The following is a 56,252-nucleotide window of genomic DNA, read 5'->3' as shown; positions in this document are numbered from 1 at the left end:
TGGCCGCCGTGTGGCAACTGCTCCTGTTCGTCTGGCCGCTGGGACCCGCGGGAGAGCCGCGCGAACCGAGTGGCAGGCACGGTGACAACGTCGCCGCACCGCACCCCGCGCTGATCATCCGGCTGAACTCGGGTCGTGCGCCCCCGGCTTCGCGACGTGCCCGGGTGCCGTCCTCCACGCTTTCCCTTCCCGGGCCGATCACGATCGGCGGTCCCTGCCTGCCCTGATGGGTGTCTCCGGCGGACCGTTCGAGGTCGGCCGTCCCGTCCCGGTGAGCGACGCGGCCACCGGTGGACAGAGAGATGACCCATGCCTGTGATGAACCGGCGTGCCGCCCGTACGGTGGCGCGCGGTGCGGTCGTGCCTGCCGTGGCAGCCCTGCTCTGGGCGAGCGCCCCGGCCGCATCCGCCCATACCGAACTGGTCAGTGGCAGTCCGGCCGAGGGCGACTCGATCGGCTCGCTTCCCGAGCGTGTCCAGCTGACCTTCAGCGATCCGATGACACCGGATTACGCCAAAGTGGCGGTCACCGGACCCCGAGGCGAGGCCGTTCTCGGCGATCCCGAGGTGAAGGGCGAGGTCGTTTCGGTCCGGCTCGCCCCCGCCTCCCCTCCCGGCCGTTACCAGGTCGGCTATCGAGTGGTCTCCGCCGACGGCCACCCCGTCTCCGGTTCGTTGACCTTCACGGTGAAGGCGCGCGCGGCACAGCCCCCCGCCGACGCGTCGCCCTCCGCCACGGCCCCGACCGAGGATGCCGTCCCGGCCGAGGAAGCCGTTCCGACCGAGGATGCCGTGCCCCGCGAGCCCTCCCCGGAGCCCACCGCGCGCTCCGGGGAGAAGGAGCCGACCCGAGGTTCTTCGGCCCGGGACACGGCGGTCGGTGCCGTGGGCGCGGTGGTCGTGTTCGGAGCCGGCTGGGTCTGGCTGCACCTGGCGCGGCGAAGGCGAGCGCGCCGTGAGCACTGAGCCGATGGCGACCCGACGGGTACGCCTTCCGATGCTCATCGGTGCCGTTGTGGCCGCGTCGGTGACTGCCGCGTTGGCCGCGCTGTGGTTCGGCGGCGGTACCGCCCAGCCGGTGGCGGGGATTGAGGACGCCGGGAAACTGACCGCGCTCGGCCTTCCGGTGGCTCGCACCGTGATGGACGCGGCGGCCGTCGCCACCGTGGGCGCGCTCCTGCTGATCGGGGTGCTGCTGGCCGGTCGTAACGTCCGCCTGTCCGAGACACAACGCCGTTACCTCGTCTGGGCGGCGGTCGCCGCCGCGTTGTGGGCCGCCGCGGCGGCTGTCACGCTGGTCTTCACGGTCTCCGACCTGTTCGCCCAACCCGTGGGCCGGTTTCTCAGCCCCGGCCTGCTGGCGGACTTCATCGCAGGCGACGCGCAAGGGCGTGCTTATGCCGTTGTGGTGGTCGGCGGTGTGACGCTCGCCGCGCTGACTCCCGGTATCAGCACGGCGCGTGGCGCCTGGTGGGCGCTGATGTTCGCGGTCGGGGCACTACTGCCCCCGGCGTTCACCGGTCACTCCTCGGCGGCGGCCAACCACGACACAGCGGTCGTCAGTCTCGCGTTGCACCTGATCGGTGTCGCGCTGTGGGTCGGCGGGCTGGCCTTCGTGCTCGTCCTGGCGGTACGGCGCGAGGAAGCCGCCGCCGACGCGGCTCGGCGATTCAGCGGACTGGCCGGCTGGGCCCTGCTCTCGGTCGCGGCGAGCGGCCTGCTCAACGCGGCGGTACGACTGCCGTCCCTGGGTGACCTCTTCACCGAGCGGTACGGGCTGCTGGTCCTGGCGAAGGCCGCCGCGCTCATGGCGCTCGGCTGGTGCGGACGGCTGCACCGCCGCCGCACCTTGCACCGGCTCGACGCGGGCGGCCCACGGCCGTTCGTACGACTGGCCGTCGGTGAACTCCTGGTCATGGCCGTGGCGATGGGGCTCGCCGTGGGACTGTCCCGTACCCCTGCGCCCAGCGGCGGCGACGCACCGTACTCCGCGGTCCGGGAACTGCTGGGTTACAGCATGCCGGCTCCGCTCGGAGGCTTTCCCTGGACTCCGTTGTTCACCGCTTGGCGGTTCGACGTGGTGTTCGCTCTCGGTTGCGTGGTCCTGGCCCTGCTCTATCTGGCGGGTGTACGGAAACTCCGCCGACGCGGGGATGCCTGGCCGGTGGGGCGGACGGTCTCCTGGCTGCTGGGTCTGGTGGTGACCGTCTTCACCACGATGGGCGGCCTGTCCACGTACGGCAAGGTGCTGTTCAGCGTGCACATGGGCCAGCACATGATCCTTGCGATGACCGTGCCGATCCTGCTTGTGCTCGGCGCCCCGATCACCCTGGCCCTGCGCGCGCTGCCCGCGGCGGGAAAGGGCGAGCGGCGAGGGACGCGGGAGGCGCTGTTGTCCGTGCTGCACAGCCGCTACGTCAGTGTCATGTCCCATCCGGTAGTCGCGGGCGTGCTGTTCATCGGCAGCGCCTTCGCCGTCTACTACACCCCGCTGTTCGCCATCCTGATGCGCAGTCACCTCGGTCATCTGGCGATGCAGGTGCACTTCCTCGCTGTCGGCCTGCTGTTCTTCTGGGTGATCATCGGCATCGACCCCGGTCCGCGCAGGCCGCCGTATCTGGCGAAGCTGTTCGTGCTGATGCTGGCGATGCCGTTCCACTCCTGGTTCAGCATCTCGCTGATGAGCTCGGCCGACATCATCGGTGAGGACTGGTGGACAGCGCTCGGCCGTACGTGGGGCCCGTCATTGGCGGACGAGCAGTACAACGCCGGAGCCATCGCCTGGGCGACCGGCGACATACCCGTCCTCATCACCACCATCATCCTTGCCATCCAGTGGGTACGCTCCGATGCCCGCGAGGCGCGACGGATCGACCGCACCATCGACCGCGGCGATGGCAAGGACCCCCTGACCGCGTACAACGCCTATCTCGCCGCCCTCCATTCACGTACCCCCGAACCCGAACCGGCGCAGCGGCCGAGCGGCCTGTCCGCGCGTCGGAACACTCCGTGAGGGGCCGAGTGGCCGACCGGCATGTTGTTATCAGAGGTCCTGATCTGTGTTCATGCTGCGTTCGGTTTACTCCCCGAGACTTGTCCATTGCCCCCCACTTGATGAACGAGAGGCTTCACGTGACGGACAAGAACAACGAGGATCCCGCGTACTCGGCGATCTCGCGACGCAGACTGGTCAAGTACGCGGGTGCCGGGGCGACGCTGGCCGCCGCGGCCGGCTCCCTGGTGGGCAGCGGTACGGCGTGGGCGCAGGACAACGACCGCGAGCGGGAGAAGTCCGGTGACTCCCGTAAGCGGGTGTGGCGGGCCGGTGATCACCATGTGCACTCCGAGTACAGCGGTGAGTTCGACACGTCCACGAACCCCCCGACGTTCCACAAGGGCGCCGACGCGGTCTATCCGATCGTCACCAACGCGATCATGGCCAAGAACTTCGGTCTGTCCTGGGTGATGTGCACCGACCACGGCGGTCCGACCCACTCCAAGGTGAACCTTGAGCAGGCCTACCCCGATCTGCTGCGTTCGCGGGTGCTTGTGCCCGAGGTGCTCCAGTTCTGGGGGATGGAGTTCGACGCCCCGGCTCTGGACCATCACACACTGATGATTCCTCACCACAGTGACGAGGCCCAGCAGCTCTTCGAGCTGGAGAGCCGGTTCGCGAAGTACGATGCCTTCCCCTCGGATCCCGGTCGGGACACCGAGGCCAAGATGATCGAGTTCCTGAAAGCCGCGAAGGACATGAGGCGCAAGCCTCTGGTCATCGCCCACCACGCCTCCCGGTCGGCGACCGGCCTCGGCGTCTACGGGCAGGACACTCCGCGCGAGTTCCGCAACGGCAACAACGTCGCGCCGGAGATCTACGTCGGCTTCGAGGGGGCACCCGGTCACCAGGCCGGCCCGCTCAACGGCGGCGCGCGCGGCGGCTACGGGAACTACCCCACCCACGGCGGCTTCGACCAGATGACCGCCCGTGTCGGCGGACTCTGGGACTCGCTGCTCGGCGAAGGCCGTCGTTGGTGGATCACGGCGACCTCGGACTCGCATGTGCACTGGACGCGCGGCGGCTCGGACTTCTGGCCGGGCGAGTACAGCAAGACCCATGTGCTGGCCCGGCAGGACTACGCGGACATCATGGACGGGCTCCGCAACGGCCGCGTGTGGGTCGGCACCGGCGACCTGATCACCAGCCTCGACCTCGCGGCGAGCAATCGCGGCGACGAGGCCGCCATGGGTGAGACGCTCACCGTCAGCCGTCGCAACCGTACGGACGTTGAGATCGAGATCCGATTCCGGCCGCTGGAAGGCAAGAACGGCAACGGCGACCGGCCGGAGGTCCGCCGAGTGGACCTGATCACCGGTCAGATCACCGGCCCGAGCGCCAGCCTCGACACCGACACCAACCCGACCACCAAGGTCGTGGCGCGGTTCGGCCCCCGCGACTGGCGCAAGCAGGGCAATGAGTACGTCATCAAGCACACTCTGCGCAACGTCGAGAGCGACATGTACGCCCGTGTCCGCGGCACGAGCACCGACGAGGCCGAGCCGCTCGCGGACGGACTGGAGAGCCCCTGGGACGACCTGTGGTTCTACTCCAACCCCGTCTTCGTCCACGTCCGTTAGCCTTCCGGTTCCCGTGTGACCCAGGGCCCCCGACCGGCACTCTCCTCGCCGGTCGGGGGCCGTTTGTGTGGCCGGCCGAGCGCCCGTTGAAGCGCCCGGCTCCGTCACCACGGCGGCAGGGCGGCGGAACGGGGTTGTGGCCGGGACGCCGCGTGTTGGCTTCAATGACCCAGGCCGCGTGTGGTTATATCCCGGCAACCACGTTGATGGCGAGAGCCGCCGGCCGGCACGCCCACCCGTCATCGGCTGTCCGGCGGCCTGCGCGCAAGGTTGTATCGCCGCCGCGAACGCCCCCACGGTGAAGGTCAATCACGGTCATTCGAGCAGTCGGACCTTCGATTTCGGGTGATGGCGGACGTCCACCACACAGTGAGGGAACACATTCTCATGACAGATGGCAATGAAAATGTGCGTTCGGGACGACCGCGCGGGAACCTGAACAGGCGACGCCTTCTTCAGGGGACAGCGGGCACCTTCGGTGCCGCTCTGGCATCCGCCGGCATCTATAAGATGATCGACGCCCTGGCAACACCACCGGACCGGCCCGCTGTCGCCGACAGCAAGCCCATCCAGGAGCAGTACATCCTGCAGAACGAGCAGGTGGTCATGGTCGACGGCTCGGGCGTGAAGAGCAGCAAGGGCACGATCGCGGTCCGGGTGCCGGCCCTGCACGACCATGTCATTACCGCGAGGCTGAATGTGCCGGCGAATGCCAAGGCGTTGCGGGAGGCGCAGCACCACCTTGAGTCCGCCATCCTGGGTCTGGAACGCCGGTTTCCGCCCACTCCCACAGGCGTGGGCATCACGGTCGCCTGGGGACTCCCGTACTTCCAGCAGTACATCCCGAACCTGGGCAGGACATCGGAATTCTTCAAGGCGGGAACACCTTACCCAGCGTATCTGCCGGTCGATTTGACGACCTCCAAGAAGGAGGGCCGTACGGTATATGCGCTGCAGGAGGCCATGACGTTCCCCAGCGACCAGCCCCCGCCCGGCTTCGGGCCGGTCCGCCTGGAACAGAATGACGTGGCCGTGCTGCTCCGCAGTGATTCACTCGACAATATCGCGGACGCCATGAACGCCCTCTTCGGGCATGGAAACAACCAGGCGGGCAGCCTGTTCAAGGTGACGAGCATCCGCCGGGGATTCTCCGGGGGCGGTTTCTACGGGCAGCAGGGCCTGCCGAGCAAGCTGGCGCTGGCAGCCGATATCCCCGGTGCACAGTCGATTCCTCGACAGGCACAGGGCTTTCTCGGCTTCGCCACCACCCTGGAGTCGAATATGGGACCCGGCGTCATCGCCAATCTGGAGACCCTGCCGGGCCTCACCGATCAGTGGCCCAACGGTTACTTCACACAGGGGACCACCATGCATCTCTCGCACCTGTTCCAAGATCTGGTGACCTGGTACGAACAGAACTTCCCTCAGTACACGGACCGCGTCGAGGCGATGCTCCATCCCGGCCTCTCTCCCGCGCCCGCGCCGGGTACGCTGGCCCTCCAGCCGCCAGGTCAAAGTGAGGCCGAAGTGGCGAAAGGCGTCCAGCGGTACGACTCCTACGGCCACACGGGGAGTATGTCCGAGGTGGACAGCACCACATCCCGGACGACCAGCAACTACGGGAAGGCCTACCCCACGGGGACGACTATCCCCGTGCGCGGCGATTTCGACACGCTGGACAACCCATTCCACTACACATCCGATCCGACGGCAGACCACTACAGCAAGAAGCCGGCGGCCGGGTTGCACTTCATTCAGTTCCAGCCGACGATCGGGATCTTCAATCTCGTTCGGCTCTCGATGGACGGCCACTATCCCGACAGGACACTCCCTGTCGCACCGCGCAGCCCCCACGCGGGCATCAACTCTGTCCTGAACACGACCCACCGGCAGAACTATCTGGTTCCACCACGGCGTCATCGCGCCTTCCCGCTCGCCGAATTCCTCGTCTGACACGAGCCGCGCGCCGCGCCCGCGGATCTCATGATCCGAGTCGGCGGAATCCCGGTGTGCGCCACTCCTGACCGTCGGGCAGGATCGCGAGGGCTTCGTAGCCGTCCAGCGCTCGCACCCAGTCCTGTGCTCCGTCGCCTCTGGCGAAAGCGGCGGTCGCGTAGGCGTCGGTCAGTGTCAGGCGGGGGCCGACAAGGGTCAGGGAGGCGTACCCGGTGGCGGGTGTGGCGCGGTGCGGGTCGAGGATATGGGCGCCGCGTTCGGCAGTACCGGAGGTGGCGATGGCCAGATCATGGTGGGCGGCGATGACGGTGGCCAGTTCGCCGGGGCGCAGGGGGTGGGCGATACCGATGCGCCACGGGATGCCGAGAGCCGCCGGGCCGCGGAGCTGAATGTCGCCACCACCGTTGACGCAGGTGTGTTGTGCTCCGGCTTCGTGGAGGAGTTGGGAAGCGGCTTCGACGGCCCAGCCCTTGACGAGCCCTGAAGGGTCGAGGGTTCCCGCGGGGGTGCTGCTGAACCAGCCGTCGCTGACCTGGGCGGCCTGTGCGCACAGGGACAGGACTTCGTTGACTTCGGGCGGGCAGTCCTCCAAGCGGATCTCGCCGCGGTCGAGGCGGCGGATGTGGCTGTCGGCCCGGTAGGTGGAGAAGACGGCATCGACCCGGTGGAGATGGTGCACGGCCTCGTCGAGGGCGCGGTGGATGGCGGTGGTGGGCCTGTCGCGGATGTCGAAGGAGAAGACGGTGCCCATGACGTGCTCGACGTGGCGCAGCCCGGGTGCGGCGTCAGGCATGGGCCTGGTCCAGGGCGCTTTGGAGGGACTGGATGTAGCCCTGGCTCGTGTAGCTGGCGCCGGAGACGGCGTCGATGTGTGCGCTCTGGGCGCCGATCGCCTCCTGGGTGAGGCGGGGCAGCGCGTAGGCGGAGATCTGCTGGTCGCGCCCGCTCTGGTCCGGGGCCCGGAGCACCTTGACCGCTGTGATCCTTCCCTTCGTGAGGGTGGCGGTCACCTGCACGGTCCCGTACTGGGTGTCGATGGGATCCCCGGTGAACGTGCCCGTCACGGTGGGCGTGCCCGGCGAGGTGCCCGCCGAAGGGTGCGAGGTCGTGGGGGAACGCGGAGCCACCGCGCCGAGTGCGGGGAGCTGATGCGGCTTGAGGGCGAGCAGGGCGACGACGAGGGCACTGATCCCGGTGGTGGCGGTGACGGCGCGGCGCATGACGGTTCTCCTCAGAACGCGAACGACTCGTGGTGGATGCGCCGCGCCGGTACACCGGCATCGCGCAGCGCCTGGATCGCGGCCTGTGCCATGCCGGGTGGTCCGCACAGATAGACGTCGTGCGCGGCCAGGTCCGGCACCAAGGCGCTCAGACCCCGGGCAGTGAGGGGTGAGGAGAACTCGGCGGGTTCGTCGACGATGTAGTGCACGGTGGCCCGTCGGCGGGCGGCGATCGTGTCGAGTTCGCCGCGCAGGGCCAGATCGGCAGCGCGGCGCGCCCGGTAGACGAGGGTTACCTGGCCCGGCAGGGTCTCGAAGAGGGCGCGCAGGGGTGTGATACCGACTCCGCCGGCCAGAAGCAGCACCTTGAGGGCGGTGCGGCGGTTCGCCGTGAAGCCGCCGTAGGGTCCCTCGGCCCACACCCGTGTGCCGGGCCTCAGGTGGGCGAGTGCGGCGCTGTGGCCACCGGCGGTCTTCACGGTGATGCGCAGCTGGTGGGGGTGTGCGGGTGCGGAGAGGGAGTAGGGGTTGGTCGTCCACCAGAGGCCGCGCGTCAGGAAGCGCCAGCGCAGGAACTGCCCCGGCTCGCCGCCCAGCTCGTTCAGGTGGTCGCCGGTGAGGTGGACGGAGACCACGCCGGGGGCTTCGGGCTGGACCGCGGTGACGCGCAGGCGGTGGCGCAGCCCGCGCCGGACGGGGGCGGCGAACCGGTACCAGGCCACCAGCGCCGCGACAGTGATGAAGAGGGTGTACCAGGCGATCTGGGCCGGGCGGTTACCGACGAAGTCGGCGCCGTTGGAGAGCTGGTGCCCGAAGGCGAGGAAGACCGCCAGGTAGGTGGCGAAGTGGAGATAGTGCCAGGTTTCGTAGCTCATTCTGCGGCGGGCGGCGCGGGCCGAGAGGACCGCGACGGCCAGGAACAGCAGGAAGCCGGCCGTTCCCTTGAGGAGGTCGGGGTAGTGCAGCACGAGCGTGGAGGTCTGATTCACCACGTTCGTGTGCGAACTCAGCGTGTATCCCCAGATGATCAGCAGGGTGTGGGCGAGGGCCAGGGATATGGTGCACCGGCCGCCCCAGGCGTGCCAGCGGGCCAGCCGGTCGGTGCCCACGGTGTGGTCCAGGAGCGGCATGCGTGCCATCAAGGCCAGCAGGACGGCGCAGGCGTAACCGGCCAGGAGACCGGTGATGCGTCCCGCGCCGGTGAGCCAGCCCGCCGGGCCGATCACCGCGCTCGTGTCGCTCCACCACAGGGCCAGCACCCCGGCGGCGCCCGCCCAGATCGTCAGTTGCGCCGCGAGGGGCACGACATCGCGGCGCGGGCGCCGGTGGCGCAGCCCGCGGCCCGCGGGCGTGGTGGTGAACGCGGCGGTCATGGTGATCCTCCGGATGGCGGTCGCTTCCGCTGACGGGCGGCCAGCCTCACAGCCGAACTTCTGAGAACCCTCTGAAACTGGGCCCTCGCCGACCGCCGGTCGGCAGCGATCCGGTCGGATGGCGGCAGCGTGCCGCCCAAGATCACATATGCCTTCGTAGGGGCCGCCACCGCCGCCGGCCGCCGCCCGACTTCGACCTGAGGTCCCGCGTCGACGTCCGGACCGACCTGGCGAAGGCGTCCGCACCCACCCTGGTGGTGGCGCCGACCGGTCCGCCGGCGCGCTGTCTCACCGCGGTTTGCGGAGCAGGAAGACGTAGTAGCCGAGGTGGTCGTTGACGAACTCGCGCAGTAGCGGCATCGCGGCGTCCATCTGCGCGGTGGTGTGGGCTCCGTAACGTTCCAGGATCTCCTCGTGGTGGTCGCGGTAGAGGACGTCCATGAGCTGGCCGCTCACCATGACGTTGTGGGTGTGGTCCTCCAGCCGTACGAGCTCGAATCCGGCCCGCGCCGTCCGTTCCAGCAGCGTGGCCGGGGTCTGCGGCGGTGGTGAGGTCCACACCGCGCGGTAGACGGCGAGGTGCTCGGGGCTGGGCTCGCCGCGGCGGGTGAACTCGGTGAACAGCAGCTGTCCGCCGGGGCGCAGCACCCGCCAGGCGTGGCGCAGTGCGGCGAGGCGGTCGGACATGTGGGGGAAGGAGTCGATGGCCCAGGCCGCGTCGTACGACGCGTCGGTGTGTTCCTCGCCCAGGTCCATGGCATCGCCGTGGACGAAGGCGACCCGGTCGCGCAGTCCCGCCTCCTGGGCCCGTGTCTCGCACAGCGGGATCTGGGAGTGGCTGACGGTGATTCCGGTGACCCGGGCGCCGGTCGAGCGCGCGAGGCGCACGGCGGGGCCGCCGGTGCCGCAGCCGATATCGAGGAGGTGGTCCCCCGGGCCGAGGTCCAGCGCGTCGATGTAATGGTCGGTCTGGCGGTCCATGGCGAGGTTGGCCAGATCGAGGAGCGTGGAGGCGCGGGCGGGTCCGCCGGGGGGCGTCCACATACCGATGTGGATGGCGGAGTCGCCGAGGATCATTCCGTAAAGGTCGCCGAACTCGTCGTACGAGGCGCCGACTTCTCCGGATGTAGGGGCGGTCTGAGTGCTCTGGGGTGTGTCGTCCGCTGCCATGGTGGTCACGATAGTGAGGTATCACCGCCGCCACTGCGCGGGAAACAGCCACACCGGCGGCTCGGATTCCTGTCCCGCCCACAACTCTCACCACGCCTGCCGCACACGCCACACGGTCGGCCGCGCGAGGGTTAGGGCCTGTCCGGTGGATCTTCGCGGGCCCGCGACGCCTGGCACCGCGCCTCGCCGCGTTGTCGGAGTCGCCCAAGTACGCCGCGGGCTGATCCACGAAGATCCGCCGGACAGGCCCTAGGTCGTGTCTTCGAAGTCCCGCCTGCCTGGCGACGCCCGGCACGCACGCTCGCCGCGTTGTCGGATCACCCCAGTACGTCCAGTACTGGGGAGACCCTCCGCCTTGCGATCGCACGCACCGGACGCCGCCAGGCCCGCCCTGCGGGCGGACGGCGCTACTTTGAAGACACGCCCTAGCAGTCCAGCACGGCCCGCCCGTGTACCCGGCCCGCTCGCAGGCGACCGAAGATCTCCGGCGCCGCGGACAGCGGATGCTCCTCCGTCGCGACGTCGAGTGTCCCTGAGCGTGCCAGCGCGATGACCTCGGTGAGTTCGGGCCGGGTGCCCCAGAAAGGCAGGGAGAGCCGGAAGCCCGGGGGAAGGAACCCCGGCTTGCGTACCGTCAATTGACCGCCGCCGCTGCCGACCAGCGCGAGTTCTCCACCAGGGCGCAGGATGTCGACGGCGAGTTCCAGTGTCGCGCGGTTGCCGACGAAGTCGAGCACGGCGTCCACCCCCGCGCCTCCGGTTCGCGCCTTCAGCGTACGGGCGGTGTCCGCCCGTAGGAGGGTGCCGACATGCGCGCCTGACCGGTGCCCGAGGGCCAGGGCCTCCTCGCGGATGTCGACCGCGAGGACCCGGCTCGGGGTGGTCGCGCGCAGGATCTGGACCGCCAGGTGGCCGAGCCCGCCGATGCCGATGACCGCCGCGTTGGTGCCCTCGCCGAGCGCGTGCCGCAGTCCCGCGATGGCATGGTAGGAGGTCAGGCCCGCGTCGGTGAGCGGTGCCGCCTGCCGGGCCGCCAGGTCGCCGATCGGCACGAGATGGCGGACGGACGGTACGAGGACGTACTCGGCCATCCCGCCGTCCCTGCCGAGGCCGGCCCCGTGCCACCCGAGGCCGCCGCGCCGGTCGCAGTAGTTGTCCTGGCCGGAGGCACAGCGGGCGCAGACCCCGCAGCCCCAGGGACCGTAGAGCGCGACGCGTTCGCCCACCGTCGGCCCGGTCGCGTCGGGACCGAGGGCCGCGACGTGCCCGGCCACCTCGTGGCCGAGGGTGAACGGCGGCCGGTAGGGGAGCGCGCCCGGAGCCGCGTCGACGACATGCAGATCGGAATGACAGAGTCCGGAGGCTTCCACCCGTACCAGCACCTCGGCCTCGCGGGGGACCGGCCGCTCGACTTCGGCGAGCGTCGGTTCCCGTCCCCATGCCGTCAGCCGCACCGCCTTCACACCCACCGTCCAAGGTCTTGTCAATTCGACGACGACGGCGACGATAACAGAGACGAAGTCAGTTCAGTATCAGGAGTCGCGGAAGAAGGAAGAAGGGGTGTACAGGATGAGCGGGGACGCGCGACCGGGCCGGTTCGAAGGCAGGATCGCGATGGTGACAGGAGCCGGCTCGGGCATGGGTGCGGCAGTCGCCGGGCAACTGGCCGCCGACGGGGTGCGAGCGGTTGTGCTGGCCGACGTGAACCGCGAGGCCGTCGCGGCCGTCGCGGAAAGGCTGCCCGCCGGCCGGGCGGTCGCACTCGACGTGGCGGACGCGGCCGAGGTCGACGGCGCCGTCGAGGACGTACTGCGGGAGTACGGCCGGCTCGACATCCTGGTGCACGCCGCCGGGGTCGACGACCCGCAGGTCAAGCAGTGGATCGCGGACGCGCTGGTCGCGGGCCGACCGCCCGGGGTGACCGACAGGCTCACCGACGCGGCCTGGCGGCGCATGATGCGGGTCAACCTGGACGGCACGTTCCATGTGCTGCGCGCCGGGGTTCGGGCGATGCGCCCGGCCGGGGCGGGTGTCATCGTCGTCATCGGCTCCTCCTCGGCCTTCGACACACCGGCCGGCTATCCCCATTACGCCGCCTCCAAGGCGGGGGTGCACGCGCTGAGCCAGGCCGTGGCCAAGGAGGCCATCGCGTCCGGGATCAGGGTGAACGTGGTCGCGCCCGGTCCGACGCGGACGGGGATGGCGGCACGTACACCCGAGGCGCTGCGCGCCGGCTTCGCCGATCCGCGGGTGCGCGGGTACGCGACACCCGAGGAGATCGCCGACATCGCCCTGTTCCTGGCGAGCGACGCCGCGGCGAACCTGGTCGGCGCGGTGCTGCTCGCCAACGGCGGTCGTTTCACGGCCTGAGCGGGCCTGCCCAACGGCCCCGCCCCGAGCCTCGGCGCGGGAGCTTGGGGCGGGGGCTTGGGCCGGGCCCCGGCCGGCCGTTCCCGCCTGCCCCGCCCAATCAACTCGTGCAGGGGTATTGCCCGCCCGGGACCCGATGCTTACCGTTCACGAATTGAGTTCAGTTTGCAATGCGCTCGGGCGACGCTGAGATGCCGGGGCGTGCGGGCGCCCGGCGCGAGGAGACGGTCGACGTGGATCAGTTCCTGCTCGTCCTGGTGAGTGGTCTCGCCAGCGGCGCGGTGTACGGCCTGATGGGCCTCGGGCTGGTGATCATTTTTCGGGCGACGGACGTGGTCAACTTCGCGCTCGCCAGTTTGGCGACCGTGGGGCTGTACGCCGCGCTGACGCTGTACGACAGCGGCGTGCCGCTGCTGCTGACCGCGGTGGCCGCGATCGTCGTGACCGCGGCGACCGGCCTGGTCGCCCGTGAGACGGTGATCAGACGGCTCGCGCAGGGAGAGCTGCTCTCCGCGCTCGTCATGACCATGGGCGTCTCGCTCATCGCCGAGAGTGTCATCAGCACGATCTGGGACGACCAGCCTCGGCTCTTCCCCAGTCTGGTGGAGGGATCCGTCTCGCTCGGGGACTCGGCGATCCCCACGCAGAGTCTGCTGACCATCGCGGTCGCGGCCGTGGCCATGGCGTTGGTGGCGTATCTCTTCGGGCGCACGACCATCGGCTCCGCCATGCGCGCCGTCGCGGAGTCCGCCGACACCGCTCAGATCCTCGGACTCGGTTCGCAGCGCATCGCCCGGATCGCCTGGGCGCTCGGGCTCGGTCTCGCCGCGCTCGCCGCCTTCCTCTACGCGCCGCGGGCCGGACTGGTGCCGACAGTGCTCAGCGCACCGCTGTTCCGCGCCTTCGCCGGGATCTTCCTCGGTGGCCTGACCAGCATGTACGGCGCGGTCATCGGCGGGCTCACGGTCGGCGTGCTGGACAACCTGGCCGCGAGCTACGTCTCGGCCGGCTACCGCGACAGCTTTGTGTTCTCGTTCACCATCCTCGTGCTGCTGATCCGCCCCCAGGGGCTCTTCGGCGTACGCACGTTCCAGCGGGTCTGAGGGAGCGGTCCATGTCTGTCGTCAGCCGTACCAACCTCGCCAAGGCGGCACTCGGGCCACTCGCCGCGGCCCTGCTCATCGTCGTACTGAACGCCGGGGTCATTCCTCCGTACCAGGCGTACTCCGTGGGGCTCGCGGCCGTGTACACCGTCCTCGTCCTCTCGGTCAATCTGCTCGCCGGGTGGGCCGGTATCTGGTCGATCGCGCATCCCGCGCTCTTCGCCCTGGGCGCCTACTTCGCGGCGTACGGGAGTACGCACGGCTGGTCGTTGGAGGTCGTGGTGCTCGGGGCGACCGGATGCGGCGCCGCCCTGGGGGCGTTTCTGGGGTCCGCGGGCGCCCGGTTCTCGATGCTGTACGTGGCTCTGCTGACGCTCGCGTTCACCATGGTGTCGCTGGAGGTGATGGGCCAGTGGACCAGCGTGACCGGCGGTGACCAGGGCATCGCGATGGAGAGGCTGGACAGCGCACTGGGCCTCGGCACACTGGCCGGCGCCGGTACACAGGCGCAGTACATCGCGGTGGGCGTGGCCGGGGTCGCGCTCGCGGTGGCCGCGCTGGCCCGTCCCAGCGCCTTGCGGATGAGGCTGGTCGCGGCCAAGTCCCATCCGATGGCCGCCCGTTCGATCGGCATCGCGCCGGAGGCCCAGTCGGCCCTTGCCTTCGCGGTGAGTGCCGCGTTCGCCGCGCTGGCCGGTGTGCTGCTGGCCCTGGTCGTCGGGTTCGTCAGCCCGGACCCGTTCTCGCTGGCACTGGCGATCTCGCTGATCGCCGCGTGCGTGCTCGGCGGCGCGGGGAAGGTGCTGGGCGCGGTCGTCGGTGGCGCGTACCTGACCTGGGCGCCCACAGCGGCCGAGAGCGTCGGTGTGGCGCAGCCCGTCCTCCAAGGGGTTGTGCTCATCGGCGCGCTGCTGTTCCTGCCGGGCGGAGTGGTGCCCTTCCTCGGGCGGCTTGCCCGCCGGTCGCGGCGGCCCTCCGCCCAGCAGCCCCCGACTCAGGCGGCGCCGCCCGAAGAGGCCCCGCGGTCCGTGCCCGCGCCCGCGGCAACAGCACCCGAGCTGCTGCGACTTGACGAGGTGGCGGTCACCTTCGGCGGCCTCAGGGCACTCGAAGGCGCTTCGATGTCCGTACGGGCCGGTGAGACCCTCGCGATCATCGGGCCCAACGGCGCCGGCAAGACAACACTGCTCAACGTGTTGTCCGGGCTCGTCGGCGGCGGACGGGTGGCGGGCAGCGCCCGGTACGACGGCAGGCTCCTGCTGAAGACCCGCGCCACCGCCCGTCGCAGGCTCGGTATCGGGCGCACCTTCCAGCACGCGGAGACGTTCGGCGAGCTGACAGTCCTGGAGAACGTGCTGTGCACCCGTCGCCGTATCACCGCGCGCAACCGGGCCAGAGCCGTCGAGTTGCTGGACAGCGTGGGCCTCGCGCACGTCGCGGACCGCTACCCGGACGAGCTGCCGTTCGGCCTGCACAAGCGTCTGGACCTGGCGAGGGCGCTCGCCGAGGAGCCCGAACTGCTCATCCTGGACGAGCCGTTCGGCGGACTCGACGCCAGTGAACGCACCCTGCTCGCGCGCCAGATCGTACGGCAGCAGGAGCGCGGCACCGCTGTTGTGATCATCGACCATGTCCTCGACGACCTGTTCGCCGTCGCCCACCGGGTGGTCGCCCTCGACTTCGGCCGCCCGATCGGCGAGGGCGAGCCCGGCGAGATCCTGGACGATCCCCTGGTGCGCTCCTCCTACCTGGGCGAGAGCGGAATGCGGGGCGAACTCCCGTGCCGGGACGGTGGCGAGGGCGCTGCGGTGGAACTCCACGGTGTGGACCACGCCTACGGCGGGATCACCGCTCTGCGTGGGGTCGACCTCACCATTCCCCGGGGCAGCGTGGTCGGCGTCGTCGGCGCCAACGGCGCGGGCAAGAGCACACTGGGCCGGATCCTGCACGGTACGCTCTCGCCCACCCGGGGCCGGCGCGCGATGAGGGGAGACCTGAGTAGCGCGCTGGTGCCCGAAGGCCGCGCCCTGTTCAAGACGCTGTCCCTGCGGGAGAACCTGGAGGTCGCCGCGTACGCCGCGGGCGTCAGGGGAGCGGAGCTGCGGGCGCGGCTCACGGAGACCGCCGAGTGGCTGCCGCCGCGGCTCCGCGAGCGGATGGGCATGCCCGCCGCCGGACTCTCCGGAGGCGAGCAGCAGATCCTCGCGATCGCCCGGGCCCTGATGGCGCGGCCCGGCCTGCTGATCGTCGATGAACCGGCGCTCGGCCTGTCCCCGGCGATGGTCGACGAGGTGTACGCCCGCCTCGGCCTGCTCGCCCGCGAAGGCATGACCGTCGTCCTGCTGGAGCAGTCGCTCGGCCGCGCCGCGTCCGCCTGCCACGAGGTCGTCGTGCTGCACGAGGGTGGCATCGCCGTCAGCGGCGAGCCCGCCGACCCGATGTTCCTCGCCCGAGCCGAACGTGCCTACTTCGACGGGCAGGACGACGCTCCCGTGGCCGCCGCGCAGGGCTGAGGTCCGGTGCTGCCCTCCTCACACCCCCGGTACGGCACGAACAACCCCGGCACGACACAAGCAACCCCGGTACGACACAAGCACGATGGAGACGCCATGCACCCCCGTCACCCGGAGATCGACCCCCAACTGCTGTCCGAGACCGAGGAACAACGGGAACTCCGCGCCGTTCTCAGGGACTTCTTCACCGCGGTGAGCGAGCCCGAGGACGTCCGCGAGCACCTGGCCACCCCGCGCGGGCACGACGAAGCGCTGTGGGCGCGGATGGCGGGCGAGATCGGTGTGCACGGGCTGGCGATTCCCGAGGAGTACGGCGGGTCCGGCTGCACCTTCGCGGAACTCGCCGTGGCCCTGGAGGAGTCCGGGCGCGCGCTGTGCTGCGCCCCGCTGCTGCCCACGGTGGTTCTCGCCGCGCACACCCTGCTGACCAACGGGGACCGGCGGGCGTGCGAGCGCTACCTGCCGCGGATCGCGGACGGCACGCTCACCGCGACCGTGGCCGGCTTCCACGGTGGCGAGCCCGGCATCGGCGCCGAGCGGGGGAGTGCGGGATGGGTGCTGCGTGGTGCGGCGGACTTCGTGCTCGACGGCGCCGGTGCGGATCTGATCCTGGTGCGGGCCCGGACACCCGACGGGGCCCGGTTGTTCGCCTGCGAGCCGGCCGCGGACAGCTGCGCGCGGACACCGCGCCGTGTCCTGGACGAGACGCGCCGCCAGGCGCTCGTGGAGTTCCGTGGCGCACCCGCCACGCTCGTGGGTGAGTCGGGCGGGGTGGCGGCGACCCTCGACGCCGGTCGGGCCGCGCTCGCGGCAGAGCAGGTCGGCGGCAGCAGCCGCGTACTGGACGCCACGGTCCAATTCGTCAAGGAGCGCCGCCAGTTCGGGCGCCCCATCGGCTCCTTCCAGGCGGTCAAGCACCGGCTGGCCGATGTACTGGTCGCCCTTGAGGCGGCGCGCTCCGCGTCCGCGTACGCGACCGCCTGTGTCGCCCTCGCGTCGCCGCAGCTTCCGGTGGCCGCCGGAGCCGCCGCCGTGGTCTGCTCCGAGACCTTCCGCTTCGCGACGGCCGAGTACGTCCAACTGCACGGCGGGATCGGCTTCACCTGGGAGCATCCGGCGCACCTGTACGTGCGACGGGCACGCAGCGCTGAGGTGTTGTTCGGTACCGCTGGCGGGCACCGCGCCCGCCTCGCCGGACTCGTCGGTCTCACCTCCCGGGCCCCCGGCTGAGCGAACGAAGTCAATTCAGTTCGAGTCCTTCAGTTCGAGTCCTTCAGTGTGCCGGCGCGCTCAGGGTGCCGGACGGAGGCGATCCCGAGGGGGAATGATGCTGGCCGCCAGGCTGTACGGAGCCGAGGACCTGCGGATCGAGGAGATGCCCGAACCCGAGGCGGGTCCTGGCGAGGTGAAGATCCGCGTGGCATACGCGGGGATCTGCGGCACCGATGTGCACGAGTACTTCGAGACGCCCCGTGCCACGCACGAACCCAACCCGCTGACCGGTGCCACCCTGCCGCAGACGCTGGGGCACGAGTTCGCGGGGACCGTGGTGTCCCGCGGCGATGGCGTCGACCGGGTCGCGCCCGGCGACCGGGTCTGCGTACGGCCGATCCGCACCTGCGGGGTCTGCCCGCGCTGCGCATCCGGACTCTCCCATCTGTGCACGGCCCTGGCGGCGATCGGGGTGACCTCTCCTGGCGGTGGACTCGCCCAGTACGTCCTCGCGCCGGCCGGCTCCGTGCATCTGCTGCCCGACGGCCTTTCGCTGGAACAGGGCGCGTTGGTCGAGCCCATGGCGGTGGCCCTGAACGCCGTGGAGCGGGCCCGCGTGCGCGCCGGCGGCAGCGCGCTGGTGACGGGGGCGGGCGCGGTGGGGATGGGCGCGCTGTTCGCGCTCAGGGCGCACGGCGTCCACGACGTGGTCGTGGTGGAGCCCTCGCCGTCCCGTCGTGCGGCGGCACGGCGGCATGGCGCCCGCGTACTCGATCCCGGCGCGGACGATGTGGTCGAGCGGGTGATGCGGCACACCCGGGGGCGTGGTGTGGACACCGCCATCGAGTGCGCGGGCCGGCCGGAGGCGCTGGACACCGCCATCCGCTCGGTGGCCGCCCGCTCGCCGGTCGTGATGGTGGCGCTGTACTCGGGCCCGGTCGCCATCGACGCCTCCGTGGTGCGCCTGGCCGAACTCGCCCTGCTGGGCTGCGAGGCGTACCCCGACGGCGTCTTCGAGCGGGTCATCGAGCAGATGGCCGCCGGGCACTACCCGACGGACGGCTGGCTCGACCACATCCCGCTCGCCGACGCCCGCGCGGGGCTGCACGACGTCCGCGACGGGCGGCGGCTCAAGGTTCTCGTCGACATCCCGGTGGAGAGCGGCGGTTGACCTGGCGGGTCCCAAGGGGCATCGCCGGGCCGATCTCGATGAGGGGGTTGACAGTGGATCACCCGCTCCCCACACTCGTAGTGAATTCAGTTCAGTTTGGAGGTTCGGAGATGGCAGTGGAAGACGAGATCCAGTTCGAGCGCGACGGCCATGTCGCCCGTGTCTGGCTCAACCGCCCCTGGAAGAAGAACTGCGTCACGGTGCCGATCCTGGACCGGCTCGACGAGATCATCACCGAGGTCGACGCGGACCCCGAGCTGCGCGTGCTGGTGGTCCGCGGTCGCGGCGGCACCTTCTGCTCGGGCTTCGACCTCGACAGCCTGAAGGCGGAGTACGTCGGCAAGTCCAACGCCATCGATGTCGCGGTCAAGTCCGCGAAGGTGTGCGACCGTCTCTACTCGATGAAGACCCCCTCGGTCGCGGTCCTGGAGGGCCATGTCACCGCGGGCGGCTTCGAGATCATGATCTCCTGCGACTTCGCCATCGCCGCGGACGACGCCAAGATCGGTGACTTCCACATCCGCCGCGCGCTGTTCGGCGGGGCCGGCCCGATCTACCGGGTGCCGCGCATGATCGGCATCCGCAAGACCAAGGAACTGATGCTCACCGGCAAACTGCTGTCCGGCACCGAGGCCGCCGAGTTCGGCCTGATCAACAGGTCGGCCCCGGCCGACAAGCTGGACGAGACGGTCCAGGACTTCATCGGCGACCTCATCGACAAGAGCCCGTTCACGATGTGGCTCACCAAGATGACGATCGACCGGAGTCTGGACGCCGACACCCAGTCGCTGATGGTGATGGAGCACCTCGCCGTGGGCGTGGCGCTCAACTCCGAGGACGCGAACGAGGGAGTCTCGGCGTTCCTGGAGAAGCGGGAACCGAAGTGGTGGGGGCGCTGAGCCGGATGACCGGGGAGCCGCGGAATCCGGCCGCGGGGCTTCCGGGCTCGCGGTGCTCCGGCTGCTCGGTGGCGGTCTACCCCGCGGACGAGGCGTGCCCACGCTGCGGGGGGCCCGCCTCCCCGGCGGCCCTGGCGGGCGGCGGGGCGCTGTGGACGTGGACGGTGCAGCGGTACGCGCCCAAGTCGCCGCCGTACCAAGCGCCGTCGGGCGGCTTCGTACCGTTCGCGCTCGGCTATGTCGAGCTGACGGAGGGCGTACGGGTGGCGGCGGTACTCGACGTCGACGACCTCGACGAGATCCGGATCGGTATGCCCCTCACGGTGACCGCGGGGGACGGGGTGCCGCGGGCCCGCCCCACCACCGGCCGTGAGGAGGGCTCATGAGTGTCGACGTGCTGATCTGCGGCGCCGGGCGTACCCCGTTCGGCCGGACCGAGGCGTCCGGCCGCCGGCTGGCGGTCGGCGCGGTGAACGCCGCGCTGGCGGACGCCGGGATCGAGTGGTCGCGGGTGCGGGCCGCGTTCGGAGGCAGCGACAGCGCCGGGCTCGCCGATACGCTGGTGGCCCAACTCGGTTTGACCGGGCTGCCGTTCGTGAATGTCAGGAACGGCTGCGCGACCGGCGGCAGCGCACTGGTCTCCGCCGTGAACGCGATCCGCTCCGGCATGGCGGACGTCGTCCTCGCCGTCGGCTTCGACAAGCACCCGCGAGGCGCCTTCGACCCACGGCCCGAGGACTGGGGACTGGGGGAGGAGTACGGCAGCGACGGGCTGATGGTGACCACACAGTTCTTCGGCATGAAGATCCGGCGCTATATGCACGATCACGGGATCACCCCGGGGACCCTCGCGCTCGTCGCGGAGAAGGCGTACCGCAACGGAGCCCGCACCCCCGAGGCCTGGCGCCGGGCGCCGGTGTCCGCCGCGGAGATCCTGGACTCCGGCATGGTCAGTGACCCGCTGACCCGCTATATGTTCTGCTCACCGGGCGCGGGCGCCGCCGCGCTGGTCCTCTGCTCGCCCGAGGCCGCCCGCACACTGGACGGCCCGTCGGTCACCCTGCGGTCGGCGGCCGTACGCACCCGGCGCTTCGGCTCGTTCGAGGTGTTCAGCCCCTGGATCCCCGGGGGCGAGCTGACCAGTGTCAGCCGCGACGCCTCGGCCGCCGCCTTCGAGCAGGCGGGGATCGGCCCCGGCGACGTCGACGTCTGCCAGCTCCAGGACACCGAGAGCGGCGCCGAAGTCATGCACATGGCCGAGTGCGGATTCTGCGAGGACGGCGAACAGGAGCGGCTGATCGCCTCGGGTGCGACGGACATCGGCGGATCACTGCCGGTCAACACCGACGGCGGCTGCATCGCCAACGGCGAACCCATCGGAGCCTCAGGACTGCGCCAGGTCTATGAGGTTGTCCAGCAACTGCGCGGCCGGGCCGGCGAACGCCAGGTCCCCGGCGAACCCAGGGTCGGTTTCACCCATGTGTACGGCGCCCCGGGCGTGAGCGCCTGCACGGTGCTGTCCCGCTGAATACTCCGCCGAATCGAGGTGCAGGAAGAAGATGAGCGCCATCCCGGAACCCGAGGAGTTCCGCGCGCGGGCCCGGCAGTGGCTCGCCACGGCCGCCCCGCCTCGTACCGCCGACGGGGAGTGGGGCAGCGGCTCCGACTCCGTCGCCGTGTTCGAGAACTGGACCGGGCAGCAGGAGCGTGCACACACCGCCCGCACCCAGAAGTGGGAGCGCGCGCGTTACGACCAGGGGTGGGGTGCGCTCAACTGGCCGGAAACATACGGGGGGCGCGACCTGCCCGGGTACTACGAGCAGCTCTACCGGGCCGAGGAAGCGGCCTTCGACGTGCCGCACCGCACCGAGATCTTCTCCGTGACGCAACAACTCGTCGCCCCCGCGATCGGCATCTGGGGCACCGAGGAACAGAAGCGGCGCTGGCTGCGGCCCATGCTGCGCACCGATGAGCTGGCCTGCCAGCTCTTCTCGGAGACCGAAGCCGGCTCCGACCTCGCCGCGGTGCGTACGAAGGCGGTGCGCGACGGCGACAACTGGGTGCTCCAGGGACACAAGGTGTGGACCTCCGGGGCCCCGGTCGCGACCTGGGGGGTCGCGGTGTGCCGCACCGACCCCGACGTACGCAAGCACGCGGGCATCACCGTCTTCCTGGTGCGCATGGACGCGCCGGGCGTGACCGTACGGCCCATCCGGCAGATGACCGGCGGCGCCGGCTTCAACGAGGTCTACCTCGACGGTGTGGTCGTACCCGACACCGACCGGCTCGGACCGGTCGGCAAGGGCTGGGGCGTCACACTGAGCGTGCTGGCCGCCGAAAGGCTCGACTCCGGCAACCTCGGCCTGGACAACGCCGACCGGGCGCTGCGACTGGCCCGGAACCGTCCTGTTCCACTCACCGGCGGCGAACAGCAGCAGGCCGCCGACCTCTACGTCCGCGCCCTCGTGCAACGGCTCATCGGGCTGCGGGTGACCGGCGCTCTCGTCGCCGGACGCGAGCCGGGCGCCGAAGCCTCGGTGGGCAAGCTGTACGCCACGGAGACCATGCGGCGCACCAGCGATCTGGTGTCGGAACTGCTCGGCCCGCGCCTCGTCGCGGACACCGGGGAGTGGGGCACCTACGCCTGGACGGAGCACCTGCTCGGCGCGCCCGGATACAGCATCGCGGGCGGCACCGACGAGATCCAGCGCACCATCCTCGCCGAGCGTGTGCTCGGTCTGCCCAGAGAGCCGGCCCGATGAACGCGGCCAGCGCGGTGTCCGAGCTGACCGGACGGGTCCGAGCCCGGCTCGCCGCGCTGCGTCCCGGGGAACTCATCGGTGAGCTGACCCCTCTGCCGGGCGGCCACTCGGGGCTGACGTACGCGGTCACCGCGGGGGACGCGACCTATGTCATCAAGGCGGTGCCCCCGGGGCAGCGCCCCATCGGCCGCAACGATGTGCTGCGTCAGGCGCGGGTGCTGGGCGCACTGGCCGCCTCCTCGGTGCCGGTGCCGGTGCCGGTGCCGGTGCCGGGCGTCGCGGCCGTCGACGAGACGCAACCCGCCTGGTTCGCCATGGACTTCGCCGAGGGGGAGGCCGTCGAACCGGTACTCGACGAGCCGGAGGTGCCCGCCGCGACGGCGTCGGCGCGGATGCTGGAGATCGCCTCCGTGCTGCGACGGCTGCACGACACCGATGTCCGTGCACCCGGCCTCGACGCGCCAGAACCGCTCGACGCGGCCGGCGAGCTGGCGCGGTGGCAGCGCACTCTGCGGGCGGTACCGGCCGAACTGCGCCCGGGAGGTGAGGAGTTGCTGCGTCGTCTCGCCGCCGAGGTGCCCCCCGGCCTCCCGCCGGTGCTGCTGCACGGCGACTTCCGGCTCGGCAATGTGCTGTGTGCCGGCACGCGTGCGATGGCGGTCGTCGACTGGGAGATCTGGAGCGTCGGTGACCCGCGCGTCGACCTCGGATGGTTCCTGCTCTTCGCCGACCACCGCAATTTCCCCCGGCTCGGTCGCGCCGTACCCGGCCTGCCCACCGAGAGCGAACTGCTGGACACCTACCTCGAAGGCCGTCCCGCGCTGCCCGGGATGGACTGGTTCCGGGCCCTCGCCCGCATGAAGATGGCCGCCATCATGGGCCACAACCTGCGTCGGCACCGCGAGGGCAAGCACCACGACCCGGACCAGGAGCGACTGCCACCCACCATCGCCGCGATGATCCGCACGGCGCGCGACATCCTCGGCTGATCCGGGCCGACCACACACACCACAGCACTTGGGACATACGCCGAGCCGTCGTCGGCGAAGAGGAGCAATCGTGGATTTCGGATTCTCGCCACGCGCGAGTGAACTCCAGGACCGCATGCGGTCGTTCATGGAACAGCATGTCTTTCCCGCCGAAGCCGTCCACGACCGGCAGCTGGCCGAGGCGGCCGACCCGCACGCGCTGCCCCCGGTGATGGCCGAGCTGAAGGAGAAGGCGCGCGCCGAGGGCCTGTGGAACCTCTTCATGGCGCACGGCGCGTGGGGGGCGGGACTCAGCAATCTGGAGTACGCGCCGCTCGCCGAACTGGCGGGCCGCTCCCTCATCGGCCCCGAGGTGTTCAACTGCTCGGCGCCCGACACGGGCAACATGGAACTGCTCGCCCTGTACGGCACGTCCGAGCAGCAGGAGCGCTGGTTGCGGCCCCTGCTGGAGGCCGAGATCCGCTCCTGCTTCGCGATGACCGAACCCGAGGTCGCCAGCTCGGACGCCCGCAATATCCGGACCCGTATCACGCGCGAGGGCGACAGCTACGTCGTCAACGGTCGCAAGTGGTACACCTCCGGGATTCTCGACCCCGACTGCGAGCTGATCATCCTGATGGGCAGGACCGACCCGGACGCGCCCACCTACCGGCAGCAGAGCATGCTGCTCATCCCCCGCGACACGCCGGGCATCACGGTCCTGCGCGACCTGCCGATGTTCGGCTACAGGGACCGGCTCGGACACGGTGATGTGCTCTTCGAGAACGTCCGCGTGCCGGTGGCGAACATCCTCAGAGGCGAGGGGGAGGGCTTCGCGCTCGCCCAGGGGCGGCTCGGCCCCGGGCGCATGCACTACGCGATGCGCGCCGTCGGCTTCGCCGAGCGTGCCCTGCGGCTGATGTGCGAGCGCGCCACCGAACGCGTCGCCTTCGGCGGACCGCTCGCCGACCGGGGCGTGGTGCGCGAATGGATCGCCCGCAGCCGCATCGAGATCGAGCAACTGCGCCTCCTCGTCCTCAAGTCCGCCTGGCTGATGGACACCGTCGGCAACGCCGCCGCCCGTATGGAGGTCGCCGCGATCAAGGTGGCGGCGCTGGAGGTGGCCCACCGGGTGGTCGACCGCGCGGTCCAGACGCACGGTGCGGCGGGAGTGAGCGATGACACCGTACTGGCCCGGCTGTACGCCATCACCCGGGCGCTGCGCATCGCCGACGGCCCCGACGAGGTCCATCTGCGCACCGTGGCGCGCCAGGAACTCGCCCGGTACGAGAAGGCGGGCAGGATGGCGGGCACGAAGGCAGCCACGAAGACCGGTACGAAGGCAGGCGCGGCGTGAGCGCCGGCGCCCTCGACGGCCGCGTGGCCGTGATCACCGGCGGATCCCGCGGCATCGGCCTCGGGATCGCCGCCGCCTACCGGGCGGCCGGCGCACACGTGGTGATCGCGGCCCGCAAGGCGGCAGGACTCGCCGGGGCCCGCGAGGAACTGCTGCGGGTCGAAGGCGACGGCGATGTGCACACGGTCGTGGCCAACGCGGGCGAACCCGACCAGGCCGAGGCCTGCGTCGACGAGACCACGACCCGTTTCGGCCGGGTCGACATTCTCGTCAACAACGCGGCGACCAACCCGTACCACGGCGCCCTGGTCGACCTGGACCTGCCGCGCGCGGAGAAGACCGTACGGGTCAACCAGTACGGGATGATCGTCTGGACCCGTTGCGCCTGGCGGGCCTGGATGGCCGAGCACGGGGGAGCGGTGATCAACATCGCCTCCGTCGGCGGGCTGATCGTCGACCCGCACATCGGCTACTACAACGCCACCAAGGCCGCCATGCTCCATATGACCCGGCAGCTCGCCTACGAACTCGGGCCGCGGGCACGGGTGAACGCCATCGCCCCCGGGCTGGTCAAGACGGAACTGGCCCGTGCGGTGTGGGAGGTGCGCGAGCCCATCCTCACCGCAAGACTGCCGCTGCGGCGGCTCGGCACGGTCGAGGACGTGGCGAACGCGGCGCTGTTCCTGGCCTCCGACGCCTCCTCCTGGATGACCGGCCAGACCCTGGTGCTCGACGGCGGCGCGACCGCCCTGCCGATCGGGGTGGACGAGTGAGCGCACCACCACCCGCCTCCGAACTGTTCTCGCTGGCGGGCAGGACGGCCATCGTCACCGGGGCCTCCGCGGGGCTCGGCGCACGGTTCGCCACCGTACTCGCGGGGGCCGGCGCCACCGTGTTCGCCGCCGCCCGTCGCGCCGACCGGCTGAAGGAACTCGCCGACGCCGACGCGCGCATCCACCCCGTCGCCTGCGATGTCTCGCTGGCCGCCGACCGAGCGAGGCTGGTCGAGACGGCCCTGACCGGCACCGGTCGCGTGGATGTCCTGGTCAACAACGCGGCCACCGCCGGGGAGAGACGTGCCGAGGACGAATCCCCGGACACCTTCGCCGAAGTACTCGGTGTGAACCTCACCGCACCGTTCCATCTCGCCCGGCTCACCGCCGAGGCCCCCGCCCCGGCGGAGGCGCCCATGGGAGGAAAGAGTGTCATCAACGTCTCGTCCATCCTCGGCCTGGTCTCCGCCGCCCCGCTCGGCGGCGCGAGCTACGCGGCGTCCAAAGCCGGACTGATCGGCCTCACCCGCGAGCTGGCCGGTCAGTGGGGCCGCGGCGGCACCCGAGTCAACGCGCTCGCTCCGGGCTGGTTCCGCACCGAGATGACCGCGGACCTCTTCGGCGACGAGCGCGCCGGCCGCTGGGTGGAGCGCAACACACTGCTGCGCCGCGGCGGTGACGGCCATGAACTCGACGGCGCGCTGCTCTTCCTGGCCTCGGACGCCTCCTCGTACTGCACCGGTCAGGTCCTGACCGTCGACGGCGGATGGACCGCGCGATGAGCGTCGGCATCGAGATCGAGGACGACGGCCTCGCCCGTGTCACCCTCCGCCGTGGCGAGGCGGGCAACGCCATTGATCTGGCGATGGCGCATGGCCTCCTCGACGCGGCACAGGCCTGCGAGCGCCAGGCGGTACGAGCCGTCCTGCTCACCGGCGAGGGGGATTCCTTCTGCGTCGGTGGCGACCTCAGGGAATTCTCCCGCCTCTCCGGGGAGGCGTTGGAGAAGCACCTCATCGCGGTCACCGACGCGCTGCACGACGCCCTGCGCACGTTCGCCGCGATCGACGCGCCCATGGTGGCCGCCGTCCGGGGCGCCGTCGCGGGCGCGGGCATCGGCCTGGCCGTGGCCGCCGATGTGACCCTCGCCGCCGACAACGCCTCGTTCACCACCGCCTACACCGGCGTCGGCTACTCGCCGGACGCCGGGGTGAGCTGGTCGCTGCCCCGCCTCATCGGCCCCAAGCGAGCCCTGGACCTGCTGCTGACCAACCGGCGGATACTGGCGGCCGAAGCCGCCGCGATCGGACTCGTGAGCCGGGTCGTCACCGCCGGCCGACTGGCGGCCGAGGCCACGCGCACGGCCGAGACCCTGCGCCGCGGACCCACCGCCGCCTTCGGAGCCACCCGCCGGCTCGTCGCCTCCGGTCTGGTCTCGGACCTCGGCCCGCACCTGGACAGGGAGGCTCGCGCGCTCGCCGACGCGGCGGTCTCCGACGCGGGCCGCGAGGGCGTCGCCGCTTTCCTCGGCAAGCGGACACCCGACTTCACGGGCATCGAGCCCAGGCGCCAACGCGACCGTGCTCGAAGCCCGGTGATCCGACCGATTGGCAACTGAGTTCAACTTGGGTCTACTCTCGGGTACGCACACGGTGGTGACGGCCATGGAGAGAGATCATGACAGGGATCGTTGAACCGGAGGCGGGACCGAGGTCCAAGCGCGCGGCCATCCTCACGGCCGCCGTGGACTGCTTCGGCGAAACCGGCTTCGAGGCCACCAAGTGGTCGACCGTCGCCGAGCGGGTGGGCATCGGACAGACCGCCCTTTACCACTACTTCGAGTCCAAGACCCACTGTCTGCTCACCATCATGCGGCTCGAACTGCAGCGATCCCACGATCTGTTCGTCGAGGCGACCAAGGACAGCGAGGATCCCGTCGAGGCGCTGCGGGCCGCGGTCCGCGCGGCGTACGACGTCTCCGATCACGAGGTCCTGCAGATGCGCATCCTGCAGAACCACATGGACCTGCTGTCCGGTTCCCGCCGGTCCAAGCGTGAGGAGGCCGAGCGGGTCGCGGCCCGGCAGTTGGTCCAGGTCGTCGAGAGGGACTGGACGAACCTGCTGGTGAAGGGCATGTCCCAGGGCGCCTTCCCACTGCGGGACGCGCAGCTGCTCGGCGCGAGTGTGCTGGGCCTGATCGTCAGTGTGTGGCGGTGGTACCGGCCGTCGGGACCGACGCCGCTCTCGGAGATCAGCGAACTGATCGAGGGCGCGTGTGTGCGTATGGTCGCCTCCTGACCCGCTGAGTGGTCCCGCGCACCTCGCGGCCCCCTGACGGATGTCCGTCAGGGGGCCGCGCCGTTGTCGGGCCGCCGCTGTTGGGTTCCCGACCCCTGGTGACCGGGTACGTGACCAGCCATTGCCAGGCGTGTTTCCCCGGGATTAAACTCCCCCAGGAGTTGAACTGAACTCAGGTTGACCTGGGGAGGGTCATGCGACGACGCACGACGCGCGCGCTCATCGCCGCACTTGCCGCCATGCTCGCCCTGGTGGCGAGCGCCTGCGGCAGCGGCCCCTCGGCGGCAGGGGACGACAGCACCATCAGGATCGGCGCGTGGTACCCGCTCACGGGCGCCCTGGCCTCCTTCGGTATCCCCGAGCGGGCGGGCGCGGACGCGTACTTCAAGTCGGTCAACGCACGCGGCGGGATCAACGGTCGCAGGATCGAATGGATCGTCAAGGACAACGCCTACGATCCCCAGCAGACCGTGCAGATCGCGCGGCGGCTCGTGGACCAGGACAGGGTCGTGGCGATCGTCGCCACCAACGGCACCGCCCAGTCCCAGGCCACCTTCCCCTTCGTCCTGGAACAGTCGAAGGTGCCGGTCCTCAACACGCTGGGCGGGGACGCGTCCTGGTACGAGCCCGCCCGCGACGGGCTGTTCGGACTCCAGACCCTGTACGAGGACCAGGCGGCCGCGCTCGGCGACTGGGTGGCGCGCGACGGAGCGAAGAAGGTGCTCGTCGTGCACAGCGATCCGGCGGCCTTCCTCAAGGTCGCCGAGGAGATCGGTCCCGCTGCCCGCAAGACAGATCCCTCGGTCCGGGTGAAACGACTGCCGGTGAAGTTCCAGACCACCGACTACAGCCCGGTGATCAGCAAGGTGAGGGCCGAGAAACCCGACGCCGTCGTGCTGATCCTCGCGTCCGCCGAAGCCGCGTCCTATCTGAAGGAAGCCAGGCTGCAAGGGCTGTCCACACCCATGTACGGCTATGCGCCGGTGGCGGCACAGTCCACGCTCACACTGGCGGGCGAGGCGGCCGAAGGGGTCAGGGCGGTGCAGCTGGTCAAGTCACCGCATGACGACGACCCCGCCATCAAGGAGTTCCGCGCGGCGATGGCGAAGTACGAGCGGGGTCAGCCGGCCGACTTCATCACCCTCTGGGGCTGGGCCGCGGCGAAGGCGTTCGTCGAGATCGCCAAGACCATTGACGGGCCGGTCACCGCCGAGTCGCTGACCCGGGCCTACCAGAACGCGCGCCACGTCGACACCGGCGTGGCACCGGTGCTCAGCTTCGCCGCCGGCCGCCACCTCGGCACCCGCGACGTACAGAAGGTCGTCGTCAGGAACGGCCGCTGGGAGTCGAGGGGTGACTTCTTCACACCGCCCGTCCGAGACTGAGGTCACCCCACGGGCCCGCCACCGACCGACATCCCGCCGACAGCCCTTCCAGGCAGCGAAAGGACCAAGCATGGCCGGCGTGTTGCGCGCCTACATGGCACGTATGGACAGCGACCACCCCGAGCAGGCGCTCGATCTGCTCGTACCCGACTTCCGTTTCCGCATCGCCCTGCCGGGCCATGAGACGACGGGATGGTCCAAGGACGACTTCGCCGCCTACCTCGCGGGCCGCAACGCCGTCGAGAGGTCGCACGAGATTCTGCGCCACGGCTGCGACGGTGATCTGGAGACCGCCTACGGAGTGGTGACCGAGTCCGGGAAGGCCGTCGGCTCGTTCCTGTCGGCCGCCGTCATCACACCCGACGGGCGGATGGCGCGCTACCAGTCGTACTTCACCACGACGTACGACCTCATCGACCGGCCCGAGTAGCCCGGCCATGCCCCGGCAGGTGTCGCCCACGCGCGGCTCTCCACACCACAGGAGTGACCCATGACGGTAGAAACGCGGGTGGACGTCGTCGTGCTCGGCGCCGGGCCGGCGGGCCTGAGCGCGGCTGTCACCGCCGTGGCGGACGGCGCCTCGGTGATGGTGCTGGAGTCCGCGGCGACGGTCGGTGGATCCGCCGCGATATCGGGCGGTTACGTCTGGGCCATCGAGAGCGCCGAACGGCTGCGCGAGGAGGACCCCGGCCGCTTCCAGCGCCACGGCCGACTCGTCGTTGACGGCTATCGCGAGGCCATCGACTGGCTCACCGGCCTGGTGCCGCCACTCACCGGCGAGGAACGGGCCCTCGCCGGACGGGGCCACAAGTTCGACATGCCGGTGGTGATCGCCCACCTGGTACGGGCCGTGACGGCGGCCGGCGGACGCCTCGTCGCCGAGGCACGGACGGAGGACATCACACGGACCGGGACCGGCTATGTGACCACCGTGTCGACGCCGGACGGCGTCCTGCGGATCACCAGCACCTCGGTGGTACTGGCCACCGGCGGCCGGCAGGCCGATCCACGGGTGCGGGCCTCGCTCGTGGGCGGGGGCTTCGTGCCACCGCTGCGGGGAAACCCGCATTCGCGGGGCACGGGAATGGCTCTGGCCGAGAGTCTCGGCGGCTCCGCCAACACCGCGAACACCGGCTTCTACGGTCACCTCTTCGCGTCCGGCGTCCAGTCGCTCTCGCACATCGACTTCATCACCTTCGCGCTCTACCACAGCGGCCTCGGCATTCTCCTCGACCGCTCCGGACGCCGGTTCACCGACGAGCGGCGCGGTGACCACAACAACGCGATGGCGCTGGCCGCACACGGCGGGCGAGGTCTGCTGCTGTGGTCGGAACAGGTCCAGCGGGACGCCGCGCAGGCGCCGTTCGTGCCTGGCACCCCGCGCCTCGACCGGTGGGCGTTCAGCCGGGACCGCGGCGGCCGGGCCACGGTCGCCCACGATCTGGGCTCGCTGCTGCCCGTACTGCGGGAATGGGGGTACGACGAGCCCGATCTCGACGACGGGACACGAGCCCGACTCGGCCCTGGCCGTGTCTTCGCCGCGGATGTCGTCCCCGCGATCACCTTCACCTTCGGCGGCATCGAGGTGGACGGCGAAGGATCCGTCGTGGACGCGGCAGGCCGGCCGGTTCGGGGACTGTACGCCGCGGGCGCCGATATGGGCGACGCCTACCACGAGGGATACGGCGGCGGGCTGTGCCTGGCCGTCGTATCCGGCCGCCGGGCGGGCCGGCTCGCCGCGGGCCGGGCGGGGCGCGGTACACCGGCGTCCGCGACGAACCGACCGTAGGCGAGCCCACACACGCTCATCGGACCATCGTGAGGAAGCCGATATGACCGACACAACCACCGACACCGATACAACCACTGACACCGACACCGACACCGACACAGGCACCGCCCCGGCAGCCGCCCCCGCCCTCGCCCCCGCGCCATTCCTGACCGCATGGTTCGAGATCCTGGACAGCGATGAGCCGTCCAGGATCCTCGATCTGATCAGCGACGACTTCTCCCTCTCCATCCTGTTCTCCACCGGCGACGGGAACGCGACCGACTTCGCCGGTGACCGCGCCGCGCTGGTCGGCTACCTCCAACAACGCGAGAGGGGCACGCGCACCCACCATCTGCTGTCCGCGACCACCCTCGGCCAGGACGAGCTCTTCCTCGGCGAGGTACGGCGCGGAGGCGTTCCCGAGGCGAGTTTCGTCGCCGCCGGGCGGGTGGACGACAACGGCCGACTCCAGCGTCTGCTGATCGGCCGGTCGTCCGAGATCCGCTTCAACTGAACACGTACGGAGGACAGCCATGTACAACCTCGTCCTGCTCGCGGCACGGCCCCCGGAGTGGACGCACGAACAGTTCATCGACTGGTGGCGACACGACCACGCGGAGCTGACTTACCGCCTCCCGGGGCTTCGCTCCTGGCGGCACACCGAGATCGACAACGCCCTGGAGCCGCGCTCCGAGGGCTGGGACGGGATCTCCGTGCTCGGCTTCGACTCCCCGGAGGACCTGAAGAAGGCCCTCGCGAGCCCGCAGTGGGCGGACGCGGTCGCACAGGTCGGGGACATGAAGGGCCGCCGCGTCGCGGTGATGGGGCACGAGGCGGAGATGTTCACCGGCTGAGGCGCCGCCGGATCGACCGTTCCCCCGTTCGTCGGCACGGCGTTCACAGCGGGGTTCCTGACCGAGTTCGGCACAGCGTAGCGAGGAAGCGGGATGCGACAGGTAGTACGGGAGTTCCAACGAAGGGCCGAGCAGGCGGACTTCGTCGCCGTCATCGACGACGCGGGCAGCCATACCGCGCGCGAGTTGCTGGCCGAGGCGGCCCGGCTCGCCGGGGTGATGTTCCCCGGCGCGGCCGACGGGCCCGGGGGAACCGTCATGCTCCAGGCCGACAACTCGTGGCGTACCGTCGCCGGCACACTCGCCGTGGGCCTGAGCGGCGGGGTCCTCGCGCTCGTCAACCGGCACACCACCCGCGCCGAGTTCGCCGCGGCCTGGGAGGACATCCGCCCGGACGCCGTGGTCGCCGACCCCCTGGCGATGGAGGAATGGGCGGTTCCCGGGCTGCTGCGGGGCCGTGCGGACACCGCACTCGACGGGTGGACCTGCCGGGCCTCGCCCGGGCGGCGCGATGTGTCGCGCTGGTCGGGGGGCGTCGTCATCGGGCTGACCTCCGGATCGACCGGCCGGCCGAAGGGCGTCGTGCAGTCCGAGGAGGCCCTGCGCTACGCCTGCACGAGCACCATGGAGATCAACGGCCTGACCCCCGGCGACGCGGTGGCCGCGGTCGTGCCACTGTCGTCGACGGCCGCGTACTGCTTCGGCGTCCATCTCTCGCTTCTGCTGGGCGGCCCGCTCGTCCTGACGGCGAAGTGGGACCGGGCCGTCGCCCTGCGGCGGATGGCCGATGCAGAGGTCCGCTGGACCATGTGCGTACCGACGATGGCGCTGCAGATGGGCACTGAGGCGGCCGGCTCCGGCATCCTCGCGGGAGTGCGCGCGATCACCGTGGGCGGTGGCCCGATGGACCGCGGCGCCCTCGCGCGGGCCGAACGGTCTCTGGGTACCAAGATCCTCCGTGTCTTCGGCATGTCCGAGTGCCTGGGGCACACCTCGCCCCGCCCCGACGACCCCGAGGAGATACGGCTCGGCAGGGACGGCCGCCCCTTCCCCGGCACGGACCTGCGCGCGCTCACCCCCGAGGGAGCCGAAGCCGGACCGGGCGTGTCCGGCCGGGCGCACGTACGCGGCCCTTCCCTCTTCCTCGGCTACGCCCGCGACGGCGGAGTCGAGCCGCCGGCGCTCACGGAGGACGGCTACTTTCCCACCGGCGATCTGCTGCTGACCCACGAGGACGGCACCATCAGCATCATGGGCCGCGAGAAGGACGTCATCATCCGCGGCGGCCGCAACATCGACATCACCGAGATAGAGCGGGCGGTCGCCGGTTACCCGCGCGTCGCGAGGGCGTGTGTCGCGGCCGTCCCGGACGAGGTACTCGGCGAGCGTGTCGCGCTGCTCGTCGTCACGGAGGACGGTGGCGGGATCGATCTGGCGGAAGTGACCGGGCATCTGGAAAGCGTCGGACTGTCCAAGGCCAAGTGGCCCGAGTTCGTCTACGCCATCGAGGAACTGCCCCAGACCAAGGTCGGCAAGCTCGACCGGTCCGGGGCCCGCGAACTGGCCCGGCGGTTGCGCGCGCACTCCGGAACCGGCCCGCACCACGGTGGCACACCAGCAAAGGGAGAGTTATGACAACGCGGTTCGACCAGGGCCCGTGGGCCGCGTCCGGAGTCCAGACCGTGCGGCCCGGGGTGCACCGCGTTCCCCTGCCGCTGCCCAACGACGGCCTGCACGCCGTCAATGTGTATCTGCTGGAGAACCTGGCGGACGACGACGGCATCGTCATGATCGACGGCGGCTGGGCGATTCCCGAGGCGCGAAAGGCGCTTGAGCGGGCCTTGGCGGACATCGGCCGCGACCTCGGCGACATCAGCCACATCCTGGTCACCCACATCCACCGCGACCATTACACGAACGCCGTGGAACTGCGCAGGCTGCTGGGCTCACGGGTGTACCTGGGGGCGGGCGAACGGCCGGGCCTGGAGATGCTCGACCGGCTGCGCAGCGACGAACCCGTCGGCTCACTGGAAACACTGCGCAGGGCGGGAGCGGGCGAACTGGCCGACCGTATCCAGGCGTTGGACCACGGAGGCTACGACCCGAGTGTGTGGGAGAGCCCCGACCGCTGGCTCGGCGCGGAAACCCTCCGCTTCGGCGACCACGAGCTGCACGTCGTACCCACTCCCGGACACACCAAGGGACACGTGGTCTACCTGGACGAAGAGCGTGGACTGTTGTTCTCCGGGGATCACGTCCTGCCGCACATCACCCCGTCCATCGGCTTCGAACTGGCCGAGCCCGGTGGGCGCCCGCTCGCCGACTATCTGGACTCGCTGCGGCTGATGACGCGGTACGCCGACACCCGTCTGCTGCCGGCGCACGGGCCGGTCGCCGAGAGCGTGCACATCCGCGTCGCCGAACTGCTCAGCCACCACGACAACCGGCTGGCCAAGAGCCTCGCGGCGCTGAGTGAGAGCGCACTCGACGCCCACGCGGTGGCGCGCACGCTGGGCTGGACCCGTCGGGAGGTGCCGTTCGGCGAGCTCAGCGCCTTCAACCAGATGCTTGCGGTCAATGAGACGGCGGCGCATCTGGATGTCCTGGTACTGCGGGGGCGGGCCACGGCGGCGTTCGTGGGCGGGGTGCGTCAGTACACACGTGTGCGGTGACACCACGTGTGCGGTGACACCACGTGTGCGGTGACACCACGTGTGCGGTGACAGCACGCGTACGGACATACGGCACGAGGGGCGCGGCAGTCGTCCGCGCCCCCGCCCTTCCTCTCAGCGTGCCGTCCAGCCGCCGTCCACGTACAGCTCGGAGCCGGTGACGAAGCTCGCGTCCTGTGACGCGAGGAACGCCACCGCCCCCGCGACCTCTCCGGGGCTTCCCAGCCGGCCCATGGGGGTGCCCTCGATCATGGCGGTGTGCCGGGGGGTGCCGTGCCACAGCTCGCGCGACAGGGGCGTCTCGATGAAACCGGGATGGATCGAGTTGACGCGTACGCCCCGCGCCGCCCAGTGCAGCGCGGCGTTCTTCGTCATCAGCCGGACCGCGCCCTTCGCGGCGTGGTACGAGAACTGGCTTCCGAAGCCGCCGACCGTACCGAAGACCGACGCGATGTTGACGATCGAGCCGCCACCGAAGCGTTCGATCGCGGGCCCGCCATGCTTCATACCCAGCCAGACACCGGTCTGGGTGACCGCGATGACCTGGTCCCAGGACTCCTGGGTCTCCGTCTCCACGGTACGCATACGGGCGATGCCCGCGTTGTTGACGAGGACGGACAGGCCGCCCAGTTCGGCGACCACCCGCTCGATGGCGCCGTGCCACGCGTCCTCGTCGCGGACGTCCAGTGCGAGGCCGAGCGCTCGCGTCCCGCCGGCCGTCAGTTCTCTCGCCAGTTCCTCACAGCGGGCGGCGTCCACATCCGTCACCACCACGCCGGCGCCCTCGGCGGCCAGGCGGCGCGTGATGGCATCCCCTATGCCGCCCGTCGCGCCGGTGATCAGCGCGACCTGTCCGGACAGTCGGTCTCGCACGGGCTCTCCTCCGCTCGGTTTCTGGGTGGTCACGGCAGCGGCTCCCACTGCCGCGGCGCGGGGACGCCGACGCCCGTCACGTCCGTCCCGGGCGCGGTCACGCGCGCCGCACACTTGCACGGTCGCGTCGCCAGGGCCGCCGCTGGTGCGGGCCATGCAGATGGCGAAGGCCGCCCCGTCGGCGCCGCTGATGAACCACTTGCGCCCGTCGATCCGCCGGCCGCCGTCGGTCTTCGTCGCGGTCGTGGCGAGCGCGCGCGGGTCGGAGCCGGCACCGATGGACGTTCCCGTCGCACGTCTGCTCCTCGGGTATCACCACATCCCGTACGAACTCCTGGGTGCGCCGGGCGATGCCGGCGACTCTCTCGTCGATCGCGAACCCGATGGACACCTTTGCTCCCACGCCAGGCTAATGACCATTAGCCATCACAGGGGTGGGGAGGTGGGTGTGTCAAGGGCGGAGACTATAGTCAGCGATTCAGTGCGACGAAAGTGGCTAATCACCGATAGCTCAGGAGTTCAGGTGAGCTCAGCGCAGAGCGGGCCCTACGAGCGACCACACCGCCCCGCGCGGCCGGAGGGCACGCCCACGGCCGACCGCAGGTCGGCGATCCGACAGGCGGCGCTTCGGCTGTTCGCCGTGCGGGGATACCGGTCCACCACGATGACCGACATCGGTGCCGCTGTGGGCATCCGCGGCCCGAGCCTCTACAAACACGTCGCGTCCAAGCACGAGTTGCTGGCCGAGATCATGATGGGAACGATGGAACGGCTCATCGAGGACAACGCGGCGGCCGTTGCCGGTGTCGACGATGTGGGGGAGCGGTTGCGCCGCTCCGTGGAGGCGCATATCCGCTACCACGCGCGCCATCGCCTGGAGGCCTTCGTCGGCAACCGTGAAATCGCCGGCCTGGTCCAGCCCGATCAGGACCGGTTGCTCCAGCGTCGCAGCTTCTACGAGCGCCGCTTTCGCGAACTCATCGAGCAGGGCGCCGCCGATGGCGCCTTCCACGTGCGGTCGGCCAGAATCGCCTCGTACTCCATCCTGGACATGGGGATCGGTGTGGCCAGCTGGTTCCACGAGGACGGCGAGTACTCCGTGGACCAACTGGCCTACCAGTACGGCGATATCGCGCTGCGCATCGTGGGCGCGCGGCATCCGGGCCTCCCCGGCGACGGGGACGCCGCGGAGCAAGCGTGAACGGCCCCGCGGTGCGTGCTCCTCTTCGGCACGTGACATCCTGTCGGATACGCGGGATCGAAACGATCACTCTTGGCCGATTCGTCAGTCTTGACAGTGAATTCTTGCCGAGTGGAGCATGAGCCTTCGTCAGTGGTGCAGGACAGAAGGGGTGTCTCGTGAGCACTGTCAGTCCCATCCGCCGGCAGTTGTTCGTCAATGGTCGGTACGTCGACGCGGCTGGCTCCGACACCTACGACGTGATCAGCCCCGCCACCGGTGAACTGGTCGGTACCATTCCGCTCCCCGCGCCGGCCGATGTCGATGCGGCGGTCGCCGCCGCGAACGCCGCCCAGCGGGCCTGGGCGGGCGTCAACGTCTGGAAGCGCGCGGAGATCTGTCACCGTGTCGGGGACGAACTCACCAAGCGCGTCGATGAACTGGCCCGACTGCAGACCCTGGAGCAGGGCAAGCCGCTCGCCGAGTCGGTCGCCGACATCGAGGAGGCCGCCCAGCTCTTCCATCTTCACGCGGAGGACGCCATACGCCTGCACGGCGAGACGTTCCCCTCGAACGACGGCCGCAAGCGGATGTGGACCTTCTACCGCCCGGTGGGCACATGGGCGATCATCACCCCCTGGAACTTCCCGCTGCTGATGCTCGCCGAGTTCGTCGCCCCCGGCCTGGCCACCGGCAACGCCCATGTCGTCAAGCCCCCCGCCAACACCCCACTGACAGTGCTGAAGGCGATGGAAGCCTTCGCCGCGGCCGGAGTTCCCGACGGCCTGGTCAACATCCTTCCGGGCGAGGGCGCCACCGGTGACGCGCTCGTACGTCACGCCGGCACCGACGCGATCGGTTTCATCGGGTCCTCCGCCACCGGCGCGAAGATCCAGTCCGCGGCGGGTCTGAAACGCTCGGTCATGGAGTGCTCCGGCAACGGCCCCCTCGTCGTCCTCGCCGACGCCGACCTGGACGCGGCGGCCCAAGCCGCCGTCTACGGCGCGTACTTGTGTGCGGGGCAGGTGTGCTGTGCCACGGAGCGGGCGATCGTCCACAGGGACGTCCACGACGACTTCGTCGCCGCGGTCCTCCGCGCCGCCCAGGACGTCGTGCTCGGTGACCCGTTCGCCGACACCACCAACCTCGGTCCGCTCAACAACGAGGGTGTCGCGGCGAAGATGGACCGGCACATGGCCGACGCGCGTGAGCGGGGCGCCGAGATCCTGCTCGGCGGACACCGCCGCAAGGACGCGCCGACCGATCTCTACTACGAGTTCACCGTCGTCGACGCCGTCCCCGAGGACAGTCTCCTGTCCCGTGAGGAGTCCTTCGGGCCGGTCGTACCGATCATCACCGGGACCGATGACGACGACCTCCTGCGCATCGCCAACGACGACAAACTCGGGCTGCAGGGCGCGGTGTTCACCCGGAACATGACGGCCGCGCACCGGTTTGTCGAGGAGATGGCCGTCGGCCAGGTCGTTGTCAACGACTCCACCTGTTTCTGGGACATCAACATGCCCTTCGGCGGCGCCGGCGGCCGGTCCACCGGCTGGGGCCGGATCGGCGGAAAGCACACCCTGCTGGCCATGACGGATCTGCGGACCGGCGTCATCAGCCTCTGACAGCACAGCACAGCACAGCACAGCACGGCATCGGCGGTACGGGCCCCACCGCGCGCATCCGTGGCCCCGCGGCAGTGCGGTCAAGAACGGTGAGGGGTGCGTCAGGGCTGTTCGGACAACAGGGTCGTCATGCCTTTCCCGATCCAGGGCTGTGGGCGTGTCGCCGGGGCGTGAGCCCTACGCCCCGAGCTGGGTGATCTGTGGCGACCGCAGAATGCGCGGTCCGGCGCCGTCCAGGCGGGCCACAGCGAGCATCGCGCGTCCCAGATGCTCGGTGCTGGTTGCATACCGGGGCGGCAGCCGGCGCAGAAGCGGAGAGAGCCAGGACGTGAGCCGGTAGAGAAGCCGGTACCAGCGCGTGCTGGAGGTCTCTCCGTGGACGGGCATGATCCATGCGGGACGGAAGGCGTAGGCGTGCATGTCCATGGCCATCAGGGAGTTCTCCGTCCGGCCCTTCACGCGGGCCCAGAACGCGCGCCCTCGTTCTGTGCTGTCGGTGCCTTCCCCCGATACGTAGACGAAGGTCAGACGCGGGTTGCCGGCGGCCACGGCCCGCGCTGCTTCCATGGTGTAGGTGTATGTGATCTTCTCGTACTCTGCCTTGCCGCGCCCCGCGGCGGATACTCCGAGGCAGTAGAAGCACGCGTCGGCCCCAGCCAGATCCGCCGCTATCGGGCCGAGGTCCGTGAAGTCCTGGTGGATCACTTCACGAAGTCCGGGAGCGCTCCGGTCGAGTGGCCGTCGGGTGACGGCGATGACTTCGGTCACCCCTGGGTCTTCCAGACATGCGCGGAGTACCCCTTGGCCGACCATGCCCGATGCCCCGAAGAGAACTACCTTCACGTTGAATCTCCTTCTTGATCCCAGCTCCGCCGGAGTGCCGGTGGGTGTCGCGTAGCCCGTGGGCGTGACACACAGCAAGGTCCGGCAGGCCGCTAAGGGCGCGCTGTCGTCGGTTCGCTGAGCCGACGGGCGGCCTCCACGACCGCCGCGCGGTGCTCTGCCAGCCGCTCCGGCGACCATGGGCCGCTCGTATCGTCCGTGTCGCAGCCTTCGGCGGCCCAGAACCAAGCCTGGGCGGCGGCGAGGACCATGGTCAGCAGGTCTTCGGGGCCCATGTCCCGGCGCAGGGCGCCGCGCTGTTGCGCCTGGGCCACTTCGGCGGTTTTGTGCTGGAAGGCGTCCGGTTCGAGTCCGGTGGCGGACGGGCGTTCCAGAAGTCTCCAAAGTCGCAGCCGCATGAGATCCGGCCGGGCGACGAGGTGGTCGAAGATCGCGCCCGCGTATCCGGGCAGGTCATCGACGTCGAACGGTACCGACTCGGCCCCCGCGGTCATCGCCCGTCGAAGAACCTCGTCGAACAACTGCTCCTTGTTGCCGAAGTAGGCGTAGATCAGCCGCTTGTTCGCCGCCGCGGCCTCGGCTATCCGGTCCACCCGAGCACCGGCGATGCCGTAGGCGGCGAACTCGGTGAAGGCGGCGTCCAGCAGCCGGGCCTTGGTGGCGGAGGAGTCGCGTGGCATGTCGCTCACCCTAACAAGTAACTATCCAGTTATTGACATCCGTCATCGAGGGGCTAGGTTTGTATCTATCCAGTTAGTTACAGAGGGGAACTTCATGGAACACCGCGCACTTGGCGGCCAGGGCCTGACCGTCGGCGTCCAGGGCTTGGGCTGCATGGGTATGAGCGTCTTCTACGGCGCCGCCGACGAGGCCGAGTCGCTGGCCACTATCGACCGCGCGCTGGAGCTCGGCGTCACTCTGCTGGATACCGCGGAGAGCTACGGCCCGTTCGTCAATGAGCGGCTTCTCGGCAAGGCCCTTGCGGGACGCCGGGAGGCGGCCGTCCTCGCCACCAAGACGGGCGTGGAGATCACCGACGACGGTCAGGTGATCGGCCTGAACGGCCGGCCGGAGTACGTCCGCCGGGCCCTTGAGCGTTCACTGCGGACCCTCGGCACCGATCACATCGACCTGTACTACCTGCACCGCATCGACCCGACCGTGCCGATCGAGGAGACCGTAGGCGCGCTGGCCGAGCTGGTGGCCGAAGGCAAGATCCGGCACATCGGCGTGTGCGAGGCGTCCGCGCAGACGATCCGGCGGGCCCACGCCGTGCACCCGCTCGCCGCGGTACAGACGGAGTACTCGCTCTTCGAGCGCGGCATCGAGCACAGCGGTGTGCTCGATGTTCTGCGGGGGTTGGGGATCGGCCTGGTCGCCTATTCCCCGCTGGGCCGTGGGTTCCTGTCCGGTGCCATCACCAGCCCCGACGACTTCGCCGAGGACGACTGGCGCCGCACCGACCCTCGTTTCCAGGGCAAGAACTTCGAGCGGAACCTCGATGTCGTCCGCGAAGTGCGCCGCATCGCCTCCGTCAACGACGTCACCCCCTCTCAACTGGCCCTGGCCTGGGTGCGCCAGCAGGGCGCGGTTGCCATCCCCGGCACCAAGCGTCGCCGCTACCTGGAGGAGAACATCGCCGCGACCGAGGTAACCCTCACCGACCAGGACATCGCCTCCGTCGAGAAGGCCGCCCCGCACGGCGTCGTCAGCGGCGACCGCTACGCACCCGAGATGATGGGGACGCTCGACGGCTGAGCCGCACCCAGCCCTCGGCGATCCGTTGGGCGGAATACTCTGGGCGAATGAGTGAGCGGGCGATGCAGGAATTGGCACTGCTGGTGCTGACGGCTCTGGCGGACGCACCCCGGCACGGGTACGCGGTCGCGCAGGAGATCAAGGGAATCACGGACGGCCGGGTGGTGCCGCGCACCGGGGCGCTGTACGGGGCGCTGGACCGGCTGGTCGTGGAGGGGCTGATCACCGTCGTGCAGGAGGAGGTGGTGGATGGCCGGGCGCGGCGTGTCTTCGCTCTCGCGCCGGAGGGCCGGGAGCGTCTCGCGGTCGAGACGGAGCGGCTGGCGGTGGCCGTCCGTGAGGCGCGGCGGCGGCTGGGGATCGACGGCGCGCCGGTGACGGCGTGATCGACCGGCTGCTGCTTCTGTATCCGCGCGGCTACCGGGCCGCGTATGGGCCGGAGATCGCCGACACCTACCGGGAGATGACGGTTGGTGTCGCACGGTGGGGCCGGCTGCGAGAGGGTGCGGATCTTGCCGCGCATGCCTTGCGGGTCCGGTTCGGTCTGGGGTCGGCCGATCCGCTGGGCCGTCTCGTCGCATCGGCCGCCCCGTTCGCCCTGGCTGCCGCGGGGGTGAGCGGGGGCATCCGGCTCGCACGCTGGTACGCCGGGATCACCGCCTCGCCGACACCATGGAGGGTGCAGTTCCGGATCATGGACGCGGCCGAGGTGTTCGGCCTGCTGTTCCTCCTGCTGGTGTGTGCCGGCGCGATCGTCGCGCTGACGGGGCGGTGGGCGGCAGGGGTGGCCGCCGCGGTGTTCGGGCTGGCGGGAACGGCGGTACTCGCGCTGAGCGAGGCCCATCCGAATGAGTATCAGTACCGGATCGTCGTTCCGGTGGCCGCGGTTCTCACGATCGCGGTGATACTGGCCTGCCCGCCGGATCTGCGCCCCGAACCGAGTACGTCCGCGGTGGCCGGGGTGATGGCGGGGGCCGCCTGGCTCCCCGCCATCGTCGTGGAAAGGGGCGTGGTCGGCTGGATGAGTACGGACTACGGCGGCTGGCCATTGCTCGTACTCGCCGCCACGGGGATCGCTCTCGCCTTGCGTGCACGGTCCTCCGGGCTGCGGGAGTCGGGTGCGATGGCCATGGCTTCGCCGCCGTTGCTCGCCGATGCCTGCCTCCTCAACTGGTACGACCCGAGGCCTTTCGCGGTCCTGCTCCTGGTGCTGCCGGCCGCTGCGCTGCTCACCTCGGTCGCCGGGAGGGTGCGCCGACCGCGCTGATCCGGCCCTGCCCCACTCCTAGCCGCTCTCCCTTCAAGGGGGGGCGGCTCTTCGTTGTGGAGCGGTGCCGTTCCGCTCCGGCCAGGGAACCCAGGAATCCTGGACATAGTCATTTCAACGGAATATGCTCTTCAGTGTTCCGTGTTGCATATGAGTCCCGGTCTGGCCCCGAACACACCGCCCGGCGTGCCGCCCGACGGATCGGCGGCTCGCACGCCCACCGGGCTCGACCCGAGCGAAAGAGCGCCCCCCGAAGTGCCGTTCACCCTGTCCCACACGGCCGCGGTCATACCGTTGCTGCGCAGCCCTTTCGTCCCCGCGGCCCTGGTCATGGGAACGATGGCGCCCGACGTCCCGTACTTCCTCCAGACCCTGCGCATCACGGTGACCGCCGGCGCCTGGTACGAGCCCTTCCTCAACGCCACGACCTCGCACTCGCCCACCGGAGCCCTGGCCGTCACGCTCCCGTTCGCGCTCCTCCTCGTCGCCGCGTACCGCCTGCTGTGGGGGCCGGTCATCGCACTGCTGCCCCCGCACCTCGCCATCCCGGCTCCCGCGCCCCCTCGCGGCATGGCGGAGAAGGCCCGCCATGCGGCGTGGCTGGTGCTGTCCGCGCTCATCGGCATCGCCACCCACCTTCTGTGGGACTCCATCACTCACGTCGACGGGTACGCGGCGGAGCGGCTGCCCTTCCTGCGCGCGTCCGGGCCGGGCGGTCTGTCCGTGGCCCGACTGCTCCAGCACGCGAGCACGGCGGTCGGCCTGGCGGCCCTCGGCGTCCATCTCTGGCGCCGCCGCAACCGGCAGCGCCCCCTGCGGTCCGACGTCCGCCCTTCTCTCGCGCGGGCCGCCCGGCGGAGCGCCACAGCGGCCCTCGTGCTGGCCGCGCTGCTCGGCGCAGCCGCCCACACGGGCGGCATCGACTCCTACCGCCAGGTGACGGTGGAAGACACCAGCCGTCCCATCGTCCGTGAAGTCAACGGCAAGGTCATCGAGGTCACTTACCCCACCCGGACGGAGAACGCCCCCTGGGTCACCGTCGCCGAAGGCGCGCTGTCCGACGCGGCCAAAGGCGCGGGCGCCTCCCTCGCCGCCGCCCTGCTCGTCTACGCGGCCGGCTGGCACCTCCACCGCACACTGCGCACACCGCGGAGAACCCGAACCGCGGCTTGACGTATTCCGATATGGGCATACGATGGCTGTCATGGCACGAGCAGCGACGACGTCGGACGCGTTCAACGCGATCGCCGAGCCGCAGCGCCGGGACATCCTGGCATTGCTGCGGGCGGGTGAGCGGCCGGTGACCGACCTGGCCCTGGAGCTGGGGATGAGCCAGCCGCAGGCGTCCAAGCACCTGCGGGTGCTCCGGGAGGTGGGGCTGGTGCGGGTCCGCGGGGCGGGCAAGCAGCGCCTCTACGCCCTGGACGCCCGCGGGCTCAGGCCGGTCCACGAGTGGGCCGGCGGATTCGAGCGGTTCTGGAACGAGAGTTTCGACCGGCTGGACACCTACGTGCAGGAACTCAAGCAGACACAGCAGGAGGAATGACCCATGGCAGGGGCAAGGCATGAAACGCGGGCCGAGCCGGCGACGGCCGACCGGGAGATCGTGATCTCCCGGATCATCGACGCCCCGCGAGAGCTGGTTTTCGAGGCGTTCACCGAGGTTCGGCACCTGTCGCGGTGGTGGGGTCCTGAGGGGTTCACCACCACCACGCGGTCCTTCGAGTTCCGCGAGGGCGGGGAGTGGGACTTCGTGCTGCACGGGCCGGACGGGACCGACTACTCCGAGTGGATCCGCTGGATGCGGATCGTCCCGCCGGAGCGGATCGCGCTGCTGCACGGTGAGTCCCGCGACGACCCGAACGCCTTCGAGTCGCTTCTGACCTTCGCGCCGGACGGCGCGGCGACCCGGATCGTGATGCGCACGGTGTTCCCCACCAAGGAACTGCGCGACGAGGCGGTCGAGAAGTACCACGCGATCGAGGGCGGCCGGCAGACCCTGAACAACCTGGCGGCCTACGTCACCGAGCTCGCGGGGAAGGGGGCGGAGGGCTGATGGCAGGGAAGGTGTTCTTCAGTGTTTCGCTGTCACTGGACGGCTTCATCGCGCCCGAGCCCGTGCCCGTCGAGGGCGAGCTCTTCGCGCCCGAAAGGCAGGACGACCCGGACGTTCGGCGTTGGATGGCGCAGTGGATGGAGCTGCAGCAGTGGCTGTTCCCGCTGCGGTTCTTCCGGGAGAACCTGAAGCTGGGCGAGGGCGGCGAGGAGGGTCCCGACAACGACGTGGCGCGGGAGACGTTCGAGCGCACCGGCGCGAGCGTCATGGGCAAGCGCATGTTCGACCTCGGCGAGCAGTCATGGCCGGAGGAGGCGCCCTTCCATACCCCGGTCTTCGTTGTGACGCACACCAAGCGTGACCCGTGGGAGCGACCCGGCGGCACCACGTTCCACTTCGTCAACGACGGCATCGAGCACGCCCTCGACCAGGCCCGTGCCGCCGCCGGTGACCGCGACGTCCGGATCGCCGGCGGCGGTGCGACGATCCTGGAGCACCTGAACGCCGGCCTGGTCGACGAGTTCTCGATCGCGCTGTCACCGGTGCTTTTCGGCGCCGGCACCCGCCTGTTCGACGGTGTGGACGCGTCCCGGGTCGCGCTGGAGCTGGTCCGTTCGGTGCCGTCGTCGCGCGTGACGCACCTGACGTACGCCGTGCGCCCGCGATAGCCGCGCCATCACTGCACTTGCGCCTGGGACCGTGTGCCAGGGCCCGGGAGCCGGAGGCCCCCAGGCCCTGGCCGCCGCCCGGGTGGTGAGTCTTACGAACGCTCTCCTGACCTGCGGGAACAGTGAACCGCAACGGGGGTACTAGGCGGTACCCACGTCGTGAATGGGTGTTCGGTGGTATCGGCCTGTCGACAGCGACCAGGTCAGGTTGCCGCGCATCCATGACTGCAGACCGTCCAGGTACCGTTCCAGTGCGGGTCCTGCCGGGACCTGGGGCCGAAGTTCGCGGTAGGCGGCGACTTCGGCATCGTGCATCCTGGCGGCGCGATCGACCGCCTCCTGGACCGTGCCACGGTCACGGCGGTGCAACAGCGTCGGCAGGTTGACCGGGTGATGGCTGCGGGCGCTCTCCTTCTCGTAGGAGTGGATGTCATTGGCCCAGCACACGACGTTGACGGCCTTGGTGGTCAGCGTCTTCACCTCCGGGCGCGCCAACTCGGCCGCGGGCAGTTCGAATCGGCCGATGACGTCGATCAGCGCCAGACAGGTCGGCACCGCGCCGGTGTGAACGCGCATGGCCATGTACTCCTCGACAGTGGGCCACACCGCGTCTGCCCTGTTGGTGGCCTCCCACACCTGGGCGAACCAGTAGCCCAGCACCGAGGCGACGAACCGGTCGACTTGCACCTGGCTGGCAGCCGTCTCCAGCCGCCGCCGCAGATCGCGCAGTGCCGCGGTGAAGGCGTCTTCCTCGTCCACCCGCGTCCCGGGGTCCTGGAGAATCCGCAGGAAGGACGCCAGGCTCCGCGCCATCGGACCTGGTTGAGCCCCCGCGTCGGTTTCCTCCGAGCGGACGTCGTCGAAGGCGAACAGCCACATCTGCCAGTCGGAGTGCAGTTGCACCAACTCCGCGTCGGCGTGCGGCGTCGTGCGGGAGGCCTGCCAGCCGATCTTCGATCGGCCGAAGCGGGTGCGTACAGCGGGGTCGGTGATGAGAGCGAAATCGTCGAGCCACCTCAACGAGGTGCGGTCGATCTCGTCGGCATCGGGATGGACCTGGTCGGGAAAGGGGCAGTGCAGCGGTGGGATCCTCAGCGCCGGTTTCATGACACCTTCCCGCCCGGCAACCACAACTGACCTGCTTTCAGGGGGTGTTGGTCCCTCCGGTCCTCGCCTGGGCGGCGGGCCGCCGCGCCGTGGTCCGCGTGATCTGGTCGGGATGACAAGGGCAAGGGCAAGGGCAAGGGCAAGGGCAAGGGCAAAGGCATGGGCGAGCGCTCGCGGATGCCTGATGGTGTCATGTGGCCGCTCCGTGGTCAGTGGTGGCGCGGCCGTGTCTGGGGCTGACGATCATCGGCATCTTGTCCGGCTTGGGTACGACCGCGGGCCTGGTGTGAATGGTGGTTCCGGGGGAGAGGTCGAGCCGGTGCCGGGCGGTGACGGCAGCCAGAGCGGTGATCAACTCCGCCCACGCGAAGGTGTCGCCGATGCACTTGTGGACGCCGGCGCTGAACGGGAGGAAACTGTCCCGCCGTACCGGCCGGCCGCCGGAAGGCCAGCGGTCGGGGTCCAGCCGGTCCGGGTCGGGGAAGACCTCGGGGTCGCGGTGCAGCGCGTAGAGGCTGTAGGCCACCTCGGCGCCCGCGGGCAGACGGATGCCGCCGAGGTTCACCGGGGCGGTGGCCCGCCTGATGAACAACAGGAAGGAGTGCAGCCGGGTGACCTCTTTGAGGAAGCGATCCGTGTAGTCCAGCGCGGCCACCTGCTCGGGCCCGACCGGCCCGAGACCCACGACCGCGTCGACCTCCTCCTCGATCCGTTCCCGGACGTCGGGATGACGAGCCAGCTCGTGGAAGGCCCAGGTCAAGGTGGTGGCGGTGGTCTCCACCCCGGCGTTCAGCATCGTCACCGCCTGGTCGCGGATCCACGAGTCGTCCATCGCCCTGCCCGTCGCCGGGTCACGCAGAGCGAGCAGGAGGGCGAGCAGATCCTGCCGGCCGCCGGGGTCGGCGCGGCGTTCGGCGATGATGCGGTCGATCGTGGCGTGCAGGGCGTCGGCCGCGGCGGCGAACCTGCGGTTCAGCGGAAGCGGTGCGTCCGACAGCGACGGTGGTAACACCGCGCGCAGGAGCGCGCCCTGGCCCACCACCCGCACCACGCGGGCGAGTTCGCGCGTACCGGCGCGGTCGAGGCCGTGGGAGAACAGCGCCTCGGTGAGGTTGGTGATCGCGAGGTGGTACATCGCCTCGTCGAGGTCGACGTGGTCGCGGGGATGCCAGGACTCGGCCAGTTCGCGGGCGTTGTCGCTCATGATCGTGACGTAGTCGCCCAGTTGGGTGCGGTGGAATCCCGGTTGCATCATCCGCCGGTCAACGCGGTGCCGTTCCCCCTCCGAGATCACCAATCCGTCACCGAAGACCGCGCCGGCGCGCTGGAAGATCGTGCCGCGCTCGAAGCTGCCGGCCTGGGTGACCAGGATCTGGTGGACCAGATCGGGGTCCGTCGCGAAGTACAGCGTCATCCGGCCCAGGCCGACACGGACCACCTTCCCCACCGTCCGTAAGCCGAGCACGAACTCCATCGGATCGCGCCAAAGCCGCCACGCATGTCCGAGCAGCGGTAGCCGGCCGGGCGCCAGCGGCGTTGCGGTTGCCGAACTCATGACGTGGCTCCTTCCGAGCGTCGGGGAAGGGCCGACCGCACCCCCCGAGCCACCTCGGAGATCTGCCCGATCAGCTCCACCCCAGGACGGACACGGCCAGGAAGGCAGCAGCGGAGCAGCGCCAATCGACACCCATCCGGCCGGGTCATAACGAACCCCTACGTACCCGGCTCGGATGACTGAACACCCTGAAGTGGCGTAAACCATCCGATCGTTGCTCTGGAACGGCCGCGCGAGCAGTTGGGCCGGCGGGCGGAGCGTGCCCGCTCGGCCCCTGCGGCATCGCTCTGGGAGCCGCAGAGTGTCGACCGGTTCGGCAGGCCGGGCTGGGGGAAACTGGCTGCCGGGGGACAACCGCCCGGCGAAAGAGGCCGCAGGATGACCATGGACGCTCAACCACCGCCCGTTCGGATTCTGGTATTCGGAGCCGCGCTGCGTGCCGGGTCCACCAACGCGCGGCTCGCCTCGCTGGCGTCGAGCCTGATCGCCGAGACCGGCGCCGAGGTCGACCTCGCCAGGATGCGGGATTTCGACATGCCGCTGTACGACGGGGATGTGGAGGATTCCGAAGGGCTGCCCGCCGGCGCCCTGGCCCTGTGCGAAAAGATCAATCGCTGCGATGCGTTCGTGATCTCGTCGCCCGAGTACAACGCCTCCGTCCCGGGACTGCTCAAGAACGCCATCGACTGGGTCTCCCGAGTACGGCCGCAGCCGTTCAAGACCAAGCACGCGCTGCTGGTCTCGTCCTCCCCGTCGATGATCGGCGGCAACCGCGGCCTGTGGGCGCTGCGGGTCCCGCTCGAACACCTGGGCACACGGGTCTACCCCGACATGTTCAGCCTGCCCCGTGCGTACGATGCCTTCACCGAGGACGGTCGACTCGCCCATCCCGGCTCCCAGGAGCGGCTCGCCGACACCGTCTGCGGGTTCATGCGGCTGGTGCGCGCCGATGTGGAGTTCGTGTGTCTGCGGCGCCGCTGGTACGAGTTCCCCGGCGATCGCACCGACGCGCCGGTCACCCACCGGAGCGAGGACTGACCCTCTTTCGCCACGCCGGGTCGGCGGCTCTCCGCCGACGCCGCCGCCCGCGTGGGCTTCACAACGCACACCCACGGCATGTCCAGAAATTCTTCACATCTCCTACAACCTTTCGCTCCCGTCCCCTGTCCCACCTCTGAGGGGCCACCAGGCCCCGCAGACGTGAACGAGCAAGGGGGGCACGGCCGTCGGCGAGCCGGGGGCCGCGTTCTTCCTACGAGGGGACGACTCATGCGCATACGCGCCTCTGTCGCTGTCATAACCGGCGCGCTGACCCTGTCCGCCGTCGCCGTCCCGGCCGCACAGGCCGACGGCGGGACCGGGGACACCAAGATCACCAAGGTTGTCGTCGACGGTGACAACAAGGTGGCCATCGGCACATCCGGACTGACCACCATCAAGGTCAGCGTGACGGCTACCGACAAATCTGGCATCAAGGGCGCCGATGCGTTCTCACTCGCCGGCCCGGGCTACGGCTTCGAGCTGACGGGCAAGCCCGCCTGCACCGCCGCGAACGCCACCACCTCGACCTGCACCGCCTCGGTCAGGATCGACCCGAGGACCGACTACCTCAGCAACTCCAACGCCGGAACCTGGTACGTCGACGCGTGGGTGGACGCCAAGGACGGCGACTTCGTATGGAAGGAGAAGGCCGGCTCCTTCTGGTTCCAGCGGGCCACCAAGTTCACGGTCAACGCCACGCCGGAGCCGGTGAGCAAGGGCAAGACCATCACCGTCACCGGCGCGCTCACCCGCGCCAACTGGGAGACGCTGAAGTTCGGCGGGTATGGCTCCCAGTCGGTGCAGCTGCAGTTCCGTAAGAAGAGCTCCAGCACCTACACCACGCTGAAGACCCTCAAGGCCGACTCGAAGGGCAACGTCAAGACCACGACCAAGGCCACGGTCGACGGCTACTACCGCTTCTCCTTCGCGGGCAACTCGTCTTCCGCGGCAGTCAGCGCCACGGGCGATTACGTCGACGTCCGATAGGAACGCGAGCCGCTCCCCGTACCCCCGGCAGGGGTGCGGGGAGCCGGCGGCGGTGCGGAACCAGTGCTCCTCCCGGGCGGCGCCCGTTGCGCGACGCGCACGCGAGGAGTCGATGTGCTCAGGAACGTGAGCAGGGGCCCGGAGCCGGGACAGTCCGAGTAAAGAGCGACTCCCGTGCGACGTTGGGGCCACTCGTGGGAGTTGTCCCGCTGATGGCTCAAGATCCACAGCGGCCGGATGGCAGGGCCGCCAGGGGTGCCGGAACCTGTCGCCGCGGGCCGGTCCCCGGCCTGCCACAGAGCCCCCTGACAGAAGGAGTCCCATGCGTGTCCTGTACGCGCGGCTGCTGCCGGTCCTGGCCGTGTTCGCGGCCGTGGCGGGCCTGGTCACCCTGGGTTTCGGACAGCCCTCCGCCGTCGCCTCCAGTGCCGCCGTCCCCCAGTCGTACGGCGCCGAGGTCCCCCAGCCGTACGGCGCCGAGGTCCGCGCGGCGGCCGCCCCCACCCCTCCCGTACCGGCCCCCGAGGCGCCGGCGCCCGGGAAGCCGACGCCTCCCCCCGTGCCCTCGACGAACCCCGTGCCCGCGCCGCCCCCGAGCGCCGACCCCTGCCAGTCGGTCAACGGGATCCCGGCGAGCACCGCCTGCTCCGGCGTGGCAAAGAATCAGGCGGCCAACGACAAGTGCCAGGTGGAGAACTTCCACAACTGCGCCCGGCCGATCACAGGCCAGGCGCAGGAGACCTGGCAGCAGAACCAGAACGCCCATGCCCAGGCGCAGCAGGAGTTCCACGCGGTTCGGCGGGAGCAGTCCGCCGCGAGCGGCACGGCGGAGCTGTGCCATTCCTCCTCCGGGATGCGGGACCGGCTGACCGACTCGAATGTGATCGTTCCCCCCTCCGAGTGGTGGGCCTGCTGATCAGTCCGCCGGGCCCGGCACTCCGTACCGGCTGGGCCCTTCCAGACCACAGCCCAGCGCTCCAGACAAGGAGATGTCCGTGTCACGACGCCTCGCGCGCCGCTGCATGACCGCCCTGCTCGGTGGCTCCCTCGTACTCGCCGCCCCGCCGCTGCCGGCCGCCGCGGCAGAGGAGGTCGCCGCGCCCATCGAGAACCCCGACGCCGCCGTGCCCGAGCTGACGACCGCGGCACCCGCGGCAAAGGCTCCCGACCGGTGGACGGGGGTGCAGGTCCAGCACTTCCCCAAAGCACTCGCGGGCCACCCCGACGGGCTCCAGGCGGTCTCCCTGAACTCCGCGGGACCGGGCACCCTGACGACCCGGCTGTGGCGGGTCCAAAAGGGCTCGAAGACCACCGTGACCTGGGACGACAGTCCCAGCACCCACGCCGACTGCAAGCAGAACGAGGTCGGTGACGGGCAACGCTACGAGGTGGTCGCACCCGGGCCGTCGGCCGGCCCTGCCGTGCCCGAGCAGTTCACCACCAAGGGCACGGACAAGGGCAGAGCGGCCTGGCAGTCGGGCCGTTCGTACTCCTTCACGGCCGAGGAGAACAACCCGAAGATCACCTTCGCCTCGAAGCAGCCGGACAAGGCGTCCAAGTGCGGCCCGCTGGTGACCCGGTTCCGTGCCCAGCAGGAGCCCGCGCCCGTACCGTACAAGGACAAGAAGCCCCAGCTTCCGATGCCCGAGGCGTACAAGAACCATGAGGCGGTCCCGCCCAAGGACGTCGTGACGGCATGCAACTCCGCCGACGCCTGCCGCTTCGAGAAGGACGAACGCTACTCCTTCCAGTACTACGACCGGCCGCGCATGGTGGGCCAGGCGTACATCAACTGCACCCGCAACGCCATCACCGACGAACGTCCGGTGGAGTGGCAGGAGTATCCCTACGACAACCTCACCCAGTACTTCGTGGCGGTGGAGAAGAAGCCCCTCAATCCGCGGCAGCCGCTCAACGAAAGCCTCAAGGAGATCGCCGTGCAGATCGGCGGCGGCTTCACCCGGGCCGACGGCAACCCGCTGGAGATGGCCACCACCAATCCCCTGCTGTGGAACCGCAAGGAACAGCGCAAGCTCGCCGTCACCGTCCAGCCCGGCGAGGTCAGCTGGGTCGAGGTACAGCCGGCCCGGGAGCGGCTCACCGGCACTCTGGTGAAGACCCCTGATCTGCGCCTGGACGTCACCGCGGATGCTCCGTCGGGTGCCTTCGGCGACCGCTTCTACCAGCGGACCGGACCGCTCAGCAAGGTCGAGTTGGCCCGCTGCGCCGACTCCCGCTACAACGTGCGGACCCCGGACGAGACGATCGGTGCCCCGACCCTGCGCGCCGGAATCCCGGTGACCGCACTGCTCCCGGTGGCCGCGCGTGCCTCGGACGCCGGGACCCGGGTCCGGCCGGTCACCCCGGTCGAGGAGTCCTGAACCCACTGACGTCGAGGAGTCCTGAACCCACTGACATCGAGGATTCCCGGACCCACTGACAAGGGCCGTGCGCCGAGCACGGTGAAGGGCGGCCGGATCAGATCCGGCCGCCCTTCACCCCCGTGTCGCGGGGGACGGATCAGCCGACTCGCCGCCAGGTCTTCCGGTTCGACTCCAGGACGTAGCGGCCGGTGGGCGTGCCCGTTCGGGGCGCGGGGGCGGTCCGTTGGAGGCTGCGGCGCTCCTCGTCGGGCTGGTTGGCCTCGGCCCCCTTGGGCCGCAGGGTCTGACACTTGTCAGGGTTGGTGAAGGTCTGTGCCACCACGGTGCTGGAGTTCACCGTGGAGGGGCCGTCCACGGCCACATTCCTGACCAGCTTGCCCGTGCCGTCCACCACGAGGTCCCCGGTGACGCGGGTCATCGCGTTCAGCGCACCGAACTGCAACTCGTCGTTGGCCTTGATGGTGAATGAGACCTCGGTCGTCTCGGTGTTGGTCATGCTCCAGGTGCGGTTCCAGGTGCCCTTGAACGCCGCGGTGAAGGCACCCTTCAGCGCGAGATGGATATTGCTCTTGGCGGCCACGGTGGTGCTGCCCGTCTCCGTCATCTGATCGGTGTTGGTGACCTGGTGCTCGACGGTGACGCTGTCCTTGGCAGTGCCCTCGACCTTGGTCTCCTGGTTGGGACCCTTGTCCTTGGGGGCGGTGTGATTCGTCGTGCCGGCCGTGGCGGTGGTCTCTTTGGTCGCGCTGGCCTTGTCGCTCTCCTCGTGCGTCTGCTGCGCCGAGACCGTGGCCGTGCCCGAACCGCTGACCTCGTTGTCGGTCGCCACCTCCCCCTCGATGGTGCCGCTGCCCGAGATCTCCCCACCGATGTTGTCGGTGCTGCCGGACTCCAGCGTCACCGTCCGCTTGATGGTCATCGGTTCACTGGTGCAGTTGATGGCGCCGTTGGCCACGGAGTGCACGGCGCTGGTGAATTCACGGGAGCGCTTCGGATCGAGCCGGAACGAGCAGCTGTGTCTCCCGGGCCGGCCGCACAGCTGTGTCACTTCCGACACCGCCCCGAGGGCCCGCTCCCCGTCGAAGGCCCGAGCCCTGGGCACCGGACCGGGAGGGCCGCCGCCGTCCCGCGCGGTGGCCACCGCGGGCGCGACGAGGGACAGGGTGAGAACGGACAGCGCGGGAACGACCAGTGCCGTACGGCGGACCAACTGCCGCCGGGCGGGGTGAAACGGTGCGGGGTGGGCCATGGAAGTCTCCTTGTCATCGCCCGGACCTGGGCGGCTGTCCTGACGGCACATCACACCGGTCGCGGGCAGACGTCACCGCGGGCATGTGCCCGTGGCGGTATCTCCATCGTCAGTGGCCCTTGCGCGCGTTGCGACCGCTGCTCCCGCCGACTACGCCAATCTGCCCTGCTGGTAGGGCATACGGGCGGCGCGCCGGGCACGGCGGATGTCGTTCCCCGGGTACCGGGTGGGCCCGTGCCACAGTGGCCCCGCTCTGTGGCGCCGGGCGTCACACCTTCAGCACAAGGAGTCAGGGTATGGCCAAGAAGAAGACCCGACTGCGGGTCAGGAACACGAGTGGACACGTCAAGAACGCGACGGCGAGAGTCGTCGCCACCCTTCACAGCATTCCCGACGGTGAGCCCCTCGAAGGCGAGGACATCGAGTTCTACACGGGCGACGGCGACGACTCCGTCGGTTCGGCACGGACCAACGACCGTGGTGAGGCGGAGCTCAACGCCGGCAACAACTACCTTCAGCCGCTGAAGTGGGGCAGGGCGCTGGAGGGCGGCGTCAGCGCCGAGTACTTCGGCAGCGCCGAGTATCAGTCCCACCCCCGGGTGAGGGCGACGATGGAACCGGGCGCCTAGAAGAAGCGATCGTGCCCGCAATGATCGCGACGGCGGCCTCGATGAGGTTGGAGGTGGTCGCGGCAGCGACCACCAACCCCTGTGGGTGAACCAGCGGCGTTCGTCCGCCACTTGTCATGGCTCGGGTTCCCCGCCGGGCGTCTGCTCGACGGCCGGCTCGGGTGCCGCGATGTCGGCCTGGGCGAAGAACTCGTCGGCCCCGGAGAAGAGCGGGGGCATCGGCCGAAAGACGCTCGGCCGATGCCCCGCAGCCGTCGCCCTGGAGCCGCTTACCGCCTGACTGTTCAGCACGGCGAGAACGTTCTTCAGCAGGGCACGCTTGTGTGATGACAGGGCCTCGAAGGTATCCGCGTGACGCGCTATCAGCTGACGCTGCAGGGCGGTCTCGGCCGCGTGCCAGTTGCTCAGCAGGCCCGACGACTGTTTGCAGCGCACGTCGGTCCGTGCCGTCTTCTTCTCCCGCTCGGTGATCGTGGGGCCTTCGAGGTTCCAGCGTGGATCACCGATCGCGGCCGACGGATCCGTATAGGGATGGCCGGCCTGGTTCATGCACGTTCTCCAGCGCTTTCGCGCTTGGGTGACGGTCGGGTCGTTCTCGGTCCTCACCAGAGTTTCGGCGCTCTGGTCGGCGAACCAGGGGAGGTCGGCCTCCGGTACACCGCGGGCGAGCAGGGAATCGGTGTGACGGTAGCAGCCGGGACTCAGGTCCGTCCCGTATAGCGCTGCCTCCTCCTCCGCGCTCAGGGCTTCGCCCCACCCCGTAGTGGCGCCGCTGTCCCGGCTGCCTTCCCCTTCCGGTAAGTGATAGCCGTAGAGAGCCGCCGCGCGGTCGTCCGCGACCCCGTACCGGCGGCTGTTGTCATAGGAGTCCGGCGGCTCGGGGCCGGTGTCCGGGAAATCGAGACTGACGTCACGGCCTTCGAGGCAGCGCTCGGTCAGCACCCGACGAGCCCGATCGTGCAGCCAGGTCTCGCGTGCGGTCCACTTGTACGTATCGAAAGGCAGCACCAGCTCCGAGGCGTGAGAGGTGCCCTCCCGAAGGGACGGGCCGGCAGCGCTGTGCTCCGGCCGCTGGTCGGGGTCGGAGCATGCGGCGAGTGCGGTGAGTGCAGCCGCGACAAGAGCGACAAGTGCGGTGATGTGTCGACGATCCACAACGCGTTCCTTCACTTCTGCCGAGGAGCCCGGGAACCGCTCATGGAGCGGACCCCGGGCTCATTGAAGCGGCGAACTGTCAGCGGCAACGGGCGAATTCGGCGGATGAAGCCCTGTTGTCCCCGATGGCGTTGTTGGCGAGGTATCCGTCATCGGCGCCGTCGGAAAAGCCCGAGCGGTCCCCCGTGTAGTTGGGGTCCTGGTAGAGGCACACCGACCCGCCGGTCCGGTTCTTCACCGAACTGGTCTCGTCGTTCATGTCATCGTCGGTGAGCCACCCATTTCCGTCCCTCCAGTGGTTCCCCCGGAAGTCGCTGTCGTTGTGCGTGATGTCACGCCAGTGGTTGGTGTTCCCCTGGTTGAAGTCATTGTTCTCGAAGAGGCAGAAGTTGGGTGCCACGCAGCTTCCCGCGAGGATCCGCGGGGCATCCGCCTGCGCGGTGGTGGTGAGGCTCAAAGGCAGCAGGAGTGCCACCACAGCGGGTACGAGAAGTCGAGCTTTGACATGCATGGAGTCTGTCCTTTCGGTTCGGTTGAGCTTGCGATCACGAGGTAGCGGTGCACTTCTCCCCGGGCTTTGCCGAGGTCTCGGCGCAACTGACCGGGGGACCGATCTGCCATGCGGCCCCCACTCCTACTCGATCCGCGCGGGGGCCGGCCCGGTCACCTCCCCATGTTCACGCCGCGGGCCGTCCCGTCTGTGTGCCCCGCCTTGCCTGGGGTACGGCGTACCTAGGGACCGCGAACTCCAGGAAGGACAATGAACTCCATGAGGAAACAAGGAGAGTTAGGGAACTTTCTGCGCTCGCGCCGAGCGAGAATCCGGCCCGAGGATGTCGGATTCGCCTCCGGATCGGGACAGCGCCGGGTGCCCGGTCTTCGGCGGGAAGAGCTGGCGCATCTGGCGGGTGTGAGCGTCGACTACTACATGCGACTTGAGCAGGGCCGTAACCACAGCGTCTCCGACGCGGTGCTCGGAGCCGTGGCGGACGCGCTCCGACTGGACCAGGACGAACGGGACCATCTGTTCCGGCTCGCCCGCCCCCACAACGTGGCCGGGAAAACGCTCGACGGCGACGGAGCGCGCCCGGAGATACAGCAGTTGCTGGACTGGATCAGCGCCCCGGCGCTCGTCATGGGACGCCGGATGGATGTCCTGGCCTGGAACCAGCCGGCGTGCGGGCTCATCACAGACTTCGGCCGACTGCCTGCGCGTGAACGCAATCTGCCGAGGCTTCATCTACTCGACACGACGATCGGCGGGCGCTATCCCGATCGCGACATGGTCGCCCGCGAGGTCGTGGGGCAGCTGCGGATCGCGGCCGGAGTCGTCCCCGACGATCCCGAACTGTGGGAGCTGGTCAATGAACTGAAGGCAGGCAGCGCGGAGTTCCGGCATCACTGGACGCA

55 protein-coding genes and 1 pseudogene (2 of these 56 running past the window's edge) are annotated in these 56,252 nt (G+C 70.0%); 42 read left to right on the top strand and 14 right to left on the bottom strand.

The window, feature by feature from the left end; translation table 11 throughout:
- The 5 genes from M1203_RS24230 to M1203_RS24210 all read left to right on the top strand — a co-directional run.
- Positions 1–227: the 3' portion of a hypothetical protein gene (locus M1203_RS24230; RefSeq protein ID WP_249951893.1), read on the top strand. Its footprint begins 112 nt before the window's first position; the window shows 227 of its 339 coding nt (coding positions 113–339); the start codon falls outside the window, past its left edge; the stop codon is at positions 225–227.
- An 82-nt stretch (positions 228–309) separates the two neighbouring features.
- The gene (locus M1203_RS24225; protein ID WP_249951892.1) at positions 310–966 is read left to right on the top strand and encodes a copper resistance CopC family protein; all 657 of its coding nucleotides are present in this window, start codon (positions 310–312) and stop codon (positions 964–966) included.
- Positions 956–3,013, top strand: a complete 2,058-nt coding sequence (locus M1203_RS24220; protein ID WP_249951891.1) for a cytochrome c oxidase assembly protein — start codon at positions 956–958, stop codon at positions 3,011–3,013. The genes M1203_RS24225 and M1203_RS24220 overlap by 11 nt, the downstream gene beginning before the upstream one ends.
- A gap of 119 nt (positions 3,014–3,132) precedes the next feature.
- Positions 3,133–4,635: a phosphoesterase gene (locus M1203_RS24215; protein ID WP_249951890.1), complete on the top strand. Its 1,503-nt coding sequence runs from the start codon at positions 3,133–3,135 to the stop codon at positions 4,633–4,635.
- Between the two features lie 387 nt (positions 4,636–5,022).
- The gene (locus M1203_RS24210; protein WP_249951889.1) at positions 5,023–6,588 is read left to right on the top strand and encodes a hypothetical protein; all 1,566 of its coding nucleotides are present in this window, start codon (positions 5,023–5,025) and stop codon (positions 6,586–6,588) included.
- A 28-nt stretch (positions 6,589–6,616) separates the two neighbouring features.
- Here M1203_RS24210 and M1203_RS24205 read toward each other — a convergent pair whose 3' ends face one another.
- From M1203_RS24205 to M1203_RS24185, 5 genes are all read right to left on the bottom strand, one after another.
- Positions 6,617–7,384: an FAD:protein FMN transferase gene (locus M1203_RS24205; RefSeq protein ID WP_249951888.1), complete on the bottom strand. Its 768-nt coding sequence runs from the start codon at positions 7,382–7,384 to the stop codon at positions 6,617–6,619.
- Positions 7,377–7,811 (bottom strand): FMN-binding protein, encoded by a 435-nt coding sequence (locus M1203_RS24200; protein WP_249951887.1) that lies wholly within the window; start codon positions 7,809–7,811, stop codon positions 7,377–7,379. The genes M1203_RS24205 and M1203_RS24200 overlap by 8 nt, the downstream gene beginning before the upstream one ends.
- A gap of 11 nt (positions 7,812–7,822) precedes the next feature.
- Positions 7,823–9,184 (bottom strand): ferric reductase-like transmembrane domain-containing protein, encoded by a 1,362-nt coding sequence (locus M1203_RS24195; RefSeq protein WP_249951886.1) that lies wholly within the window; start codon positions 9,182–9,184, stop codon positions 7,823–7,825.
- 288 nt (positions 9,185–9,472) lie between these two features.
- Positions 9,473–10,354, bottom strand: a complete 882-nt coding sequence (locus M1203_RS24190) for a cyclopropane-fatty-acyl-phospholipid synthase family protein (protein WP_249951885.1) — start codon at positions 10,352–10,354, stop codon at positions 9,473–9,475.
- A 425-nt stretch (positions 10,355–10,779) separates the two neighbouring features.
- Complete coding sequence (locus M1203_RS24185; RefSeq protein ID WP_374403905.1) at positions 10,780–11,817, bottom strand: NAD(P)-dependent alcohol dehydrogenase; 1,038 nt, start codon at positions 11,815–11,817, stop codon at positions 10,780–10,782.
- A gap of 106 nt (positions 11,818–11,923) precedes the next feature.
- Between M1203_RS24185 and M1203_RS24180 the strand changes: the two genes are divergently transcribed.
- The 22 genes from M1203_RS24180 (at position 11,924) to M1203_RS24075 (ending at position 34,462) form a co-directional block, all read left to right on the top strand.
- Entirely contained in the window at positions 11,924–12,724 is an 801-nt protein-coding gene (locus M1203_RS24180) for an SDR family NAD(P)-dependent oxidoreductase (RefSeq protein WP_249951883.1), read from the top strand.
- Positions 12,725–12,957: 233 nt separating this feature from the next.
- Complete coding sequence (locus M1203_RS24175; RefSeq protein ID WP_249951882.1) at positions 12,958–13,827, top strand: branched-chain amino acid ABC transporter permease; 870 nt, start codon at positions 12,958–12,960, stop codon at positions 13,825–13,827.
- A gap of 11 nt (positions 13,828–13,838) precedes the next feature.
- On the top strand, positions 13,839–16,340 hold the full coding sequence (locus tag M1203_RS24170; RefSeq protein WP_249951881.1) for an ATP-binding cassette domain-containing protein: 2,502 nt from the start codon (positions 13,839–13,841) through the stop codon (positions 16,338–16,340).
- A 96-nt stretch (positions 16,341–16,436) separates the two neighbouring features.
- Positions 16,437–17,570 carry an acyl-CoA dehydrogenase family protein gene (locus tag M1203_RS24165; protein WP_249951880.1) on the top strand — a complete coding sequence of 378 codons (1,134 nt, stop codon included), beginning with the start codon at positions 16,437–16,439 and terminating at the stop codon, positions 17,568–17,570.
- A 97-nt stretch (positions 17,571–17,667) separates the two neighbouring features.
- Positions 17,668–18,723, top strand: coding sequence for an alcohol dehydrogenase catalytic domain-containing protein (locus M1203_RS24160; RefSeq protein WP_249951879.1), 1,056 nt, complete (start codon positions 17,668–17,670; stop codon positions 18,721–18,723).
- 110 nt (positions 18,724–18,833) lie between these two features.
- The gene (locus tag M1203_RS24155; protein ID WP_249951878.1) at positions 18,834–19,622 is read left to right on the top strand and encodes an enoyl-CoA hydratase/isomerase family protein; all 789 of its coding nucleotides are present in this window, start codon (positions 18,834–18,836) and stop codon (positions 19,620–19,622) included.
- Between the two features lie 5 nt (positions 19,623–19,627).
- Positions 19,628–20,008 (top strand): Zn-ribbon domain-containing OB-fold protein, encoded by a 381-nt coding sequence (locus tag M1203_RS24150; RefSeq protein ID WP_249951877.1) that lies wholly within the window; start codon positions 19,628–19,630, stop codon positions 20,006–20,008.
- On the top strand, positions 20,005–21,150 hold the full coding sequence (locus M1203_RS24145; protein WP_249951876.1) for a thiolase family protein: 1,146 nt from the start codon (positions 20,005–20,007) through the stop codon (positions 21,148–21,150). The genes M1203_RS24150 and M1203_RS24145 overlap by 4 nt, the downstream gene beginning before the upstream one ends.
- 31 nt (positions 21,151–21,181) lie before the next feature.
- Positions 21,182–22,384: an acyl-CoA dehydrogenase family protein gene (locus tag M1203_RS24140; RefSeq protein WP_249951875.1), complete on the top strand. Its 1,203-nt coding sequence runs from the start codon at positions 21,182–21,184 to the stop codon at positions 22,382–22,384.
- Entirely contained in the window at positions 22,381–23,373 is a 993-nt protein-coding gene (locus M1203_RS24135; protein ID WP_249951874.1) for a phosphotransferase family protein, read from the top strand. Before M1203_RS24140 ends, M1203_RS24135 begins: the two co-directional genes overlap by 4 nt.
- Positions 23,374–23,443: 70 nt before the next feature.
- A complete protein-coding gene (locus M1203_RS24130; protein ID WP_249951873.1) occupies positions 23,444–24,709 on the top strand; it encodes an acyl-CoA dehydrogenase family protein in 1,266 nt (421 codons plus the stop codon).
- The gene (locus M1203_RS24125; RefSeq protein ID WP_249951872.1) at positions 24,706–25,482 is read left to right on the top strand and encodes an SDR family oxidoreductase; all 777 of its coding nucleotides are present in this window, start codon (positions 24,706–24,708) and stop codon (positions 25,480–25,482) included. The genes M1203_RS24130 and M1203_RS24125 overlap by 4 nt, the downstream gene beginning before the upstream one ends.
- Positions 25,479–26,264 (top strand): SDR family oxidoreductase, encoded by a 786-nt coding sequence (locus tag M1203_RS24120; protein WP_249951871.1) that lies wholly within the window; start codon positions 25,479–25,481, stop codon positions 26,262–26,264. The genes M1203_RS24125 and M1203_RS24120 overlap by 4 nt, the downstream gene beginning before the upstream one ends.
- Entirely contained in the window at positions 26,261–27,100 is an 840-nt protein-coding gene (locus tag M1203_RS24115; RefSeq protein ID WP_249951870.1) for an enoyl-CoA hydratase/isomerase family protein, read from the top strand. The genes M1203_RS24120 and M1203_RS24115 overlap by 4 nt, the downstream gene beginning before the upstream one ends.
- A gap of 59 nt (positions 27,101–27,159) precedes the next feature.
- Positions 27,160–27,780, top strand: coding sequence for a TetR/AcrR family transcriptional regulator (locus tag M1203_RS24110; protein WP_249951869.1), 621 nt, complete (start codon positions 27,160–27,162; stop codon positions 27,778–27,780).
- A gap of 194 nt (positions 27,781–27,974) precedes the next feature.
- Entirely contained in the window at positions 27,975–29,165 is a 1,191-nt protein-coding gene (locus tag M1203_RS24105; protein ID WP_249951868.1) for an ABC transporter substrate-binding protein, read from the top strand.
- 70 nt (positions 29,166–29,235) lie between these two features.
- Entirely contained in the window at positions 29,236–29,595 is a 360-nt protein-coding gene (locus M1203_RS24100) for a nuclear transport factor 2 family protein (protein WP_249951867.1), read from the top strand.
- 60 nt (positions 29,596–29,655) lie between these two features.
- Entirely contained in the window at positions 29,656–30,954 is a 1,299-nt protein-coding gene (locus tag M1203_RS24095) for an FAD-binding protein (protein ID WP_249951866.1), read from the top strand.
- A gap of 43 nt (positions 30,955–30,997) precedes the next feature.
- A complete protein-coding gene (locus M1203_RS24090) occupies positions 30,998–31,450 on the top strand; it encodes a hypothetical protein (protein WP_249951865.1) in 453 nt (150 codons plus the stop codon).
- A 19-nt stretch (positions 31,451–31,469) separates the two neighbouring features.
- Entirely contained in the window at positions 31,470–31,790 is a 321-nt protein-coding gene (locus tag M1203_RS24085; protein ID WP_249951864.1) for an EthD domain-containing protein, read from the top strand.
- Between the two features lie 93 nt (positions 31,791–31,883).
- The gene (locus M1203_RS24080) at positions 31,884–33,425 is read left to right on the top strand and encodes a class I adenylate-forming enzyme family protein (RefSeq protein WP_249951863.1); all 1,542 of its coding nucleotides are present in this window, start codon (positions 31,884–31,886) and stop codon (positions 33,423–33,425) included.
- Complete coding sequence (locus tag M1203_RS24075) at positions 33,422–34,462, top strand: MBL fold metallo-hydrolase (protein WP_249951862.1); 1,041 nt, start codon at positions 33,422–33,424, stop codon at positions 34,460–34,462. The genes M1203_RS24080 and M1203_RS24075 overlap by 4 nt, the downstream gene beginning before the upstream one ends.
- Positions 34,463–34,576: 114 nt before the next feature.
- On the opposite strand, the gene M1203_RS24070 is transcribed toward M1203_RS24075, so the two are convergent.
- Positions 34,577–35,335, bottom strand: a complete 759-nt coding sequence (locus tag M1203_RS24070; RefSeq protein WP_249951861.1) for an SDR family NAD(P)-dependent oxidoreductase — start codon at positions 35,333–35,335, stop codon at positions 34,577–34,579.
- Between the two features lie 168 nt (positions 35,336–35,503).
- Positions 35,504–35,614, bottom strand: a pseudogene (locus M1203_RS39060) (hypothetical protein); the annotation flags it as partial.
- A gap of 244 nt (positions 35,615–35,858) precedes the next feature.
- On the opposite strand from M1203_RS39060, the gene M1203_RS24060 reads away from it, so the two are divergent.
- Positions 35,859–36,536 (top strand): TetR/AcrR family transcriptional regulator, encoded by a 678-nt coding sequence (locus M1203_RS24060; protein WP_249951860.1) that lies wholly within the window; start codon positions 35,859–35,861, stop codon positions 36,534–36,536.
- Between the two features lie 158 nt (positions 36,537–36,694).
- Positions 36,695–38,143 carry an aldehyde dehydrogenase family protein gene (locus tag M1203_RS24055; RefSeq protein WP_249951859.1) on the top strand — a complete coding sequence of 483 codons (1,449 nt, stop codon included), beginning with the start codon at positions 36,695–36,697 and terminating at the stop codon, positions 38,141–38,143.
- 177 nt (positions 38,144–38,320) lie between these two features.
- On the opposite strand, the gene M1203_RS24050 is transcribed toward M1203_RS24055, so the two are convergent.
- Both M1203_RS24050 and M1203_RS24045 read right to left on the bottom strand, forming a co-directional pair.
- Entirely contained in the window at positions 38,321–38,986 is a 666-nt protein-coding gene (locus M1203_RS24050) for an NAD(P)H-binding protein (protein ID WP_249951858.1), read from the bottom strand.
- A gap of 92 nt (positions 38,987–39,078) precedes the next feature.
- Positions 39,079–39,666, bottom strand: a complete 588-nt coding sequence (locus M1203_RS24045; protein WP_249951857.1) for a TetR/AcrR family transcriptional regulator — start codon at positions 39,664–39,666, stop codon at positions 39,079–39,081.
- 94 nt (positions 39,667–39,760) lie between these two features.
- Between M1203_RS24045 and M1203_RS24040 the strand changes: the two genes are divergently transcribed.
- The 7 genes from M1203_RS24040 (at position 39,761) to M1203_RS24010 (ending at position 44,735) form a co-directional block, all read left to right on the top strand.
- Complete coding sequence (locus M1203_RS24040; RefSeq protein WP_249951856.1) at positions 39,761–40,744, top strand: aldo/keto reductase; 984 nt, start codon at positions 39,761–39,763, stop codon at positions 40,742–40,744.
- Between the two features lie 47 nt (positions 40,745–40,791).
- Positions 40,792–41,130, top strand: a complete 339-nt coding sequence (locus tag M1203_RS24035) for a PadR family transcriptional regulator (RefSeq protein WP_249951855.1) — start codon at positions 40,792–40,794, stop codon at positions 41,128–41,130.
- Positions 41,127–42,011 carry a hypothetical protein gene (locus M1203_RS24030; protein ID WP_249951854.1) on the top strand — a complete coding sequence of 295 codons (885 nt, stop codon included), beginning with the start codon at positions 41,127–41,129 and terminating at the stop codon, positions 42,009–42,011. The genes M1203_RS24035 and M1203_RS24030 overlap by 4 nt, the downstream gene beginning before the upstream one ends.
- A 150-nt stretch (positions 42,012–42,161) precedes the next feature.
- Positions 42,162–43,184 (top strand): DUF4184 family protein, encoded by a 1,023-nt coding sequence (locus tag M1203_RS24025; protein ID WP_249951853.1) that lies wholly within the window; start codon positions 42,162–42,164, stop codon positions 43,182–43,184.
- A 31-nt stretch (positions 43,185–43,215) separates the two neighbouring features.
- Positions 43,216–43,557: a helix-turn-helix transcriptional regulator gene (locus M1203_RS24020; RefSeq protein WP_249951852.1), complete on the top strand. Its 342-nt coding sequence runs from the start codon at positions 43,216–43,218 to the stop codon at positions 43,555–43,557.
- Positions 43,558–43,560: 3 nt separating this feature from the next.
- On the top strand, positions 43,561–44,067 hold the full coding sequence (locus M1203_RS24015) for an SRPBCC family protein (RefSeq protein ID WP_249951851.1): 507 nt from the start codon (positions 43,561–43,563) through the stop codon (positions 44,065–44,067).
- Positions 44,067–44,735 carry a dihydrofolate reductase family protein gene (locus M1203_RS24010; protein WP_249951850.1) on the top strand — a complete coding sequence of 223 codons (669 nt, stop codon included), beginning with the start codon at positions 44,067–44,069 and terminating at the stop codon, positions 44,733–44,735. The genes M1203_RS24015 and M1203_RS24010 overlap by 1 nt, the downstream gene beginning before the upstream one ends.
- A 141-nt stretch (positions 44,736–44,876) precedes the next feature.
- On the opposite strand, the gene M1203_RS24005 is transcribed toward M1203_RS24010, so the two are convergent.
- Positions 44,877–45,842 carry a hypothetical protein gene (locus tag M1203_RS24005; protein WP_249951849.1) on the bottom strand — a complete coding sequence of 322 codons (966 nt, stop codon included), beginning with the start codon at positions 45,840–45,842 and terminating at the stop codon, positions 44,877–44,879.
- A 190-nt stretch (positions 45,843–46,032) separates the two neighbouring features.
- On the bottom strand, positions 46,033–47,397 hold the full coding sequence (locus tag M1203_RS24000; RefSeq protein WP_249951848.1) for a cytochrome P450: 1,365 nt from the start codon (positions 47,395–47,397) through the stop codon (positions 46,033–46,035).
- 378 nt (positions 47,398–47,775) lie between these two features.
- On the opposite strand from M1203_RS24000, the gene M1203_RS23995 reads away from it, so the two are divergent.
- From M1203_RS23995 to M1203_RS23980, 4 genes are all read left to right on the top strand, one after another.
- The gene (locus M1203_RS23995) at positions 47,776–48,435 is read left to right on the top strand and encodes an NADPH-dependent FMN reductase (protein ID WP_249951847.1); all 660 of its coding nucleotides are present in this window, start codon (positions 47,776–47,778) and stop codon (positions 48,433–48,435) included.
- A gap of 231 nt (positions 48,436–48,666) precedes the next feature.
- Positions 48,667–49,425 carry a calcium-binding protein gene (locus M1203_RS23990; RefSeq protein ID WP_249951846.1) on the top strand — a complete coding sequence of 253 codons (759 nt, stop codon included), beginning with the start codon at positions 48,667–48,669 and terminating at the stop codon, positions 49,423–49,425.
- 322 nt (positions 49,426–49,747) lie between these two features.
- Positions 49,748–50,341 (top strand): hypothetical protein, encoded by a 594-nt coding sequence (locus M1203_RS23985; protein WP_249952017.1) that lies wholly within the window; start codon positions 49,748–49,750, stop codon positions 50,339–50,341.
- Between the two features lie 79 nt (positions 50,342–50,420).
- A complete protein-coding gene (locus M1203_RS23980) occupies positions 50,421–51,806 on the top strand; it encodes a hypothetical protein (protein ID WP_249951845.1) in 1,386 nt (461 codons plus the stop codon).
- A gap of 139 nt (positions 51,807–51,945) precedes the next feature.
- Here the strand turns inward: M1203_RS23980 and M1203_RS23975 are convergent, their stop codons facing one another.
- Positions 51,946–53,058, bottom strand: a complete 1,113-nt coding sequence (locus tag M1203_RS23975; protein ID WP_249951844.1) for a hypothetical protein — start codon at positions 53,056–53,058, stop codon at positions 51,946–51,948.
- Between the two features lie 296 nt (positions 53,059–53,354).
- Here M1203_RS23975 and M1203_RS23970 point away from each other — a divergent pair, with 296 nt between their 5' ends.
- Positions 53,355–53,687 carry a hypothetical protein gene (locus M1203_RS23970; RefSeq protein ID WP_249951843.1) on the top strand — a complete coding sequence of 111 codons (333 nt, stop codon included), beginning with the start codon at positions 53,355–53,357 and terminating at the stop codon, positions 53,685–53,687.
- Between the two features lie 114 nt (positions 53,688–53,801).
- On the opposite strand, the gene M1203_RS23965 is transcribed toward M1203_RS23970, so the two are convergent.
- Both M1203_RS23965 and M1203_RS23960 read right to left on the bottom strand, forming a co-directional pair.
- Complete coding sequence (locus M1203_RS23965; RefSeq protein ID WP_249951842.1) at positions 53,802–54,629, bottom strand: hypothetical protein; 828 nt, start codon at positions 54,627–54,629, stop codon at positions 53,802–53,804.
- Between the two features lie 292 nt (positions 54,630–54,921).
- Positions 54,922–55,353, bottom strand: a complete 432-nt coding sequence (locus M1203_RS23960) for a peptidase inhibitor family I36 protein (RefSeq protein WP_249951841.1) — start codon at positions 55,351–55,353, stop codon at positions 54,922–54,924.
- 258 nt (positions 55,354–55,611) lie between these two features.
- Here M1203_RS23960 and M1203_RS23955 point away from each other — a divergent pair, with 258 nt between their 5' ends.
- Positions 55,612–56,252: the 5' portion of a helix-turn-helix transcriptional regulator gene (locus M1203_RS23955; protein ID WP_249951840.1), read on the top strand. The gene runs 178 nt beyond the window's last position; the window shows 641 of its 819 coding nt (coding positions 1–641); it begins with the start codon at positions 55,612–55,614; its stop codon lies off the right edge, out of view.

Source organism: Streptomyces sp. 35G-GA-8 (assembly GCF_023534745.1).
Lineage (GTDB): Bacteria > Actinomycetota > Actinomycetes > Streptomycetales > Streptomycetaceae > Streptomyces.
Note: the sequence above shows the minus strand (reverse complement) of the source record. Positions and strands in the feature narration are given on the sequence as shown.

What these genes read in the sequence shown, in the direction of transcription:
- M1203_RS24155 (WP_249951878.1), top strand. Translation starts at nt 18,834, where the DNA reads ATGGCAGTGGAAGACGAGATCCAGTTCGAGCGCGACGGCCATGTCGCC.
- M1203_RS24075 (WP_249951862.1), top strand. Translation starts at nt 33,422, where the DNA reads ATGACAACGCGGTTCGACCAGGGCCCGTGGGCCGCGTCCGGAGTCCAG.
- M1203_RS23985 (WP_249952017.1), top strand. Translation starts at nt 49,748, where the DNA reads ATGCGTGTCCTGTACGCGCGGCTGCTGCCGGTCCTGGCCGTGTTCGCG.
- M1203_RS24190 (WP_249951885.1), bottom strand. Translation starts at nt 10,354, where the DNA reads ATGGCAGCGGACGACACACCCCAGAGCACTCAGACCGCCCCTACATCC.
- M1203_RS24080 (WP_249951863.1), top strand. Translation starts at nt 31,884, where the DNA reads ATGCGACAGGTAGTACGGGAGTTCCAACGAAGGGCCGAGCAGGCGGAC.
- M1203_RS24160 (WP_249951879.1), top strand. Translation starts at nt 17,668, where the DNA reads ATGCTGGCCGCCAGGCTGTACGGAGCCGAGGACCTGCGGATCGAGGAG.
- M1203_RS23975 (WP_249951844.1), bottom strand. Translation starts at nt 53,058, where the DNA reads ATGGCCCACCCCGCACCGTTTCACCCCGCCCGGCGGCAGTTGGTCCGC.
- M1203_RS24195 (WP_249951886.1), bottom strand. Translation starts at nt 9,184, where the DNA reads ATGACCGCCGCGTTCACCACCACGCCCGCGGGCCGCGGGCTGCGCCAC.
- M1203_RS24225 (WP_249951892.1), top strand. Translation starts at nt 310, where the DNA reads ATGCCTGTGATGAACCGGCGTGCCGCCCGTACGGTGGCGCGCGGTGCG.
- M1203_RS24205 (WP_249951888.1), bottom strand. Translation starts at nt 7,384, where the DNA reads ATGCCTGACGCCGCACCCGGGCTGCGCCACGTCGAGCACGTCATGGGC.
- M1203_RS24090 (WP_249951865.1), top strand. Translation starts at nt 30,998, where the DNA reads ATGACCGACACAACCACCGACACCGATACAACCACTGACACCGACACC.
- M1203_RS24000 (WP_249951848.1), bottom strand. Translation starts at nt 47,397, where the DNA reads ATGAGTTCGGCAACCGCAACGCCGCTGGCGCCCGGCCGGCTACCGCTG.
- M1203_RS24150 (WP_249951877.1), top strand. Translation starts at nt 19,628, where the DNA reads ATGACCGGGGAGCCGCGGAATCCGGCCGCGGGGCTTCCGGGCTCGCGG.
- M1203_RS23990 (WP_249951846.1), top strand. Translation starts at nt 48,667, where the DNA reads ATGCGCATACGCGCCTCTGTCGCTGTCATAACCGGCGCGCTGACCCTG.
- M1203_RS24010 (WP_249951850.1), top strand. Translation starts at nt 44,067, where the DNA reads ATGGCAGGGAAGGTGTTCTTCAGTGTTTCGCTGTCACTGGACGGCTTC.
- M1203_RS23970 (WP_249951843.1), top strand. Translation starts at nt 53,355, where the DNA reads ATGGCCAAGAAGAAGACCCGACTGCGGGTCAGGAACACGAGTGGACAC.
- M1203_RS24200 (WP_249951887.1), bottom strand. Translation starts at nt 7,811, where the DNA reads ATGCGCCGCGCCGTCACCGCCACCACCGGGATCAGTGCCCTCGTCGTC.
- M1203_RS24210 (WP_249951889.1), top strand. Translation starts at nt 5,023, where the DNA reads ATGACAGATGGCAATGAAAATGTGCGTTCGGGACGACCGCGCGGGAAC.
- M1203_RS24035 (WP_249951855.1), top strand. Translation starts at nt 40,792, where the DNA reads ATGAGTGAGCGGGCGATGCAGGAATTGGCACTGCTGGTGCTGACGGCT.
- M1203_RS24045 (WP_249951857.1), bottom strand. Translation starts at nt 39,666, where the DNA reads ATGCCACGCGACTCCTCCGCCACCAAGGCCCGGCTGCTGGACGCCGCC.
- M1203_RS23995 (WP_249951847.1), top strand. Translation starts at nt 47,776, where the DNA reads ATGACCATGGACGCTCAACCACCGCCCGTTCGGATTCTGGTATTCGGA.
- M1203_RS24135 (WP_249951874.1), top strand. Translation starts at nt 22,381, where the DNA reads ATGAACGCGGCCAGCGCGGTGTCCGAGCTGACCGGACGGGTCCGAGCC.
- M1203_RS24085 (WP_249951864.1), top strand. Translation starts at nt 31,470, where the DNA reads ATGTACAACCTCGTCCTGCTCGCGGCACGGCCCCCGGAGTGGACGCAC.
- M1203_RS24005 (WP_249951849.1), bottom strand. Translation starts at nt 45,842, where the DNA reads ATGAAACCGGCGCTGAGGATCCCACCGCTGCACTGCCCCTTTCCCGAC.
- M1203_RS24105 (WP_249951868.1), top strand. Translation starts at nt 27,975, where the DNA reads ATGCGACGACGCACGACGCGCGCGCTCATCGCCGCACTTGCCGCCATG.
- M1203_RS24165 (WP_249951880.1), top strand. Translation starts at nt 16,437, where the DNA reads ATGCACCCCCGTCACCCGGAGATCGACCCCCAACTGCTGTCCGAGACC.
- M1203_RS24140 (WP_249951875.1), top strand. Translation starts at nt 21,182, where the DNA reads ATGAGCGCCATCCCGGAACCCGAGGAGTTCCGCGCGCGGGCCCGGCAG.
- M1203_RS24110 (WP_249951869.1), top strand. Translation starts at nt 27,160, where the DNA reads ATGACAGGGATCGTTGAACCGGAGGCGGGACCGAGGTCCAAGCGCGCG.
- M1203_RS24145 (WP_249951876.1), top strand. Translation starts at nt 20,005, where the DNA reads ATGAGTGTCGACGTGCTGATCTGCGGCGCCGGGCGTACCCCGTTCGGC.
- M1203_RS24170 (WP_249951881.1), top strand. Translation starts at nt 13,839, where the DNA reads ATGTCTGTCGTCAGCCGTACCAACCTCGCCAAGGCGGCACTCGGGCCA.
- M1203_RS23960 (WP_249951841.1), bottom strand. Translation starts at nt 55,353, where the DNA reads ATGCATGTCAAAGCTCGACTTCTCGTACCCGCTGTGGTGGCACTCCTG.
- M1203_RS24100 (WP_249951867.1), top strand. Translation starts at nt 29,236, where the DNA reads ATGGCCGGCGTGTTGCGCGCCTACATGGCACGTATGGACAGCGACCAC.
- M1203_RS24180 (WP_249951883.1), top strand. Translation starts at nt 11,924, where the DNA reads ATGAGCGGGGACGCGCGACCGGGCCGGTTCGAAGGCAGGATCGCGATG.
- M1203_RS24020 (WP_249951852.1), top strand. Translation starts at nt 43,216, where the DNA reads ATGGCACGAGCAGCGACGACGTCGGACGCGTTCAACGCGATCGCCGAG.
- M1203_RS24040 (WP_249951856.1), top strand. Translation starts at nt 39,761, where the DNA reads ATGGAACACCGCGCACTTGGCGGCCAGGGCCTGACCGTCGGCGTCCAG.
- M1203_RS24015 (WP_249951851.1), top strand. Translation starts at nt 43,561, where the DNA reads ATGGCAGGGGCAAGGCATGAAACGCGGGCCGAGCCGGCGACGGCCGAC.
- M1203_RS24025 (WP_249951853.1), top strand. Translation starts at nt 42,162, where the DNA reads ATGAGTCCCGGTCTGGCCCCGAACACACCGCCCGGCGTGCCGCCCGAC.
- M1203_RS24115 (WP_249951870.1), top strand. Translation starts at nt 26,261, where the DNA reads ATGAGCGTCGGCATCGAGATCGAGGACGACGGCCTCGCCCGTGTCACC.
- M1203_RS24095 (WP_249951866.1), top strand. Translation starts at nt 29,656, where the DNA reads ATGACGGTAGAAACGCGGGTGGACGTCGTCGTGCTCGGCGCCGGGCCG.